Annotated in this window: 50 protein-coding genes, 3 tRNA genes and 1 pseudogene; 18 read left to right on the top strand and 36 right to left on the bottom strand. The window is 51.5% G+C overall.

From position 1 onward, the window contains the following. Positions 1–116: 116 nt before the first annotated feature. Positions 117–2,714: an adenosylcobalamin-dependent ribonucleoside-diphosphate reductase gene (locus KQX66_RS34105; protein WP_216798000.1), complete on the bottom strand. Its 2,598-nt coding sequence runs from the start codon at positions 2,712–2,714 to the stop codon at positions 117–119. Positions 2,715–3,112: 398 nt separating this feature from the next. Between KQX66_RS34105 and dat the strand changes: the two genes are divergently transcribed. Next, positions 3,113–3,964, top strand: a complete 852-nt coding sequence (dat, locus tag KQX66_RS34100; protein WP_216797999.1) for a D-amino-acid transaminase — start codon at positions 3,113–3,115, stop codon at positions 3,962–3,964. A 24-nt stretch (positions 3,965–3,988) separates the two neighbouring features. On the opposite strand, the gene KQX66_RS34095 is transcribed toward dat, so the two are convergent. Continuing rightward, positions 3,989–4,834, bottom strand: coding sequence for a lipoate--protein ligase family protein (locus tag KQX66_RS34095; RefSeq protein WP_216797998.1), 846 nt, complete (start codon positions 4,832–4,834; stop codon positions 3,989–3,991). A 214-nt stretch (positions 4,835–5,048) separates the two neighbouring features. Here KQX66_RS34095 and KQX66_RS34090 point away from each other — a divergent pair, with 214 nt between their 5' ends. The 3 genes from KQX66_RS34090 (at position 5,049) to KQX66_RS34080 (ending at position 9,027) form a co-directional block, all read left to right on the top strand. Continuing rightward, positions 5,049–6,857: a DEAD/DEAH box helicase gene (locus tag KQX66_RS34090; RefSeq protein ID WP_216797997.1), complete on the top strand. Its 1,809-nt coding sequence runs from the start codon at positions 5,049–5,051 to the stop codon at positions 6,855–6,857. Beyond that, on the top strand, positions 6,854–7,933 hold the full coding sequence (locus KQX66_RS34085; protein WP_253957621.1) for a YqhG family protein: 1,080 nt from the start codon (positions 6,854–6,856) through the stop codon (positions 7,931–7,933). Before KQX66_RS34090 ends, KQX66_RS34085 begins: the two co-directional genes overlap by 4 nt. Positions 7,934–8,100: 167 nt before the next feature. Then, on the top strand, positions 8,101–9,027 hold the full coding sequence (locus KQX66_RS34080; RefSeq protein ID WP_216797996.1) for a hypothetical protein: 927 nt from the start codon (positions 8,101–8,103) through the stop codon (positions 9,025–9,027). 67 nt (positions 9,028–9,094) lie between these two features. On the opposite strand, the gene KQX66_RS34075 is transcribed toward KQX66_RS34080, so the two are convergent. Continuing rightward, complete coding sequence (locus KQX66_RS34075) at positions 9,095–9,358, bottom strand: YqzE family protein (protein ID WP_308647312.1); 264 nt, start codon at positions 9,356–9,358, stop codon at positions 9,095–9,097. Between the two features lie 189 nt (positions 9,359–9,547). Between KQX66_RS34075 and KQX66_RS34070 the strand changes: the two genes are divergently transcribed. Further along, on the top strand, positions 9,548–9,961 hold the full coding sequence (locus KQX66_RS34070; protein ID WP_216797995.1) for a YjdF family protein: 414 nt from the start codon (positions 9,548–9,550) through the stop codon (positions 9,959–9,961). Positions 9,962–10,044: 83 nt separating this feature from the next. On the opposite strand, the gene argS is transcribed toward KQX66_RS34070, so the two are convergent. Further along, positions 10,045–11,754, bottom strand: coding sequence for an arginine--tRNA ligase (argS, locus tag KQX66_RS34065; protein WP_216797994.1), 1,710 nt, complete (start codon positions 11,752–11,754; stop codon positions 10,045–10,047). 306 nt (positions 11,755–12,060) lie between these two features. Between argS and KQX66_RS34060 the strand changes: the two genes are divergently transcribed. Beyond that, the gene (locus tag KQX66_RS34060; protein WP_216797993.1) at positions 12,061–12,501 is read left to right on the top strand and encodes an Hsp20/alpha crystallin family protein; all 441 of its coding nucleotides are present in this window, start codon (positions 12,061–12,063) and stop codon (positions 12,499–12,501) included. Positions 12,502–12,701: 200 nt separating this feature from the next. Here the strand turns inward: KQX66_RS34060 and KQX66_RS34055 are convergent, their stop codons facing one another. The 20 genes from KQX66_RS34055 to KQX66_RS33960 form a co-directional block, all read right to left on the bottom strand. Continuing rightward, positions 12,702–13,187, bottom strand: a complete 486-nt coding sequence (locus tag KQX66_RS34055) for a GNAT family N-acetyltransferase (protein WP_216797992.1) — start codon at positions 13,185–13,187, stop codon at positions 12,702–12,704. A gap of 97 nt (positions 13,188–13,284) precedes the next feature. Next, complete coding sequence (hutH, locus tag KQX66_RS34050; protein ID WP_216798003.1) at positions 13,285–14,817, bottom strand: histidine ammonia-lyase; 1,533 nt, start codon at positions 14,815–14,817, stop codon at positions 13,285–13,287. 123 nt (positions 14,818–14,940) lie between these two features. After that, positions 14,941–15,414 (bottom strand): histidine utilization transcription antiterminator HutP, encoded by a 474-nt coding sequence (gene hutP, locus KQX66_RS34045; RefSeq protein WP_054974032.1) that lies wholly within the window; start codon positions 15,412–15,414, stop codon positions 14,941–14,943. Positions 15,415–15,675: 261 nt separating this feature from the next. Continuing rightward, a complete protein-coding gene (locus KQX66_RS34040; RefSeq protein WP_054973979.1) occupies positions 15,676–16,659 on the bottom strand; it encodes an ABC transporter substrate-binding protein in 984 nt (327 codons plus the stop codon). Between the two features lie 304 nt (positions 16,660–16,963). Then, positions 16,964–17,047 (bottom strand) — tRNA-Leu (locus KQX66_RS34035). 116 nt (positions 17,048–17,163) lie between these two features. Then, complete coding sequence (gene blaI, locus KQX66_RS34030; RefSeq protein WP_063858081.1) at positions 17,164–17,547, bottom strand: penicillinase repressor BlaI; 384 nt, start codon at positions 17,545–17,547, stop codon at positions 17,164–17,166. Between the two features lie 2 nt (positions 17,548–17,549). Next, on the bottom strand, positions 17,550–19,331 hold the full coding sequence (locus tag KQX66_RS34025) for a BlaR1 family beta-lactam sensor/signal transducer (RefSeq protein WP_216798002.1): 1,782 nt from the start codon (positions 19,329–19,331) through the stop codon (positions 17,550–17,552). A 162-nt stretch (positions 19,332–19,493) separates the two neighbouring features. Further along, a complete protein-coding gene (gene bla / locus KQX66_RS34020; RefSeq protein ID WP_438804222.1) occupies positions 19,494–20,357 on the bottom strand; it encodes a class A beta-lactamase in 864 nt (287 codons plus the stop codon). A 323-nt stretch (positions 20,358–20,680) separates the two neighbouring features. Continuing rightward, positions 20,681–22,003: an ABC transporter substrate-binding protein gene (locus tag KQX66_RS34015; protein ID WP_216797990.1), complete on the bottom strand. Its 1,323-nt coding sequence runs from the start codon at positions 22,001–22,003 to the stop codon at positions 20,681–20,683. A gap of 18 nt (positions 22,004–22,021) precedes the next feature. Continuing rightward, on the bottom strand, positions 22,022–22,825 hold the full coding sequence (locus KQX66_RS34010) for a Nif3-like dinuclear metal center hexameric protein (protein WP_216797989.1): 804 nt from the start codon (positions 22,823–22,825) through the stop codon (positions 22,022–22,024). A 62-nt stretch (positions 22,826–22,887) separates the two neighbouring features. Further along, entirely contained in the window at positions 22,888–23,820 is a 933-nt protein-coding gene (locus KQX66_RS34005) for an alpha/beta hydrolase (RefSeq protein WP_216797988.1), read from the bottom strand. Between the two features lie 41 nt (positions 23,821–23,861). After that, positions 23,862–25,331, bottom strand: a complete 1,470-nt coding sequence (gene gtfA, locus KQX66_RS34000; RefSeq protein ID WP_216797987.1) for a sucrose phosphorylase — start codon at positions 25,329–25,331, stop codon at positions 23,862–23,864. A gap of 10 nt (positions 25,332–25,341) precedes the next feature. After that, entirely contained in the window at positions 25,342–26,298 is a 957-nt protein-coding gene (locus tag KQX66_RS33995; protein WP_216797986.1) for a carbohydrate kinase family protein, read from the bottom strand. A 71-nt stretch (positions 26,299–26,369) separates the two neighbouring features. Beyond that, positions 26,370–27,344, bottom strand: a complete 975-nt coding sequence (locus KQX66_RS33990) for a LacI family DNA-binding transcriptional regulator (protein ID WP_216797985.1) — start codon at positions 27,342–27,344, stop codon at positions 26,370–26,372. A 47-nt stretch (positions 27,345–27,391) separates the two neighbouring features. Next, positions 27,392–28,219 carry a ChbG/HpnK family deacetylase gene (locus KQX66_RS33985; protein WP_216797984.1) on the bottom strand — a complete coding sequence of 276 codons (828 nt, stop codon included), beginning with the start codon at positions 28,217–28,219 and terminating at the stop codon, positions 27,392–27,394. Between the two features lie 168 nt (positions 28,220–28,387). Continuing rightward, positions 28,388–29,377 carry a LacI family DNA-binding transcriptional regulator gene (locus KQX66_RS33980; protein WP_216797983.1) on the bottom strand — a complete coding sequence of 330 codons (990 nt, stop codon included), beginning with the start codon at positions 29,375–29,377 and terminating at the stop codon, positions 28,388–28,390. A gap of 78 nt (positions 29,378–29,455) precedes the next feature. After that, entirely contained in the window at positions 29,456–30,283 is an 828-nt protein-coding gene (locus KQX66_RS33975) for a carbohydrate ABC transporter permease (protein WP_216797982.1), read from the bottom strand. Next, entirely contained in the window at positions 30,280–31,161 is an 882-nt protein-coding gene (locus KQX66_RS33970) for a carbohydrate ABC transporter permease (RefSeq protein WP_216797981.1), read from the bottom strand. The genes KQX66_RS33975 and KQX66_RS33970 overlap by 4 nt, the downstream gene beginning before the upstream one ends. A gap of 106 nt (positions 31,162–31,267) precedes the next feature. Further along, positions 31,268–32,605: an ABC transporter substrate-binding protein gene (locus tag KQX66_RS33965; protein ID WP_216797980.1), complete on the bottom strand. Its 1,338-nt coding sequence runs from the start codon at positions 32,603–32,605 to the stop codon at positions 31,268–31,270. Between the two features lie 164 nt (positions 32,606–32,769). Beyond that, on the bottom strand, positions 32,770–33,330 hold the full coding sequence (locus KQX66_RS33960; protein ID WP_216797979.1) for a TetR/AcrR family transcriptional regulator: 561 nt from the start codon (positions 33,328–33,330) through the stop codon (positions 32,770–32,772). Positions 33,331–33,504: 174 nt separating this feature from the next. On the opposite strand from KQX66_RS33960, the gene KQX66_RS33955 reads away from it, so the two are divergent. From KQX66_RS33955 to KQX66_RS38055, 5 genes and pseudogenes are all read left to right on the top strand, one after another. After that, on the top strand, positions 33,505–34,446 hold the full coding sequence (locus KQX66_RS33955) for a ketopantoate reductase family protein (RefSeq protein ID WP_216797978.1): 942 nt from the start codon (positions 33,505–33,507) through the stop codon (positions 34,444–34,446). A gap of 166 nt (positions 34,447–34,612) precedes the next feature. Beyond that, positions 34,613–35,164 (top strand): pyridoxamine 5'-phosphate oxidase family protein, encoded by a 552-nt coding sequence (locus tag KQX66_RS33950; RefSeq protein WP_216797977.1) that lies wholly within the window; start codon positions 34,613–34,615, stop codon positions 35,162–35,164. Positions 35,165–35,313: 149 nt separating this feature from the next. Beyond that, positions 35,314–36,744, top strand: coding sequence for a MocR-like pyridoxine biosynthesis transcription factor PdxR (gene pdxR, locus KQX66_RS33945; RefSeq protein WP_216797976.1), 1,431 nt, complete (start codon positions 35,314–35,316; stop codon positions 36,742–36,744). Between the two features lie 211 nt (positions 36,745–36,955). Continuing rightward, positions 36,956–38,545 (top strand): phosphoglycerate dehydrogenase, encoded by a 1,590-nt coding sequence (gene serA / locus KQX66_RS33940; RefSeq protein WP_216797975.1) that lies wholly within the window; start codon positions 36,956–36,958, stop codon positions 38,543–38,545. A 105-nt stretch (positions 38,546–38,650) separates the two neighbouring features. Continuing rightward, positions 38,651–38,895 (top strand): annotated as a pseudogene (locus KQX66_RS38055) (benzoate/H(+) symporter BenE family transporter); the annotation flags it as partial. Positions 38,896–39,076: 181 nt separating this feature from the next. On the opposite strand, the gene KQX66_RS33930 reads toward KQX66_RS38055, so the two are convergent. The 3 genes from KQX66_RS33930 to KQX66_RS33920 all read right to left on the bottom strand — a co-directional run bounded on the left by KQX66_RS33930 (position 39,077) and on the right by KQX66_RS33920 (position 40,386). Then, positions 39,077–39,160, bottom strand: a tRNA-Leu gene (locus tag KQX66_RS33930). 67 nt (positions 39,161–39,227) lie between these two features. After that, complete coding sequence (locus tag KQX66_RS33925) at positions 39,228–40,121, bottom strand: DMT family transporter (protein WP_216797974.1); 894 nt, start codon at positions 40,119–40,121, stop codon at positions 39,228–39,230. A 181-nt stretch (positions 40,122–40,302) separates the two neighbouring features. Further along, positions 40,303–40,386, bottom strand: a tRNA-Leu gene (locus KQX66_RS33920). 199 nt (positions 40,387–40,585) lie between these two features. Between KQX66_RS33920 and KQX66_RS33915 the strand changes: the two genes are divergently transcribed. Both KQX66_RS33915 and KQX66_RS33910 read left to right on the top strand, forming a co-directional pair. Further along, positions 40,586–41,617, top strand: coding sequence for an LCP family protein (locus tag KQX66_RS33915; RefSeq protein ID WP_216797973.1), 1,032 nt, complete (start codon positions 40,586–40,588; stop codon positions 41,615–41,617). Positions 41,618–41,885: 268 nt separating this feature from the next. Next, on the top strand, positions 41,886–42,107 hold the full coding sequence (locus KQX66_RS33910) for a hypothetical protein (protein ID WP_054977628.1): 222 nt from the start codon (positions 41,886–41,888) through the stop codon (positions 42,105–42,107). A gap of 16 nt (positions 42,108–42,123) precedes the next feature. On the opposite strand, the gene KQX66_RS33905 is transcribed toward KQX66_RS33910, so the two are convergent. The 3 genes from KQX66_RS33905 to KQX66_RS33895 are packed head-to-tail and all read right to left on the bottom strand — an operon-like array spanning position 42,124 to position 43,371. Continuing rightward, positions 42,124–42,345 carry a DUF1387 domain-containing protein gene (locus KQX66_RS33905; RefSeq protein WP_216797972.1) on the bottom strand — a complete coding sequence of 74 codons (222 nt, stop codon included), beginning with the start codon at positions 42,343–42,345 and terminating at the stop codon, positions 42,124–42,126. Between the two features lie 55 nt (positions 42,346–42,400). After that, the gene (locus KQX66_RS33900; protein WP_216797971.1) at positions 42,401–43,147 is read right to left on the bottom strand and encodes an adenosylcobinamide amidohydrolase; all 747 of its coding nucleotides are present in this window, start codon (positions 43,145–43,147) and stop codon (positions 42,401–42,403) included. Continuing rightward, the gene (locus KQX66_RS33895; protein WP_216797970.1) at positions 43,144–43,371 is read right to left on the bottom strand and encodes a hypothetical protein; all 228 of its coding nucleotides are present in this window, start codon (positions 43,369–43,371) and stop codon (positions 43,144–43,146) included. Before KQX66_RS33895 ends, KQX66_RS33900 begins: the two co-directional genes overlap by 4 nt. A gap of 130 nt (positions 43,372–43,501) precedes the next feature. Here KQX66_RS33895 and KQX66_RS33890 point away from each other — a divergent pair, with 130 nt between their 5' ends. Further along, complete coding sequence (locus tag KQX66_RS33890) at positions 43,502–43,816, top strand: hypothetical protein (protein WP_216797969.1); 315 nt, start codon at positions 43,502–43,504, stop codon at positions 43,814–43,816. A gap of 96 nt (positions 43,817–43,912) precedes the next feature. Here KQX66_RS33890 and KQX66_RS33885 read toward each other — a convergent pair whose 3' ends face one another. Continuing rightward, the gene (locus tag KQX66_RS33885; protein ID WP_010499765.1) at positions 43,913–44,236 is read right to left on the bottom strand and encodes a hypothetical protein; all 324 of its coding nucleotides are present in this window, start codon (positions 44,234–44,236) and stop codon (positions 43,913–43,915) included. 138 nt (positions 44,237–44,374) lie between these two features. Beyond that, the gene (locus tag KQX66_RS33880) at positions 44,375–44,944 is read right to left on the bottom strand and encodes a xanthine phosphoribosyltransferase (protein WP_216797968.1); all 570 of its coding nucleotides are present in this window, start codon (positions 44,942–44,944) and stop codon (positions 44,375–44,377) included. 310 nt (positions 44,945–45,254) lie between these two features. Here KQX66_RS33880 and KQX66_RS33875 point away from each other — a divergent pair, with 310 nt between their 5' ends. After that, on the top strand, positions 45,255–45,980 hold the full coding sequence (locus KQX66_RS33875) for a DUF4309 domain-containing protein (RefSeq protein ID WP_216797967.1): 726 nt from the start codon (positions 45,255–45,257) through the stop codon (positions 45,978–45,980). A gap of 47 nt (positions 45,981–46,027) precedes the next feature. Here the strand turns inward: KQX66_RS33875 and KQX66_RS33870 are convergent, their stop codons facing one another. Beyond that, positions 46,028–46,639 (bottom strand): DedA family protein, encoded by a 612-nt coding sequence (locus tag KQX66_RS33870; RefSeq protein ID WP_216797966.1) that lies wholly within the window; start codon positions 46,637–46,639, stop codon positions 46,028–46,030. Between the two features lie 209 nt (positions 46,640–46,848). Here KQX66_RS33870 and KQX66_RS33865 point away from each other — a divergent pair, with 209 nt between their 5' ends. Beyond that, on the top strand, positions 46,849–47,895 hold the full coding sequence (locus tag KQX66_RS33865) for a YkvI family membrane protein (RefSeq protein ID WP_216797965.1): 1,047 nt from the start codon (positions 46,849–46,851) through the stop codon (positions 47,893–47,895). Here KQX66_RS33865 and KQX66_RS33860 read toward each other — a convergent pair. Together KQX66_RS33860 and KQX66_RS33855 are read right to left on the bottom strand one after the other, a co-directional pair. Continuing rightward, positions 47,821–48,306, bottom strand: coding sequence for a hypothetical protein (locus KQX66_RS33860; RefSeq protein WP_253957619.1), 486 nt, complete (start codon positions 48,304–48,306; stop codon positions 47,821–47,823). The genes KQX66_RS33865 and KQX66_RS33860 overlap by 75 nt on opposite strands. A 25-nt stretch (positions 48,307–48,331) precedes the next feature. Further along, entirely contained in the window at positions 48,332–48,619 is a 288-nt protein-coding gene (locus KQX66_RS33855) for a hypothetical protein (RefSeq protein WP_216797964.1), read from the bottom strand. A 204-nt stretch (positions 48,620–48,823) separates the two neighbouring features. Between KQX66_RS33855 and KQX66_RS33850 the strand changes: the two genes are divergently transcribed. Together KQX66_RS33850 and KQX66_RS33845 are read left to right on the top strand one after the other, a co-directional pair. Further along, entirely contained in the window at positions 48,824–49,585 is a 762-nt protein-coding gene (locus tag KQX66_RS33850) for a glucose 1-dehydrogenase (protein ID WP_216797963.1), read from the top strand. A 64-nt stretch (positions 49,586–49,649) separates the two neighbouring features. Next, on the top strand, positions 49,650–50,624 hold the full coding sequence (locus tag KQX66_RS33845) for an EamA family transporter (protein WP_216797962.1): 975 nt from the start codon (positions 49,650–49,652) through the stop codon (positions 50,622–50,624). Here the strand turns inward: KQX66_RS33845 and KQX66_RS33840 are convergent. Then, a partial coding sequence (locus tag KQX66_RS33840) for an ATP-binding protein (RefSeq protein WP_368858152.1) occupies positions 50,607–51,679 on the bottom strand: 1,073 nt, incomplete at its 5' end. The two genes, KQX66_RS33845 and KQX66_RS33840, sit on opposite strands and share 18 nt — an antisense overlap.

Genomic DNA, 51,679 nt, shown 5'->3' with positions numbered 1-51,679 from the left:
AGCATATCCACCAGCCATTCAAGAATTAATAATGGGGAAATCCCTACCAAAAGAAATCTTGATTAGACAGACTAAATGGGCACACACAACAAAAAAGAGGCCCGAAGGCCTCTTTCCTAGCTGCAGCGGCTGTAGCCGCAGTTGCTGCAATTTTTACAACCTTCGCTGTTAATCAGCGAAGCCGAGCCGCAGGACGGGCACAAGTCGAGGGACGTAGCCGCGCTGCGTGTTACCGCGTATTGAGCGGTCGTTTCCATCACGACCTCCTGTGTGGCGGTGATGTAGTCATCCGCGCTGTCGGAGAAATCGCCGTGCATTTCGAGCGCCTTGGCGACGGCGTCGGCAATCGATTCGACGCGGTTCGCGCCGAAGCCGATCGCGCCGGAGCCGCCGATACCCTTGAGGTGCTTGATTAGCAGCTGCACCTTGTTGCCATGATCGCCGTAGCGCAGGAACAGCGAGCAGACGCGTCCGAGCGCTTCGGACATCGCGAAGACATCGGAACCGGCTTTGCCGACGTTCAAGAATATTTCGCTCGGGCTGCCGTTCATATCGTTAATCGTAATGTAAGCCATCCCGAACGGAGTATTGAATTTATACGTCGCCCCGCGCAGAGCCTGCGGACGGCGCTTGTATTCCTTGTCGAACACCTGCTCCGTCTTGGTGTCAATGTTGACCGCCAGCGATTGAGACAGGTTGGTGAGTGACTTCTCCTCGCCTGCAACGGGTTGCTCGGCCGCCACCGGTTGTGCCGCCGGCTTCGCTTCCGCAGCCTTCTCTTCCTTCTTGTCCGTGCTCAGCACCTGCACGTCGCGGCTGCCGTCCCGATAGATCGTCACGCCTTTGCAGCCCAGATCGAAGGCAAGCTCGTACAACTGCTTCGTTTCTTCAACCGTAAAGTCGGACGGGCAGTTCGCCGTCTTGGAGATCGAGCTGTCCACCCATTTTTGAATGGCGGCCTGTGCGCGAATATGATCTTCCGCGGACAAATCCATAGCTGTGACGAAATAGTCCGGCAGCTCTTCGTTCGGATGCCGATCCTTCCATTCCTGAGCGATCGGCACGTACTGCTTGTCGAAGCCGAGACGGCTTTGACGGTAGTACTCGAACGCAAAGTACGGCTCGATCCCAGTCGAGGTGCCCACCATCGTTCCCGTGCTGCCCGTCGGCGCCTGGGTAATGACCGTTACGTTGCGCATGCCCTTTTTCTGGATGGCGGTGCCCACTTCCGGGAAGACGGACGTCATATGCTTCATGAAGCCGCTCTGCAGAAACGGTTCCGCTTGGAACTGCTTGAAGGAGCCCTTCTCTTCCGCGATATCGGCGGAAGCCAAGTAGGCTTCCTTCGCCATGAAGCCGTACAGCTTATCGAGGAACTCGAGCGATTCCGGACTGCCGTAGCGGATGCCCAGCTTAATCATCAGCTCGGCAAGACCCATCGAGCCGAGTCCGACACGGCGCTCGCCCTGCTGGTTCACCCGGTTTTGCTCAAAGTGATACGGCGTTTTGTCAATAACGTTATCCAGGAAACGCGTGGAATATTGGACGACCTTCGCCAGCTCGTCCCAAGCCACGTCGTGATTATGCTCGTCGTAAAACTTGGACAGATTGATCGCGGACAGATTGCATACGCCCCACGCCGGCAATCCCTGCTCGCCGCAAGGGTTCGTGCAGATGATCGGGTTGAAATACCAGCTGTTGGACATCTGGTTATAGTACTCCATGAACACGACGCCGGGCTCCGCCGATTTCCATGCGGATTCGATAATCGTATGCCACACGTCGCGCGCTTTGACCGTACGATAGTGATTTATTTTTTTGCCGGTCTTTCTCCACTTGTCCAAATCGCCGTCCCACAGCTCGTCATATTCGGGGTCGGTCGTATCCGGATAGACCAATTCCCAATCCAGATCCTCTTTGACCGCCTTCATAAAGCCATTGCTGACGCATACGGACAAGTTGGCGTTCGTGATCTGGCCCATCGTTTGCTTCACGGTAATAAAATCGACCACGTCCGGATGCCAGTCGTTGATCATCAGCATCAGCGCGCCGCGGCGGCTTCCGCCCTGTTCGATCAGGCCGGTCGTGTAGCTGAACAGTCCGCCCCATGAGACCGCGCCGCTCGAAGAACCGTTGACGCCTTTGACAACGGAACGCCGTGGACGAAGCGAGGACAAGTTAATCCCGACGCCGCCTCCGCGCGCCATAATTTCCGTCATTTCGGACAGCGTCGCCATAATGCCTCCGCGGCTGTCATGCGGGGACGGAATGACGTAGCAGTTGAACAGCGTCAATTCGTCGCTTGCGTCAGCACCTGCGGCGATCCGCCCGCCGGGCACAAGCTTCCAATCGTCGAGCACGTAACGGAACTTGTCCGTCCATTCCTTGCGTTTCTCCGGAGTTGCTTCCACGGAAGCCATGGCAGCGGCCAAGCGGTCCCACATTTGCTGCGGCGTTTTTTCCAGCGTCAGCGTCAGCTTCTCGACGGAGGAATCAACAACGTCTCCGCTCCGCAGCTTGACCTTGACCTGGTTTCCTTGACGTTCAATGACTTCCCCTACTTCCTTGGCCGGAAACTTCGGATCGTCCTTCGTCAGCACCAGTACCGTATCTCCCACTTTCGTGTTGCGGGTATCGGCATCCTTCATCGCATAACGGTCAAGAAATATTTTTTCGCTTAAGCCTTCCAATTTGGTCTGCTGCACGGTCTTCAAAACAACAACCTCCCGGAAATATTTTCAAAGATCAATCACAATATCTGGTATGCGAAATTCATTATACAATACAATATATTGTGTTACGAATAGGCAAAAAGCGGATTTAACGGCGTAGTATGGAATACAAGCCCGCTAGCTTCTTTTTTCGCGGTCAGGCTCTCTTTTTCGTTGACGAAATCTTCATCTTTTTCGACAAAGCCGATTTAAGCTGGCCGAAAATTAGACCTATGTACGCTCAAAAACATGTTGAACCCTGCCTTGAAAATCCGCCCTTTGCTTCGTTTTGACAATGATTCAGCCGATTGTTAGTCTAGTAATAGTATAACCGAATTCATCAGAGTTATCAAACGTATGTTCCTATTTTCCAAAACCTACATCATACGGGAGGTGTACCCATGACTCCGATTTACCTGATCCAAGACAGACTCGTTCCCAAAGAAGAAGTTCGCGTCTCGCCGGACGACCGCGGGTACTATTTCGGCGACGGCATCTATGAAGTATTCCGCGTCTACGGAGGCAAATTGTTCGAAGCCGAAGCGCATTTCAAGCGGCTGGAGCGAACGGCGGCCGCCGTCCGCATAGACCTGCCCGCTGCCTCAAGCGAATTGAAAAAGCTGCTGGAGCAATTAATCGCCGCCAACTCGCTGATAGAAGGTACCGTCTACCTTCAAATTACTCGCGGTACCACGCCGAGAGCCCATGCGTTTCCCGCTCAGGCCGAGCCTGTCCTGATGGCTTATACGACCGAGGTGAAGCGTCCCGTTCACATGATGCAGCAGGGCATCGCCGTCGTCACGATGGAGGATATTCGATGGCTGCGCTGTGATCTAAAGACGCTTAACCTGCTGCCCAACACGTTGGCGAAGCAGCACGCGCTCGATCGAGGCGCGGACGACGTCGTTTTGCACCGCAGCGGACTGGTCACGGAGTGCAGCGCCTCCAACGTGATGATCGTAAAACAAGGGGCGGTCATTACCCATCCCGCCGACAACCTGATCCTGCACGGGATCACGCGCGCCGTCGCGCTGCGTCTGGCCCGCGAGCTCGGCATCCCGGTTGCCGAAACACCGTTCACGCTGGACGATCTCCGGCAGGCGGACGAAGCGTTCGTCACCGGTACGACCATCGAAGTAACGCCCGTCATTTCCGTCGACGGCCTGCCCGTTGCCACAGGAAATCCGGGCCCTATCACGCGCGTCCTGCAGCAAGCCTTTGAGCAGGCCATCGCCTCCTGCATCCCTCAATAACCTATCAAAAAAACCTTCGGAGCGCTATCTCCGAAGGTTCCATTCTTCATTGCCATATTTTTCTTCAGCCAACTGTTCCGCCAGCTCCTGCTCGTATGTGGTCAGCTCTCCCGGCACCAGCTTTACGCCCAATCCCTCGGCCATGCCGGCCAGAAACGCCTCTTCCGTCTGTGCCAGCCCAGCCGGCGGTTGTCCGACGCTCCGAAGCAGGTCGTTGATCGCGACCGCCTTCCGTAAAAACTGCTGCTTCATTCGTTCCATGATCCGTTCGTTCTTGAATCTGAGCAGCCGGAACAACTGGTCCGCATCAAGATCGAGCAAAATCGACCCGTGCTGCAGCACGACGCCCTTCTGCCGGGTCTGCGCACTGCCGGCCACCTTGCGCCCCTCCACGACAAGCTCGTACCAGGAAGGCGAATCGAAACAGGCCGCCGAGCCCATCGACTCGTACTTGCTCTTGTCCTCCTCGCTTTCGAGCTGTACCATATCGGCTGCCAGTCCGAGCTTGCGGAACCCGAGCAGCAGCCCTTCGCTCAGCACCCGATACGCTTCCGTCACGCTTCGCGGAATGCCGGGGTAGTCCTCGGACACGATGATGCTGTACGTCAGCTCCTTGTCATGGAGCACCGCCCTTCCCCCGGTCGCCCGCCGGACGAAGCCGATGCCTTCGCGCTTCAGCGCATCAAAATCGATCTCTTCCCTTGCCTTCTGAAAATAACCGATCGACAGCGTCGGAGGATTCCAGCCGTAAAACCGCACGGTTGGCGGCGCCGCCCCTTCACCATGCGCGGTCAGTATCGCTTCGTCTACCGCCATATTGTAAGCCGGCGAACCATAGCCGGACCGAATCCATCGCCATTCCTGCGTCATCCGCGATCCCTCCCTTTTTTTCGCCACCGGCCGCCTCGGCCGGCTCTCCCCTATATAAACCGTCCTGGCACCGCAGAAATCGAGAGCCCGGCGTCCGTCCGCCAGGCCCCATCCCTTTCATCATATAGCATTGCCGGTTCGTTTGAAAGACTTTATTTTCGTGCATACTAAAAATTGACTCGATTCGTTACCCGATGGAAAAGGAGCGCGTCCGATGCAATCCACCGAGCAAAAAGAACACGTGCGTCAATTGAATGAGCATGTTCAGCTGTATTTTGAACGGGATTGGTTCGATGAACTGCACGACCGGGCGCAGCGTAACGGTCCGTGGGATGATTGGACGATGTTCCGGCTGGCCGAAGAAGCCGAGCAGTCGGGGCTGATCCGCAGCTTCGACGAGCTCCAATGCTTGTCGCATTTACCGAATCTGGTGCCGATGGACCATCAGATCGATACCGCCAAAAAAGTATTGACCGAGATGCGCGGACGGGCCATTCTCGCGGACGAGGTCGGGCTCGGCAAAACGATCGAGGCCGGCCTCATTCTCAAGGAGTATATGATCCGCGGACTCGTCCGCAAGGTGCTCATCCTCGTGCCCGCTTCGCTGGTGCTGCAGTGGGTACGCGAGCTGAACCAGAAATTCGGCATTTCCGCCGTTGCCCAGAAAAAAGAATACATGTGGGCCGCCAACGATGTCGTCGTCGCCTCGATGGATACGGCCAAGCGCGACCCGCACCGGGATATCGTGCTCGGGCTGGAGTATGACATGCTGATCGTGGACGAAGCCCACAAGCTGAAGAACAAAAAAACGACCAACTACCAGTTCATCAACGAGCTGCGCAAAAAGTACTGCCTGCTGCTGACGGCGACGCCGGTGCAGAACGACCTGAAAGAGCTGTATAACCTCATCACCCTGCTCAAGCCGGGGCAGCTTGGCGGTCAGGGCAGCTTTCAGGCGAATTTCGTCGTGGACAAGCGGATTCCGAAGAACGAAGAGCAGCTTCAGCACGAGCTGAGCAAGGTCATGATCCGCAACCGGCGCAGCGACGGCAATGTGAATTTCACCAAGCGGATCGTGCGCAATATTCCTTTGCGGCTCTCGCCCGAAGAGCAGGCGCTGTACGACGGTGTGACCAACTTCGTCCGCGGTCGTTACGAGGAGTCCGGCGGCGATATCGGAAGCATTTTGTCGCTTGTCACGCTGCAGCGCGAGGTGTGCTCCAGCCGGGATGCGGTATTCATCACGCTCGTCAACTTGTTCAAGAAAACCGAAGAGAACTCGCCGCTCCGCGCCAAAATCTGGGAGCTCGTCGAGCTGATTCGCAGCATCAAGGCGAATACGAAAGCCGAAAAAGTGATGGAGCTGATCGGCGACATCGGGGAAAAAGTGATTATTTTCACGGAGTATCGCGCGTCTCAGGAATATTTGCTGCAATATTTAAAAGATCGGAAAATTTCGGCCGTTCCTTACCGGGGCGGTATGAACCGGGGCAAAAAAGATTGGATGATGGACTTGTTCCGCAACCGGGCCCAAGTGCTGATCGCCACCGAAGCGGGGGGCGAAGGCATCAATCTGCAATTTTGCCACCATATGATCAACTTCGACCTTCCGTGGAACCCGATGCGGGTCGAGCAGCGGATCGGCCGCGTGCACCGGCTCGGCCAGCAGGAGGATGTCAAAATTTACAACCTGTCCACCCTCGGCACCATCGAGGAGCATATCTTATCGCTGCTGCACGAGAAAATCAACATGTTCGAGCTGGTCATCGGCGAGCTGGATACGATTCTGGAGCGATTCGAGAAAAAAACGTCGCTTGAATCGCATCTGGCCAAAATGATTTTGTCTTCTCGCAGCCAGGAGGACATCCGCCGGCAGCTTGACGAACTGGGGCGTTCCTTCACCGTCGCGCGCTCCGAGGTGGAGCAGGAGTCGCAGGAGAGCACGCGGCTGCAAAGCGTGTTGAATGCGGTAGGCAGCCCCATCCACGGGCAGGACCATGGCGGGGAGGAGGCCCGGCCATGACGATGACGGCGGACCAAATCCGCTCCTTCGTGCTGCGCTATCTGGAAGCGGAGCAGTGCGACATTATGGAGAAGCATCCGGCCTACGTGACCGTGAAGCTGTCGCCCTCCGCCGACAAGGATTTGAATCACCGCCCTTATTATTGGAGCTTCGTCGAACGGACCGGCGTTACCCCGGAGACGATGACGTGCACCTTCGTCTTCGACCCGGAGGCCTACCGCGAGCTGCAGCCGCACGGCCCTCCCGGCGGGCCTCAACCCGGCGTCAGCACAGCCGCTCCCGGGCTCGCTGGCACGGCCGGGACTTCGTCCGCCGTGGTTGCGGCCGGCCAGCCCCCTGCCGGAAGCCCCGCAGGAACTGCGGCGCAGCCGGGCACACCGCCCGGCGTACCGCAGCCCCCGCAGGGAGACAGCATCCTCGGCCGCTATTTCGGCTTCGTGCCGACGTCTTTTACCGCGCGCATTCCGCGTGACGAAGTCACCTATGGCAGCCGTCGGCTGGAGCAGCTTTTTGCCGCCGTCCGGGCCAAGGGCAAGTATGTCCGGCTGTTCGAGCAGCATGTGCCGGAGCAGCCCAGACGATCCTCGACCGTTCCATACGATACTTGGCTTGCCGTCAATTACAAGGTGGAGCTGGCCTGCGATATGAAGCGCAGCGAAATTCACTCTCTGGGCATCCAACTGCAGACGGGCGTGATCCGCGAGCGGTTTATGGATTGGATCGCTCCGGTCGCTTTTACGCCGCAATTGCCCGCTCACGTCTACATTACCCCGGACCGGATTGCGCTGCCCCGCGCGGTACTTTATCTGGAAGAGCATCTGGAAAGTAAGCTCGCGAGGTACGACCACCGCTGGGCGAAGGAAGCCCAGCTTCGGCTCGCGGATGAACAAGCCCGCATCCGCGATTATTACGAAGCGCTGATCAAGACCGCCGAGCCCGATCAACGGCCGGACATCGAGGCGCAGTACGCAGGCCGAGCCCGGGAAATCGAATGGCAGTACCGCCCGCGCATCCGAATATCCGCCATCAACTGCGGATTGTTCCATGTTTCCTCTGCGAAACCGCCCGCGTACTGACGAACGGCCGCGAAACGGTGCGTTTTTCAGGGGAAAGTATTTTTGGACAGACTACAGGTTCTAACAATCTTTTCGCCGCATACCTTGTACAATAAAGGCATATTCGCAGCGGAATGCGCATAATGCCGATCTCAGGCCAACGACTCCCAAGCGAAGCAGGTGAAACTATGAAAAAGCTTACGTTCGCGCTCGTCTCGCTGCTGCTCGGCACAAGCCTGCTTGCGGCCTGGCCGCTCGAATCGCCTCCCGCGCATGCGGTGGAGGAAACGAAACCTTCGGCTTCTCCTTCCGCGACGAAGCCCGAACCGGCAACCGACATTGCCGCTCCGACGCTGCAAGCGGCCGTGGAGCGGTTTATGAAGCAGCTCGCGCTCCAGCCCGGCTTCGAACCGTGGCAGCAGGCGTCCTGGACAAGCTATCCGCTCGGACCGGGCATGCACGGCTGGGTCATCATCGTAAGCGCCGAAGGCTCGGAAGCGGGCTATCTGGTTATCCACGCCGGAGAGCCGGACACATACAGGCTGACCGAGTACGGTAAAGGCTCCTACCCGTTATTCAGCTTGCAAACGCTGCATCGAAGCCTGGTGCAGCTTGAACTTATCGAATATCCGCATCAAACCGAGAGATTATACTTCGGTCCGCTGCAGGCTCTCTGGAAAATAACCGTGCAGAACGCGGACCGCATCTGGTATATCGACGCCAAAACCGGCGAGGAAATGCCTTTCACCGGCGACGCCAAGCTGCCCAAGAGCAAATCGGCGCCCGCGCCAAATGTCCAAGCATTCACCAATACCGATGCCAAGCATACAATAAAGGAAAGCGGGCAAGCGGAGCCCGCGGAGCCTTATGCCCGGCTGCCGTGGGTGCATAAATCGGGCAAGCCATTGCCCTTCGACGATCTGAAGCAGTTGATCGCTCAAGGCAGCAAGCCGGTGTACGCCGCCCAGCTTTACGAAGGCAGCGTAACCGTGCCGCTTCCCGTCGCAGGCTTTCAAGTGTGGTCCAGCGGGGATCGCTTCGTGCAATTCCGGCAGGACGACGACCGCTTTCTTCCCTACGAGGCGCTGCAGCGTCTCGGCAGCTTTTACCCATAACCAACGGTTTTCTCCTCTTCCCTATATAGAAAAGCTTCCCGCCTGACGGCAAGAAGCTTTTCCTTTTTTATTTTATCCGCTGTTGCCTCCACCGCTCCGTTCTCTTCCCCAAGCTTCTCCCGAGACGCCGGGCGCCCTCGCGCAAAGGCTTCGTCCACATGCCGATCGCCACCGGCAGCATGCCGAACCAGCGGTACTGCCACGGCTCCTTGCCTTCCCTCCGGTCCGCCCGCACCTGTCGGCGCACTTCCTTCGGCATCTCGATGTACCGGACGAACCGCTCTGTTACATATTTCACAAGCTCGTCGCTTTTCGCCACTTTGCCGCTCACCTCTATATCCCATTATGAACCGCACCCGGTTGCGGCAAACCTGTCTTCGTCCTATAATGAAGTCGAGCGTAAAATCGCGGTCCGGTTGGTAGCCCGGATGCACGGGCCGGCTTTTCGGAGATGCAAGCCCGTGTCATATCCTTCCCCCTCGGGATGTCCATCGCTCGCAAGACGTAAGGAGGGGAAAGCATGAAGCTTACCGTTTATTTTGAAGGTGAATTTTGGGTAGGTGTGACGGAACACGAAACGGACGGCAAGGTCAAAGCCACTCGTTACGTGTTCGGCTCGGAGCCATACGACGCCGAGGTGATGGAGTTCGTGCAGTTTCGGATGCTGCCGCTGCTCGCACAAACGTCGGTGGGCGTCAGCGTCGATGCCGTGGCCCGGCGGGGCCGCGTCAATCCGAAGCGGCTCGCCCGCGAAGCCGCCCGCGAGATGGATCGCAAAGGCATCCGCGGCGCAGCGCAGGAAGCGCTGAAGCTCGATCTGGAGCACCGCAAGAAGACGCGCAAGATCGTCACCCGGGAGCAGCGTGAAGCCGAGAAGGAACGCAAACGCGAAATCGCCATTCAAAAAGCGAAAGCAAAGCACCGCGGCCGGTAACGGTCGCGTGCAAAAAAACACCCGGATGCCGGGCTGTCTACAGGACAGTCCGGCAATCGGGTGTTTTTGCCATGGTACGAGTTTTAAATTTTCTCCGGCGCCTCGATACCGATCAGCGCCAGGCCGTTCTTCAGCGTAATCCTTACGGACTCCACGAGTGCAAGGCGCGCCTTGCGCACCCCGGCATCGTCCACCTTCAGAATCGGACATTCGTGATAAAACCGGTTGAAGCTTTGCGCCAGATCAACCAAATATCGGCTAATAATGGAAGGCTCCAGCTTATGCATCGCCTGCTCGACCCGTTCCTTGAACAGGTACAGCTGCCTCAGCACGCCTTGCGCCTCTTCGTTTTCCAAATGCTTCGGATCAAAGCCTTCGAACGACTGCGTCTCCGCCGGATCGGCTTTCGCCAGCACGCTGCACGTCCGCGCATGCGTATACTGCACGTAAGGTCCGGTTTCGCCTTCGAAATTCAGCGCCTCGTCCCAGGAGAAAACGATATCCTTAATCCGGTTATTGCTCAAATCGTTGAAAATAATCGCTCCGACGCCGACCTTGCGCGCGACTTCGTCTTTATTTTCGAGATTCGGATTTTTCTCTTCGATAATTTCGCGGGTCTTCTCGATCGCTTTGCCGAGCAGTTCCTCCAGGTTGATGACATTGCCCTTCCGGGTCGACAGCTTCGCGCCTTCCAGGCTGACTTTGCCGAACGGCACGTGCATCATTTGCTTCGACCAATCGTAGCCCATCAGCTCAATCACTTTGAACAGCTGGTTAAAATGCAAGCTTTGCCCCGCATCCGTCACATAAACGGCTTTGTCAAAATCATACGTCTTCTTGCGGTACTTGGCCGCCGCCACGTCGCGCGTATGGTACAGCGTTCCGCCGTCCTTCTTCACCATGAGCGCCGGAGGCATATTGAACTGGTCGAGCCGGACGAGAAGCGCTCCGCCGTCTTCTTCCAGCAGGTTTTTCGCCTTAAGCTCGTCCAATACTTCCGCCATTTTATCGTTATAGAAGCTTTCGCCGGCATACGAATCAAACTTGACGCCGAGCAGATCGTACATCTTGTGGAACTCCTTCAAGCTGATGTCCACAAACCAGCGCCACAGCTTGTGCGCCTCCTCGTCCCCCTGCTCCAGCTTTACGAACCAGGCGCGCGCCTCGTCCTCCAGCTCCGGCTTCACGTCGGCTTCGTCATGGAACTTGACGTAAATGCGCTGCAGCTCGTCGATGCCTTCCGCTTCGACGGCAGCCTGATCCCCCCACAGCTTGTAAGCGACGATCAGCTTGCCGAACTGCGTGCCCCAATCGCCGAGATGGTTGACGCCCACGCTGTTGTATCCCATAAAGTTGAAAATGTTATAAAGCGCATTCCCGATAACCGTCGAGCGGAGATGACCGATATGGAACGTCTTCGCAATATTCGGCGAAGAGAAATCGATGACGATGTTGCGTCCTTGACCGTATTCCTGCGAGCCGTAACGGTCTTGGCGCGCCAATACTTCACCCACGACTTCATTGGCGAACGCGGCCGGGTTCAAAAATACGTTAAAATAACCGGACACCGCATCGACCCGCTGAACCGACGCATTGTCGCTCCAACCCGCCTTCAGCTCTTCCGCAATCGCCTGCGGCGCCTTCCGGAGCTGCTTGCTCAGCTTGAAGCAGGGCAGCGACAAATCCCCCATCTGCGGATTCGGCGGATACTCGATCAGCTCCGCCAGCGCTTCCTGCGATATGCCTTCAAGCTTTGCCGCCAGCTGTCCGGCCAACCATTGTTTGTAATTCATACACGATGTGCCCCTTTCTTCGAACGAACGCCGCCATCCCGCAGTACGCTTTCATACAAGAAAGCACCCCGGTCGGGGTGCCGTTTTTCAACGTCGCACGTAGGTTTTGCCAGCCTTTGCATATGTTCCATTATATCGGGCGCGAAAAACCGAGTCAAGCCGGGTTTGCTGCGTCAGACCAAGGATTTTGGCGGTCTGGCGGCGCTTCGTTCCGGCATGCGCGCGATTTTTGCATGAATTTTGGAGACTGATGAAAAAATAAGGGAGGAAATTTAAAACAAACTTTCATTAAGGAGGCGTATGTTTATGCCGTTGGTTCCGTTTGAACCGTTCAGACGCGTGGATCATTGGAAAAAAGAAATGGACAAGTTTTTTAACGAGGGGCTGCCTTCCGCGTTCGGATTCCAGCAGGAATTCGGCGCGCCGCGCATGGACGTCTACGAAACCGAAAATGAGGTTATCGCCCACTGCGAGATTCCGGGCCTGGAGAAAAAAGAAGATGTAGACATCCAAGTGGAGCAGCAGACGCTCACGATCGTCGGCACCGTACACAAGGTACACGAAGCGAAGGAAGAGCAGTATCATCGTAAGGAGCGTTATAGCGGCCGCTTCCAGCGCACCGTTGCGCTGCCGGCGGAAGTGCAGGCCGAGGGCACGGTCGCTTCATATAGGAACGGCATTCTCGAAGTGAAAATGCCCAAAGTTCAAAATAACGCCAGAAAACGGATCGACGTGGAATTTCATTAATTGACGTCATCCAACTGTAATCCAATTGAAATATGCTTTTCATCTTCCCTTAATGTATAACCTCTATAATAAAGCTCGACCCCCTTTTTCATATAAATTCTCTCTTGGCCCGCGGCCCGTTGCTTGCGGGTCGCTTTTTTTCGCGACAAGCAAAAAACCGGAGCTTCCGGCTGCCGCCGGTTCCACTCCGGTTTACGAGTTTAAAGCATTTTTTGCAGCATGACGACGTCCAGCAGCTTGCCGAATTTGAAGCCGACCTCGCGCATCGTGCCTACGGTATCGAACCCGAGCCGCCGATGAATATGAATGCTGCTGTCGTTGCCCTCCACGATCCGCGACAGCACCGTATGCAGCCCGGCCTTTTTCCCTTCGTCCAGTACGGCTTCCAGCAGCTTTTTCCCGATTCCCCGACCGCGGTGCCCGTCCCGGATATATAAGGACAGCTCCGCCGTGCGCGCATAGGCCAGCCGGTCGGAATAGCGGTTCGCGGCGGCCCAGCCGAGAACCAAACCGGCGTCCTCGGCGACGACGACCGGGTAAGCTTCGCCGTGCTGCTCGAACCATTCCAGTTGCTGCTCCAGCGTGCGCGGAACCGTATCGAACGTCGCTACCGTCGTTAGGACAGCTTCGTTATAAATATCCAAAATGTGCGGTACATCCGCATGTCCGGCCCGTCTGATCTCCATTCAAAGCCCGCTCCCTCTCACGCCATCCTAGCGATTTTTTCGCCTACTATAGCAAGGTTTCGGGAGAAAGGCAAGACTCGAACCGGAAAGCCGTCTATTACAAACCAAGCGTCTCGGTCATATCCTTCAGCACCGCCGCATCCTTCATCATGTGCACGGCTTTACGGAAGTCCGTGTACATTACGCGGTCTTCGTCCAGAAAAGGCACCTGCTTGCGGCACTGCGCGTACACCCAAGCCGTTCCCTTGCCCAGCCCGTCGGCCCCGCGGTAATCGGCCGCTTGCGAGCCGCAAAGCAGCTCGATGGCAACTACGTTGTACGCATTTTCGACGATTTTAGCCGCTTTTCTCGCGCCGATCGTTCCCATGCTCACGTGATCCTCTTGATTCGCCGAGCTTGGAATCGAATCGACGCTGGCCGGATGCGCAAGCGACTTGTTTTCGGACACGAGTGAAGCCGCAGCATACTGCGCAATCATGAAGCCCGAGTTCGTGCCGCCGTACTTCGTCAGAAACGGAGGCAGTCCTCCGCTTAGCTGGGGATTGACCAGCCGTTCGATTCGCCGCTCCGATATATTCGCCAGCTCCGCCACCGCAATGGAGAGGAAATCCATCGCCAGCGCAATCGGTTGACCGTGAAAATTGCCGCCGGAGATCACTTTCTCCTGCTCGGTGAAAATGAGCGGGTTATCCGTTACCGAATTCATCTCGATCAGTAATTTATCGTGAATATACTGAAGCGCGTCGGCCGAAGCGCCGTGAACCTGCGGTACGCAGCGCAGCGAATAAGCGTCTTGGACGCGCAGCTCGCCTTGGTTCGTCATCAGGCGGCTGTCTTGGGTCAGCTTGCGGATATTCGAAGCGACCTGCTGCTGGCCGGCATGCGGGCGGATGTCGTGCGTTTCCGGATCGAACGCCTGCCTCACGCCCTGCAAGGTCTCGGTCGTCAAAGCGGCGGCGCAATCGGCCCATTTGGCCAGCTGCAGCGCGTCCCAGCAAGCCAAAGCGCCGACGGCGGTCATCACTTGTGTGCCATTGATCAGAGCCAGACCCTCTTTTGCTTCAAGCGACACCGGTACGATTCCGGCCTTATCCATCGCCGTTTTTCCATCCAGCTTCTCTCCCCGGAACAACGCCTCCCCTTCCCCCATCAGGACCAGCGCCAAATGGGACAGCGGGGCCAAGTCTCCGCTGGCGCCGAGCGAGCCTTTCTCCGGAATCAGCGGAACGACGCCTTTGTTCAGCATCTCGACCATCGTTTCCACAACGGAGTAGCGTATGCCGGAATAACCTTGAATCAAGGCATTGATGCGAAGCAGCACGATCGCTCTGGCCACTTCCGCCGGGAACGGATCGCCGATCCCGCAAGCGTGGCTGCGGATCAGATTCACTTGCAGCATCTTCGCGTCTTCGCTCGAAATGTACGTGTCGCTGAATTTGCCAAAGCCCGTGGTCAAGCCGTAGACGACCTTTTTCTCCGCCAGCAGCTTCTCGACGTACTCTCTGCTCTTCGTTACCTTCGCTTTGACCGAAGCGTCAAGCTCGACTTCGTAGCCGTGGCGCGCCACGAGCACAACCTCCTGCAAGGTCAGCTTGCCGCCGCCGATCGTAATATGTGCCGTTTTAATCATCACGAACCACTCTCCTTATGAATTGGACACAAAAAAAAGAGGCCACACCAAATCAATGGTCGTGACCTCTAAACGCAACTATAAGACTATGGTCTAAAGTTATTCAATTGAAACGTCCGGTCATCAAATGTGATTGATGCCGAAACCCAAAACTTCATGCTCGAAGCCTTTTTTCGGGGCGCCGATCGTGCCGTACATGCATACGCAGATCCACTCCCCTTCGTCTGGTTGACCTTGTTCGGTCGACAAAGGGCCGCGGACAATGGCGAAGGTCAGTCCTACCGTGCGCAATACGTCCCGAATCTGCGGAGTTCCCCGGCTTACCCCTTGCAAAGCCTCCAGGATCGCATGGTACAAGCCGTGCGTCTCCCGGTATCGCTTTTCGTCGATGACCCGATTGTTTTTGGCAGCGGTTTCGATGGCCGCAATGACTTTCGCGCTATCCATGGAGCCGACCTTCCCGACGGTATGCCGGTATCCGTCCGCTTCCAGCTTTCGTACGATGTCCGCCCCCATCGCATGATCGTGCATCATCGTCAATAAGGCGGTTAATTTGCCGATCGTAGAAGGAATCCCCTGCTGGCCCGTCACTTGCATGCCCCTTTCCTGCGGAAAAGCCACAATAAAAATAAAAAGACGCTACAACAGCAAATGGGAAAGCTTCTTCCCGCTCCCATAAGACTTGCCTTGTATCGACCCGACTATACGCTAAATTGTCTAAAAGGATTTGCTTATCGCTAAAGTATCTGATGAAATTGTATCATACATCACGCGGGTTGACAATAACGCCAAGGAAGGCAGCCGGCTCCATTGCATGGTAAAACGGAACCGGAAATCCGACCTTCGTGTTCGAATGAATCAGAGCTTTTGCATGATCGATTCCATCACTTCCAAGCCTTTCATCTGGCCCATAGCAAGCGGTCCGACAATCTCTGTATCGATGATAAAGAGTTTGCCTGTTTTCACGGCGGTAAGACTATTCCAGACTTTATTCGTTTCCAGTTCCTTCAAAGTCATTTCAGCCTTTCCAGTGAAATCCTTCCCGAGAAAAATATAATCCGGGTCGACAGCGGCTACCCCTTCAAGGCTAATCTCGCCCCAGTCCTTCATGCCGTCAAACTTCGCAAATCCAAGTCCTTTATAATAAGGTTCCATGCGAACCCCTCCGTAATAATTAAAACCTTTGCCCCACGTCATCATAAAGATGGCGGTCTTGCCTTTCACTCCTGACTGCTCAAATTTGCCTGCAAGTTTGAGCAGCCTGTCGTTATACTTTTCGACATATTGCTGCGCCTTGCCTTCTTCCCCGATCACCTCGGCGACTTTGCCGATCGTGTCCTGCCAGTTCTCCGATTCCGGGATAAGTATGGTAGGTGCGATCTTCGACAGCTCATCGTAGATTTTCGCGTCCTCTCCCCAACCGATGATCACATCGGGTTTCAAATCGAGTAATTTCTCAATATTCGCCTCGCTGCCGAGATCTTTTGCTCCGCCTTCTTTGGTGTAGGCATCATAAACGGGAAAGTTGCGAAGCGATTGCAGGCCGACAACGCCGCTTACGGCAGACGCCTCACCGATTGCGTACAAATGGTCCGCATACGGGAAATAGGTCACTACGATGTTCTGGGGTTTGGATTTGAGAAGAGTTTCTCCCTTGGCATGCTTAATTGTCCTTGGAAAACCAGCGGCCTCGCTCGTTTTGGCGGCTTCATTCACGGCTGCGTTCTGCACATCCGCCGCGTTTTTTTTCTCCGAATTGCCGCAAGCAGTAAGCAGCAAAATGAGCAGTATCGCTACGGTAACAAGGAAGCTTTTTTCTTTCGGGATCGATGCAACGTACATTCAAATTTCCTCCGTTCAATAGATTTGAAGCTTTCGAACTTGGCCCGGCAGACGGGTCTCCCGGCCCCTGATGACGATTTGCCGGAGCGGCCATTGGTTGGTTTCACAGCCTCCTAATTAATAATGATTTTCATTATCATTTTAACAGCCTTGTCTTCCTCAAAGCAATTCAATAAAAATCAGCTACATCTCGAAAATTTCTTCGTTCAAATGATAAGCAAATTCTCTGTACATACTGACGGCATAAAAATAAGCCCAAAAATTACTAAAAAGTAATTTATGAGCCTATTATTCTTTACTATGATGCGGTCGAGAGGACTCGAACCTCCACGGCTGTTACACCACTAGAACCTGAATCTAGCGCGTCTGCCAATTCCGCCACGACCGCATATTTCGCCGCGATTCGATTGATTTCGAACCGACAAATGGAATTATATAACGATCGCTTACCCTATGTCAAGCATAAAATCTTCTATAACATGATTAACCGGCGCATCCTCTCTCCTAATTTTTCTTCGGCTTATTATCCAAAATAAATCGTAGTTCCTTAATATCGTCATCGGACAAAGATTGCTCCTCGATGAAGTGAACCAGCATAGACTTCAGGGCTCCTCCATAAATTCGCTTAATAAAAGACTGTGTTTCGGCTTGCCGACATTCATCCTGCGAATAAAGCGGAAAGAATGTATAGAGTTTCTGATTTTGATTTACACCTGCTACCTTTTTTTGGACTAGACGATCTAACAGAGTGCGCACCGTCTTCGGCTTCCAATCCGTTTTCTCCTGTAGAGAAAGAATAATTTCGTTAGCCGTTTGCGGTGCCTTTTCCCATAGCACGTTCATGACTTCCCATTCTGCTTCTGAAATATTGGGGACTTTATTAGACACTCTTATCCTCCTTCATATATGCCTTTATCCTTCAAAATAGATAACGTTATTTCTGCTGCCTTACTTCCGTTGGCGTTCTCTTCATTTTGTATATTTGTTGCAAAGAAATAAACGTCGTCCTTTGTCTCTACATATCCAATGAACCAACCATTTATCATTTTTTTATTTACAGTACCTGTAGCTGTTTTTCCGGATAATAGCGCACCATCTTTTTCTTCCAATCTAATCGAATCTTTGACGGTCTGTACATTCTTCTCTTTAAATCCAAATTGGTTTGTATAAAAAGCTTTTAATAATTGTACCTGCTCCACGGGGGATATCTCTAATGAAGATTCTAACCAATATTGTCCGATTCCTCCAGAAAGATTACGATTACCATAGCCTATTTGGTTCAGATAAGCTTGTATTTTATCCTGTTGGATTATTTTATCCAAATCCTGAAAATACCAATTCACTGAATTTTGCATGGCTTTAAATAAGTTTTGATCCTTATTCCATGAATCAAATGGATAATGTGTGCCATTCCATGGCATGGAGGAATTTTCTCTCGTTATGACATTGGAATCCAATCCAAACAATGCAAGATAAATTTTGTAAGTTGAATCCGGAGAAACTCTTAATTTGCTTTGATTTTCGTTATAGATACGATATTGATCTGCTTTCAAATCATATAACACAAAGCTCCCTTTATATCCTGAAAAATAATCACTTAAATCCTCGTGCATAGTTCGATCACTGGTAAAATCGTATCGGTTATGATCATTCGCCATCACAGAAACGAGTGGAGCCTGACTTGCAACAAGTATTGCCACAAGCATAAAGATAGCGATACTCTTCAGCTTCAATAGCTTTGAATCAGCCGTAAACGAAGCAATCCTTTCTATACGTTTCCTTATTTGCTGTTTAGGACCATTGAACTGATTAGTCAAAGCAAAATTTTTGAAATGTGATGCTCTGTCCACAACTTTAATGACGGTATTCCCATATTCGGCATAGCAGCGTTCATCTAATGAATGTAAAACAGCCATGTCACAAGCTATTTCACGATCTGATCTCATTTCCCTAAAAGCAAGCCAAACAAGCGGATTGAACCAGTATACGACTTGATAAATAACGATTAGGTAATTCGTCACAATATCTTTATATTTAATGTGATTGAGTTCATGCAAAATAATATATCTGATATCCTTCAAAGACAACCATTCGTCAAAATGAGTCGGAAATACAACATAGGTTTTCAGAAGGCCAAACGTCATCGGTGAACTGACAAGCGGAGATTCCCCTACAATTAAATGTCTCGATATCTTTAAATCCTGCATGCACTGTTCAAATAACACGAGAACTTCTTTGTTTTTCAGGTTAGACGTAGTGCGTTTAATATTTTTTACCTTTAGCCAGGCATGCAGGGTCAAACCGGCCATTACGAGTATCCCTGCAATCCAGGTCAAAGCTAAAATGATATTCAGGTATGCTGGACTAGCACGGTTTATAGATATCGAAAAGTCCTGCAGCCAATTCACATTTCCAACTTCCTGATCTCCGGTGGTCATAGCAGAAGGACTTATTCCATCGCTTTGGTTAACACCGAATAAATAGAAATTGTTTCCAAAACTAAATAAATGACTTGATATAAAAGGAAGCAGCAATGCAATAAACAATAGAAACCATAGATTATAGTGCCATTTCGCTGAAAGTTGCTTTTGGAATAATTTTTTAATCAGCATAATAACGGCAATGGTGAAAGACGACACAATGAAGCTAATAACGAAATGAGTAAAGAACATGCTTTTCGTTTCCATCTCTCAACCTTTCTGTTGAAATCATTAAAGCAAAACTTGTAGCCTGAATTTTAGCAGTTGACTGTCATTTTATCAACTACCATCAAACTGATTTGGAATAGGCTGGCTCGTAAATAAGCCAACTTATTCCATGTTGATCATTGCAGTTTACTTGAAGGCGTCCATTGCTATTTTCGCAGCCTGCGCGATAAGGTCGTCATTATAAGCGGAATCCTGCTTATCGCGGCTGGACAGAATTGCGATAATGATGGGGTCTCTGTTCGGTGGCCAAACAATAGCAATGTCGTTTCGCGTTCCATAACTGGCGGCACCGGTTTTATCTCCAACCTGCCAGCCTTCGGGTGCGCCCGCACGGATCAGTTTAGCCCCAGTCGTGTTCCCCCGCAGCCAATCGGTAAGGAGCTTACGTTTGTCAGTAGGAAGCACGTCGCCGACCGTGAAAGCCTGAAGGGTTGTGGCAAGTGCTTTAGGTGTACTTGTATCACGTGTGTCTCCCGGGACGGCTTGGTTCAAGTCTGTTTCAAAACGTGCAGACGTAGTAACGTTATCGCCGATCTTTTTCAGTACGGTTTCAAAACCCTTAGGGCCACCCAATTCTTTTAGTAAGAGATTCCCCGCGGTGTTGTCGCTATAACGGATAGCAGCGTCGCAGATATCCCTAAGGGTCATCCCTGTTTCCACGTGTTTTTCTGTTATGGGTGAATAAGTGACCAAGTCTTCCTTGGTGTAGGTGATTACTTTATCGAGATTAGAGCTTTGCTGAAGCACTGCGCCTGCCGCCAAAGCCTTATAGGTGGATGCAAAAGCGAACCGTTCCTCAGGTCTGTAAGCAATCGTCCGACTCGTACCGGTATCAATTGCATACACACCAAGTCTAGCGCCAAATTTGTTCTCGAGTTGAATAAACTCGTCAGACTCGGATGTAACTACTGTCTGGGTCTTCTCTGTCGACTGGGTAACAGGGGGATTGACAGCCTTCGCACAACCAATGAGCAAGATGGGTACAAACAATAGAGGTAAAGCAATTTTATTGCAAATTTTTACTATAGAATGTTTAGATTTACTCAAGATATTTAACCTCTTTTCAAAAAATATTATGTAAGCTGAAAACGAAAAAACTGTTTTTTCTATTCTATACTCTGTTACTCCTCTCTAATTTTGATTACATTCGTAATATTATACTACACTTGTAGTCTATCAATGTCAAATTAAGCACCAGCTTAAAATAAAAAGGTTCCCACTCTGCCAGAGAAAGCAGATCAGAAACCTGTCGTTTGTTTTAATGGGCAAAGGTAAGCACCTTCGCCCATGATTTTATTTTTCAGCCCGCAACTTTAATTAACAGCCTGCGACTTCCAATAGCTCTCCATCTCTTTAATGAACCCTTTACGATCAATCTTGTTAATTAAATATTTCTGCATGGAGGCGCCCAGCTTAGCGTAATGATCCCCGGGAAGGAATTTGAACATTCCGAGATTAATAACCTTGCCTTCTTTAACATAATTACTTATTGAAGGAGAAATGGCATTCGTCCCCTTTACCTTTAAATCTTTATAAGGCATGATTAATCCCATTTTGGAAATAATGGAATTTTGTCCCTGTTCACTTGTGACCATCCACTCAAAAAATTGTTTGGCTGCTTCCTGCTGCTCCGGTGTTGCTCTTGTTTTATCGATGGTGTACAGAAACGGTTCCAAAACCGGAATCTCCTGGTTCCCGTAGTCATCCGGGTTGTTGCTGATCGGAACAGGCATGACTCCGAATTGTTTGTCCCGGCCTTCGACAGGATCCATGACGGACCAAGCCCAATCTCCCATAAAGTAGAATGCCGCGTTACCTTTGGCAAAATCTATCGTATCTTTATTGAAGTCGGCGACAATCGGATCGTTCTTGCGAAGATTATACTTTTTAAGCAAGTCGAAGGTATCCAGCAAACCATTGAATTGGGGATTGCCGGATAAATCCACGCTTCCCTTTTTCAAGCCCTCCAAAAAATTACGATTGTCTTCAACCTTTTTGGATTGCAGGCCGTAGGCTAACGATAAATAATGGGAGCCCAAAGACCAGTCCGATCCATGAATCAATACCGGCGCCTTGCCGGCGGCTTCCACTTTTTTGAACAAAGCTTCCAAATCATTGCGGGTTTTCACCGATGCGGGATCAAAAGTTCCTCCGATCGCTTCCTCAACTACCCGTTTGTTGTATAATAAGCCGTAACCCTGCGTAGTCCATGGTACGCCCACAAATTTGCCGTCAAATAAATTTCTTTCAATCGTGCCCGGCAGCGTCAACTTTTCGTATTTTGCTTTTTCCGACTCCAAATCCAGCAAGGTGTCTTTGAACTTTAATACCGTTTGCTGTTCCAGCATGGCGGCCGTAGGCGGATTGCTGGAAGCCTGAAGCGCTTCGTATTTTTGTATATAATCGGTTCCTGCTTGCGCATTCAATAATTCAATTTTTACTTCAGGACGCTCTTGCTGATACGCCTTCACCAAATCGGTAAAAGCGTTGTTCTGATCCACCGTATAAAAAGTAATCTTGACGCCCTTCTCCGATTGAGCCGCTCCCGGCGATGCATCCTTATTGGAACAAGCGGCCACCGTAGATAACAGCACAGCCGTACAAACTCCGAGCTTGATACCCGCTTTGATTTTCAATATCTTTTCCCCCTTATCTTATAAATAAGTAAACGGCTCTCTTGCATCAATAAAGACAACCGGAATCCCATGGACCAAAGGCTGCAGCCATTCCGCCATAAATTTCATGCCCCATTCTTCGCTGCGTTCATGCCCTACAACGATCATGGCTTTGTTAAGTCCAAGCATTTGGGCGTCGTTGATATAGGCGCAGAGCGTCCATTCCATAATTTCGCCGCAAACCATGACATCCAAATTCATATTTCGCATCAATTCCATCGGCATTTGCTCTCTTCCCAGGCCCAGACTGCCCCCGCCCACTAAAATGCCGACTCTCGAACATTTCATTTCGGGTTTGCCGATGATTTGAATCACATCCATGGATAGCTTCTGTTTAAAAAAGCTCGCCAGCTCCGCCAAACTGACCTCCTCAATTTGGTAGGTGTGAGGATTTCCGTCAAGCATATTGTTTTCCCAGCCAATTTCTTTTAGGAGGCCGTCATAGATTCTGTCTGTTTTCCCCATGTGCATGTAATCATGAAACCGCCAGATCACGATCTGATTCTCATCTATCAATTTTTTCTTAGCCGCATATACAGGGTCTTCCTGAAGCCAGTCCGTTTCATCCTTTCCCGTATAGTAGGTAGGCTCATGGGTAATAATCATATTGGCCCCGCAAGCGATTGCCTGCTTGATAACGTCAACCGTTGCCATAAATGTCGTTACAATTCCGGTGACCTCCGTGTCGGGACTGCCGCTCATGATCCTGTCTCCGGTTTCGGACAATCTAAAATCGCCGCACGAATCTTTCAAAATGGCATCGATCACTTGTTGAACCTTCATTTCCAATCCCTTCTTTCGTTAAGATTACGCCCCAAAATAGCGCTGTCGCTCTCCCTATGGAATCAACGATTAAAAGCTCTCGCCAAAGCATCCAAATATCCGTTTCTGGCGCGTTGACTAATCTCCGCATCTGGAACAACGTGTTCGAAGCCGTGATAGCATCCGGGATAAAGCTGAAATTCGACATCAACTCCCGCCTGCGCAAGACGCGCAACATAGTCGATCGTCTCGTCGCGGAACGGATCAAGCTGCCCTACACAAGTATAGACCGGAGGCAGACCGGCCAAGCTCTTCGCGCGGCTTGGCGCCGCATAAGGGGAAATGTCTCCATGGGCATGCTCGCCAAGATACATCTTCCAGGCCGCCAGATTATTGGCCTTGTTCCACACCGCTGGATGCGTAATTTCGTGGCTTGAGGGCGTAACGTTACGCTCGTCGATCATCGGGTATAGCGGCATTTGAAAACAAATGGCCGGTCCGCCTTTATCCCGAGCCATCAGCGCCAATGCCGCCGTCAATCCCCCTCCCGCACTTGCCCCGCCAATCGCAATCCGCGACAAATCGATATTCATTTCCTCCGCGCGGTTGGTTATCCATTCCAATGCGGCGTAGCAGTCTTCAATGGCCGCCGGAAACGGATGTTCGGGGGCAAGGCGATATTCGGGCGAAATAACGATGCAATTGGCCGCTTTTACAAAGCATTCGCAGAGAACGTCATCGGAACTCGGGTGACCCAACACATATCCCCCGCCATGGATCCAAAGAAAAGCAGGCAGCTTTTGATCCTCTCTCCGGACCGGTTCATAAATCTTGACCAGCATTTCCTTTGCATCTCCGCCGGATATATAACGTTCCGTAATTTGAACGGATTTCGAGCTTTTCGTGAGAGACAAAGGGCGCTGCCTCTCCCTTGCCAGATCATCGGGCAAATGAAGAGGCGTTAAAAGCTCTACCCCTTGCTTTAATTCCGGAGCCACTCTGCTTATGAAGTCCAATATCCATACCTCCAATTATGATGAAATTTCCCCAAGCTTAATCAGACTGCAAAATGATCGGCAAATCCTTCTTCATCGACATAGGAAATCTCGGCAAGGCTTGCTCTCAAGTCGACTAGCAACATACAACTCTTATCGTCCTTTGTCCACTTGAGACGAAGCTCATCCGACGGCGAATCAAGAACCTCAAATTCTCCTTGGAAAGCTTCATATTCGTTCCTGAAACGGATCAGCCTCAAAAGCCGCTGCACCGCTTCCTTCTCCAGAGACCGCTCGATCTCTTCCAGAGAGAAGTTGTGGCGGTTGATTTCCCGGCCTTCTCCGGTATTCTTTACACGTTCATAATCGTTCTCGCCGGCCAACAGCCCCACATAGTACACCTGCGGAATGCCGGGCGTAAAGAACTGAATGGCGCGTGCCGTCAAATAGGCGTCGTCATCGCTATTTAATGCGGAATAATAGGTACACCGGATTTGATGGACATCAAATCCATCCGCCGCTTTATGTTCATCCGACAAGATCAGACTGAGATTGGCTCCCCGAGCCACGCATACATCCACAATTTTTCTCGCTTCTCTCGTATCGATCAAATCATCCAAATCCGGCTTTACCGGAATACCGTCATGGCAATCCAGCATCGTAAACTGCTTCTTCGGCCGGGTCTTTAAATAATGAACTAAATCCCCGCTGTTTTGGTTGATCAAAGCTTCAAAAATCCGGTACGGCAGGATAAAATCGTAAATCCAGCAGCCATGCTCGGCGAGCTTGTATTGCGTAGTATAGTGCGCATGAACCTCCGGCAGCAGCTCAATTTCAAGCGATGCGGCAAGCTTCATCACCCAGTCCAGAAACTTATATATTTCCGGCTCTACGAAAAAGCAGCTGGTGCCGAGCTTTTTGATCACGTAACCGACAGCATCGAGCCTGACAATTTTTACATTGTTCTTCTTAAAGTTTAGAAAGAAGTCCGTCAAAAGCTGCTTAACCTTTTCCGATTTTATATCGAGATCAATCTGCTCGGATGGGTCCGTTTTGCCAAATGTGGTCCATACCTTCTCCTCTTCACCGGTCTCCGCAATAGTGAAGGTCGAATAAGGCAGCGGCCGGCGCAGGAACATTTTATCGATGTCTTGCTGCACTGGTTGACCATCCGGCCAAATTTTATCTAATGTGATAAATAAGTCCGCGTACTCGGACTCCCTTCCCTTTTCAAGGAAGTCTTGAAAGTATGACGATTGCCGGGAAATATGGTTGACCATCAAATCAACCAAGACATCGAACTCTTCGCCGATGGCCTTCATATCTTCCCACGTGCCAAAGCTCGGCTCAATTTCCAGATAAGTTTGCGGCGCGAATCCCCTGTCTCCGGTCGAGGGGAAAGGCGGCAAAATATGGACTCCACCTTTGAAGACGTCCGAAAAATACGTATTCAGCACGCGATGGAGCGTTTTTAAATCTCCGCCAAGGGAGTCGGGATACGTAATCAGCTGCACTTGATTTTTGACGGACATATGGAACCTCCTACAGTTCGTATAAGTTTTTTATCGCTTCGAGTTCAGGCAAATCCACCACCGCGCCGATATATTTCAGCTTATAAGCGCTAACGGCGAATCCGAGAGAAATGGCTTCGTGAATGGAATATCCTTTCACCAGCGCCGTATAAAATCCGGACCAGAACGCATCTCCCGCTCCGGTCGTATCCGCTACCTCCGTAGCCAGAGTCTTGAAAGTAACGGTCTCGCTTCCGTTGGATACCATAGCGCCGTACTTTCCCAAGGTCAGGATCACCAGCTTGGCGCCGAGACTCAAAAACTTCTTAATGTGGTTATAGGGCGTATCTTTGCCGAATAATCTTTCCGCATCGTCGCCCGACGGCTTAATGATATCGACCTTACCGATGATGGATTTTACATAGGCTGCGCCATCTTCGCCCTTTTGCCATAATACCGGATGATAGTTAGGGTCAAAACCGATCAGCACGTTTTGCTTTGCGGCAAGGTCCAGCATTTTTTCGATCGTATCGCGGGCCGGGAGCATGGAAATGGGCCAGCAAGAGAAATGCAAGATCTTTGACCGGAGCAGGGCTTCTTCAAGCTTTGAAGTATAGGAAATTTGATAGTCCGCACTTCGATAAAAGACGGGAGCCGGAGTCGACTTGCTCTTTGTAAGAAGGACCAAACTGGTTGAATTTTCCACAGTTTCAACGTATTCCGGCTCAATCCCCGCTATGCGCAATTGGTTGATCAGAAACGTGCCTAATCTGTCTTCTCCTACGGCTGCTGCAATCTGTGAATGGCCCCCTAATTTTTTGACGTTCATCGCGATATTCGCAGGCGATCCGCCAAAAAACTTATGGTATGCAGCTCCTTCAAAAGCATCTTCGTAATCCGCGGAAATCAGATCGATCAGAAGCTCTCCGACCATCAATACATCATTCTGTCTATCCTCAAAATCCAAGACCTGCTTAAATTCAAACACATTAACTTCCTCCTGCGGCTACGTTAATTTAATTGCGGGAAACACCGAGTCCACTTCTTTCAGAAAAGAACCTATGTCGTTCCCTTTTCCAACAATTTAACCGGAAGAATCGTTTCCAGAGGTATATCTTCGCCCGCAATTTGCCGAAGCAGGTATTTGACCGCCAATTCCCCCATCTTCTTGACCGGCTGCTCTACCGTCGACAAATCGTCCGTACCGCCAATTTGAATTCCGTCATAGCCTACGACTTTCACATGCTCGGGTACGGCCTTGCCGCGTCTCCGGCATTCCTTGATGACCTGCAGCGCCAGAATATCGCTGCTTGCAAATACGCCGTCAATATCGGGATGTTCTTCAAATAATGCACGAACCAAATTTTCGTATTCCTTATATTTAAAACCGTTCAAATCCGTTTGTTTAACCACAAAACCGACATCTTTGCCGCTCACTTGTTCAATGAATGCGTCATGCCGCTGTTTGGCCAATAGATTCAGCCGCAAGTTTCCGCTTAAATAAGCGATTTTTCTGCACTTTTTGCGAAGAAGCAGTTTGGTGGCCAGCACTCCTCCGCTATAATTGTCTGATGAAATACATGGAATGGACTTGGAAATTTGACGATCCAGGGTCACCAGCGGAAGCTTGATCGACGTATATTCTTTCACACTCATCGTGTGACTGCCCATAATAATTCCATCCACTTGGCTGGCTCTCAGCAAATCGATATACTCCTTCTCCTTTTTTTTATTTAGCAAAGAGTTGCAGAGCATCAGCTTATAGCCGTGCTTGTAGGCGTAATATTCGATATGCTTTGTGATTTGCCCAAAAAACGGATGGGAGATGTCCGGAATAATGAGACCAATAACATTCGATTTTTTACGTGATAATGAACGCGCCAGCTCGTTAGGCTGGTAGTTCATCTCTTCCATGGCTTCGTGCACTTTTTTCTTCAGGTCGTCGCTTAAATATCCCCGGTTGTTTAACACCCGGGAAATTGTCGTAACCGAAACCCCTACTTTTTCTGCGATATCTTTTATCGTAACGGCCATCAAAGCTCCTCCTTGTATCAGACAGCCGCCGTTTTGGATTTGAGCTGTCACAAGAAAAACCATTCATCAAGCGGGGGCAGCCTCTCCGTGATCACGGACGCTTCGTCGTATCGAATGGGAACGATTCCTTTCTCCTTGCATAGCTGCAGGATTCGCGGATCGGTGAAAAGCCTCGCCTCCAACACTCTGCCGGCGGCAAGCTCATCCCCGGAAATGTGTTTATTCCCCAGCATTCTCATTTCGCAGGTATCGATCGCCGGATGACCGACATATAAATATTGTCCCTTATCAGCGGCTTTAAGGCGCGAAACGATATCATCAATAAGATGATCCGTTTCTTCTACCCGTCGTAAAGATGAGCAGAAACGGTTCCAGTATAACAATCCTTCTTTATCCGCCCATTCCGTCATTCGCTCTTCCATACCGGGCACATGGTATTCCGGAAACATGTGTGTATCGACGTAGGAGATTCGGAACCCCAGCCGTCTAAGCTTGTCCAGCTGCGCCTGAATTTCCAGCATGACTTCGTCCAAATCAGGCTTTTGCGTCTCAAATACTTGCGGAGAAGGCGTAAACATTCCGTTCTCGTCGACTAAGGTAGAGACTTGTGAAATCGGCAGAACGGGCCCCCACTTTACTTGATCCCATTCCGCGTTCAAAGTCGCATGCAAACCAAAACAAACATCTTCATGTCCGATCAGCATTTCTGCGGCTTCTTCTATAAAGCGGCAAGGAGCCATAAAAGAGACATTTTTTATAAATCCGGCTTTTAAAGACTCTGCGATGCCTACATTGGCCGAATGAGAGCTGCCGCAATCGTCCGCCCTGGTTATGAGCCGGATTGCGGGCTCCCTTTCATTCGATTCCCGAAGCACGGTTCACTCCCCATTTCGATCCTCGATTTTAAGATTGATTTTGGGACAGTAATGACGCAATGATGTGTCAACCGGTTGACACCAAGGGCGCAACCGGATGCCGGCTTCTGTCCCGAAGCCACGCGTCCGCTATTTTGTTCATCCCTCGTCAAATTCCCATGCGAGTATTCATGTCGTATCCCGCTGTATAAGCGTGACCGGAAACGAATTTATCATAGAGACCTCTTCCCCTTGGAGCAGCTTTACAATCAATTCAACGGCGCATTCGCTCATTTCCCGAATAGGCTGCCTTATGGATGTCAGGCGGGGCCATACCAAGGATGCGATTCCCACGTCGTCATACCCGATAATTTTCATTTCTTGCGGGATTGTTTTCTTTAATTGATGACAAGCTTGAATGACCAAGGCAGCCAGGACGTCGCTGGTGGCAAATACTCCGTCCGCATCCGGATGCTCTTGAAAAAATCGCACAAGCTCATCCACGTTTCGTTTATCGCCTAAACCGGCAATCTCCAGCTCCAAGCTAACATGTTCGATTCCGGTATCCGGAAGCTCGTCCCTAAATCCTTGAAATCTCTTGCTCGCCAGCAATGCGGCGTGATTCGGCCCGCCTACTCCGCCAGAAATATGCGCCAGCTTGCGGCAGCCCTTGTCGACCAATAATCGGGATGCGAGTCTGCCTCCCGTATAATTATCGGAAGTAACGATGGGAATATTATTGGCAACCGTACGATCAAATGAGATGATCGGCAAATTTAAATTGAGATAATGCTTGACGTCCTGCACATTGCTTCCCATAACGATTGCGTCCACTTGATTCTTTTTCAACATGTCGATATACTTGCGTTCTTTCGAAATATCGCGATTGGAATTGCATAGCAGCACTTTATACCCTTTTTGATCGGCATAATACTCAAGATGATAAACCAGCTCGCTAAAAAAAGGATGAGATACTGTAGGAATAATCAGACCGATCATATTCGATTTTTTTCTAAACAGGGAACGAGCCATTTCATTCGGCTGATAATTTAGCTCCTTCATTGCCTGAGCTACCTTATCCCGTGTTGCTTGACTGATATATCCCCGGTTATTGAGCACGCGGGAGACCGTCGTTACCGAAACCCCTGCTTTCGCAGCTACATCTTCGATTTTAGGCATAGATGCACACCTTAACTTTTTTAAGGCAATTATACACTTTTTTCATCGCATTTTCAGCCTCGAAAGCGAACGGGGATTTTATTTCAGGGCCCCTTCCGTAATTCCTTTGACAATCTGTTTTTGAAGAAAAAGATATAGAATCAGCACCGGTATAATCGTCATAACCAATCCTGCCATCAAGGGACCGTAATCAACGGAGTAAGACGAGAAAAAAGAAAACGTAGAGAGAGGCAGCGTTCTCTGTTCCGGCGACAGCAAAACCAGGCTGGGCAACAAATAATCGTTCCAAATCCAGAGCACATCCAATACGATTAGCGTTACGAAAACCGGTCTCAGCAGCGGCAAAATAATCTGGAAAAACGTTCGCAGCCTTGAGCTCCCATCAATAAAAGCCGATTCTTCCAATTCATAAGGAATCCCTTTGATGAACCCGTGGAACGTAAATACGCCAAACGGCACCCCAAACCCGAGATACATAAACAGCAAAGTTGCTTTCATATTCAACAGGTCCAGCTTTCCGTACAACATGACCAGCGGGATCATGATGACCTGGAACGGAAGCGCCATGGATGCCAGCATGATAAAGAATAGTATGGCGTTTAGCTTCCATTTGAAGCGAACGAACAAATAACCTGTCATCGACGAGAAAATAAGAATGATGAAAACGGCAACCGCCGTAATAACGAAAGAATTCAGAAATCCTTGCATAAAGTCCATACTTTTATACGCGCTGATATAGTTTCCGAAAAGCAGGGCTTTAGGGGGAGACAAAGGATTTTCCACAAACTGCTGCGTTTTTTTGAAAGAATTCATGACGACCAATAAGAAGGGAGTTAAAAATACGAATAAAAGAATATACAGCAATGCTGATTTGATTTGTGAGGTTGATTGCCGAGCTCGCATCATGATTCGACCTCCAGTTTCTTCAGCAGGTAGGATTGAGTAAGCGCAAGCAAGGCTATCACGGCAAACAAGACAACCGCTTCGGCCTGACCCGTTCCGAATTGATTAGACAGAAACGCTTTTTGAACGATATGGTACGAGGCCATCTCGGTCGAATGGAACGGTCCGCCTTTGGTTAAAGCCAGATTTATATCATAAGCTAAAAATGACCGCGAAATGGAAATGAATATGCTTATGACGATTGCGGGAATCGAAAGCGGCAAAATGATTCTGCGAAGTATCGTAGCGTTGTTCGCTCCATCCATACTGGCGGCTTCCAATACGTCATTAGGAACGCCCGAGAAGCCGGCTATATAAATGAGCATAAGATAACCGACCAATTGCCAAGCCGTTGCAATGACAAGCGCCCAAAAGGCGGTATCCGTATCGGTTAACCAAGACGATTGAAACAAGGCCCATCCATATTTATTGCCCAGATACGGCAATACTTGCGAGAATAGAGTCTGCCATAAATACCCCAGTACGATTCCACCGATCAAATTCGGTGTAAAAAATCCCGTTCGAAGCCATTTCTCCCCTTTCACTCCTCTAGTTAACGCCAGCGCAATGAAGAAAGCCACGATGTTGGAGATCAAGACGGTACATAAAGCATATTTGACGGTAAACCACAATTGGGTGAGAAATACGCTGTCATGAAACACCTTGGAGTAATTGGCCAAACCAATGAATGAACTGCTGGTCATTCGCACATCCCAATTCGTAAACGTCAAATATAATCCAACCAGAAACGGGATCAAGACAACAGCAGCAAACGCAAAAATGGAAGGAGCCCCGAAAAGTAAAAAGATTCCTGCATTCCTTATAAATATGTTTTTCTTCATGATGCCGCACCCTTTACAACCAGGATTTTAAATGCCTTTAAGTAAAAGATGGGGAGCAAAGGCGGAGCCTAGTCACCCATCTTCTACCTCTCAGCGAGTCAAGTCCTTATTTCCCGGAATATGATTTCCAATACATTTGAACTTCATCCGCGAGTCCCTTGCGATCGATCTTTCCTACCAAATATTTTTGCATAGACGCTCCCGTCTTCGACCACCAGTCTGTCGGAAGATAGTTGATCACTCCGATATTAATAACTTGTCCTTGATCTACATATTTGGTTACGGCATCGGATATCACGTTCGTACCCTTTACCTTTACCTCCTTGTAAGGCATGGAGAGACCCATTTTGTTAACGATCGCCGATTGCCCCTGCTCGCTTGTCACCATCCATTCGATGAACGCTTTGGCGGCATTTTGCTGCTCGGGAGTGGACCCCGATTTATCAACAGCCAACAATTTCGGTGCGCTGTAAGCTACTTGCGTATTGCCGTAGTCCGTCGGATTATTGCTAATCGGCACCGGAATCATGCCAAACTCTTTGTCCCGTCCTTCTAACGTTCCGATGACCGCCCAAGTCCAATCTCCCATAAAGTAAAAGGCCGTGTTGCCTTTTGCGAAATCCCCGCTATCTTTCATGTAGTCTGCAACAAGCGGGTCATTTTTTCTCGCATTGTATGTCTTCAACAAGTCGAAAGTATCCATCAATCCGCTAAATTGAGGATTGTTCGCCAATTGGACATCGCCCTTTTTCAGGCTCTCTACGAATTTGCGGTTCTCATCCACGTTTTTCGATTGCAATGAATAGGCCAATCCCAGATAGTGAGCGCCCAAGGACCAATCCGCTCCGTGAATCATCACCGGAACCTTGCCGGAGGCTTCAATTTTCTTAAACAACGCTTCCAAGTCATTGCGGGTTTTCACAGAGGCCGGATCAAAGGTCCCTCCGATCGCCTCCTCTACAACTCTTTTGTTATATAGCAAGCCGTATCCCTGGGCAGTCCATGGAACGCCAAGGAATTTTCCGTCCAGCAGAGCTCCGTCAACCGCCCCTTGCTTCGTTAGCTTTTCGTATTTCGCTTTCTCCGACTCCAGGTCCGCAAACTTGTCTTTAAATTGTAAAATGGTTGCCGGGTCAAGATTGGCGATCGTGGCCGGGTTGCCGGAAGCTAATAACGATTGAAATTTTTCCAGCTGTCCTCCGCCAATTGGCGTCGGAATCAATTCTATGCTCACATTGGGATTCAGCTCATGATACGTTTTAAACAGGTCCTCAAATACATTGTTTACTTCGGCTGACGTATTGAAGAAAGTAATCTTATCGTCTTTGGTCTGTTTGGTCGCTTCCGCCGAAGGGCTTGAAGTATCGTTTTTGGAGCAAGCCGCCAATGAAGAAAGCAGTAAAGCAGAACAAATTCCCAATGTGATGCTCTTTGTAATTTTCAAAATCTTTCCCCCCTGACTATCATTTTTGAATGCGCATTCATCCTTGTTTCACATTTATGATAACCGGTTGTCATATCGTATGTCAACCGGTTATCATATTTTTTCTGCGATGCAAAAAAAAGATTGGGTTTCAATTCAAATTAAATTCAATAAAATGATCCCCATCAAGGCTGCTTCGGCAGGATCAAATTCCGCTCCAGGATCAGCATCAATTGTTCCACCATTTCCTTTGGAGTGTAAGGCATCGATTGAACAATCCACCATTCCACCAGACCGGAGACCGCGGCGGCCAGAAATTGGACGACGATTTCCCGGTTTATGCCCGGGCTGATGCCGCAGCTTTTGATATGCTCCTCGATGCCCCGTTCCATCATCGCGATCATCCGCTTGCGGAAGGCGGGTATCCCCTTGCTCGTCATGAGCGTGGAGTAGATGGAGGCGTGGCGCTCCAAAAATTCGAACGTGCGAAGCAGTAAAGCTTTTGCAGCCACCTTGCTTGGATCCCCGTCAGGCATGCAGCTTTCATACAATAACTGCAAGTACGTCTCGATGCACTGGTCCAGCAGATCGTACTTATCCGTAAAGTGCAAATAGACGGTCCCCCGGTTTACATTCGCCCGGTCCGCGATTGCATGAATCGTGATCTTCTCAAAGCTTTTCTCCTCCATCAGCCCGACAAAAGCTTCCATGATCGCCTGCCTCGTTTTTAGAATTCGTCTGTCCATAACTCTTTCTCTCTGCTCCTTTTTTAGACAATCCGAGCGCATTTGTTGAATACTCAACAAAATCAAAAATATTACCGATTGATCCGGTGTTTCACCGGATGCTATCGTAATTGTAATCAACAAACGTCAATTATACAACAAATGTTCATTAAATATGAAAGCGAGGATAACAGCATGAGAGTATTGGTTTATGGAGCAGGAGTTATAGGAAGTTATTTGGCCCATGTTCTTGTGCGCGGGGGCAATGATGTGACCGTATTGGCCAGAGGAAAACGGGCGGAGGAGCTGGAGAAGGATGGGCTTGTCATCCGCCATTATTTTCAGCGAAAAACGACGGTGGATCCGGTTCACGTCATCCGGACGCTGGAAGCGGGCGATATCTACGATCTCATCTTTGTCGTCATGAAATATACGGATTTCCCGGCGGTACTGCCTATCCTGGCCAACAATCGGAGCAGCAATATCGTTCTGGTGGGTAATAATACGGATGCCCATGATATGCAAAATTACCTGGAGGAGCATAGCGATACGCACAAAAATATCGCCTTCGGGTTCCAAATTAGCGCCGGAAGCAGAGAAAACGGGCGGACCGTCTGTATCCGCGGAGGCGTGCAGATGGTGCTCGGCGGTTTGGATGGTCCGATTCCCTTTCAGGCCGCGATTGATCAAGCGTTTGCGAAAACCAAATACAAACTTGTCTATCACGAAAATATAGACGCTTGGCTGAAGAACCATATTGTGCCCATTGTAGCGCTGGGCTTTGCAACGATTATTCATGAGCGCCAAATGACAAAAATCGCCAGGGACGATAAGCTGCTGCGGCAAATGATTGCGGCCATGGACGAAGGCTTCCGCGTGCTGGAAGCCCAGGGTTATCCCTTAACACCGGCCGTTCAAGCTTCATTGATTCGTAAACACCCAACGCTACTGCGGCTGCTTCTAAAAATATATCATATGCTGCCGGCCAGCCGGCTGGTCGATGGTTCCCCCTACGAAATCGCCGCTTTAAACCGCGTGTTTCGCGATTGGAAAGAACGGTCCAACGTCCCCACTCCCCATTGGGATGTGCTGGAAGAGCGGTTTAATGCCAGCTCTCCGTTTATTTCCGGAGCGTGACGGGATTATCATTAGCAAAATCGCCCTATTAACGAACAAAGGTTCCAATATGGACTGCTCAAATCGCCTTGTTTTGGATATAGTAAACCATCAAAAATAAGATAGTATAAAATCATGGCAGCAAAATTCGCGTATTCATTTGGAAACAGAAAGGAAGCGGCTCAATATGAGACCTATGATTCATGCACAAAGAAACTGCGAGGATCAGGAAAAGATAGACCTTTTCTTGACAAAAACCCGATCTGGCTTATTGGGTCTGGCAGATGGAGTTCAGCCATACGTCGTGCCATTGAATTACGTTTGGTGGAATAAATGCATTTACTTTCACGGACTAAGTAGTGGCAGAAAGATTTCCGTCATACAACAAAATAATCTTGCTTGCTTTACGGTATTCGAAGAGTATGGCACCGTGACCGCTCCCGTCCCGGCTAAAACGGATACTGCCTACATGAGCGTAATGCTGTTTGGAAACGTGGAAAAAGTGGACCAACCGGACGATTCGACAGAGGTTCTTCAACAATTTCTGAACAAATATGTACCGGGCTTTTACGACCGGCCGTTATCGAAAGTGCATGTCGAGAAATACCGTTCCTCCCTTGACCATCAGGCCGTATCTGTATATCGCTTGCGGCCGCAGACGATAACGGCGAAAGAGAATCCTATAGACAACCAAAACATGTTTTACCCGGGGCGGTCGGTTTCCGATGCCAACAACTGACGCGGTTTCGTTCCAAAGCCTCACAAAGTAATTTAGGCAAGAAGGAAATTCTTCCACCTTGCAAACACAGCTGCCTTCATGATAGTATTTCATAATTCATTAGTTTGAACAATCCATAATTGAAATGCAGCACATTGGAGGTTTGCCAAATGTTAAAAATAAACCGAGACGACAACCGTCCCATTTGGCAGCAACTGCTGGATCAAGCGATCCATAACATTACCACGGGAAAATGGCCACCAGGCGAACTGCTGCTCCCCTCTCGTGAACTTGCCCAATTAGTGGGGGTTTCGCGTTCGACCATCCAGATTGTTTATGAGGAATTATATAGCCGCGGATACACCGTCACCTCTCGTCGTGGCGGGACAAGAGTTAGTGATTGGACGTACCGTCCCCTTTCCTCCGAGGCCGCTTCACCCCAAGGGCCTCTTCAACCTGAATTGCCTATGTTGAACACTACTGTCGGTCATTTGCAAACTTGGCTCAGGGGCAAAGAAAATACCCATGCACTCATCGATTTCAGCCCACACGAACCTTATTTGGATGACCATTTTCATAAGCTCTGGAGGCAATCGTTTGTACAAGCCACGGCAGAACCAGACCTGGCTCACTGGGCTTATGGCAATGCCTACGGCTTCGTGCCGTTGCGCGAACAAATTCAACGCTACTTGTCGCTTACGCGTGGCGTCCACGTGCATATCGACCAAATTGTATTAACCTCGGGCGCTCAGCATAGCATCGATTTAATCGCCCAAGCTCTCTTGCATGAAGGAGAGACGGTTTCAGTGGAAGATCCCGGCTTCCCTGCGGCCTGGATGGCGATGAAGTATCGGCGCATGCAGGTTGCTCCCGTTCCTATCGATGAGCACGGTCTGCAAGTAGACCGCATTCATCCGCAATCCAAGCTTGTCTATGTTACTCCCTCTCACCAGTGCGCGACCGGAGTCATTATGTCGGAACCGCGCAGGCAGCAATTGCTGCATCTGGCCGCCCAGCGCCCATTTTGGATTATTGAGGACGATTACGACAGTGAATTCCGCTACCGAGGCGAGCCACTTCCCACATTATTCAGCCAATTACCCAAGAACACGTTGTATATGATGAGTTTTTCCAAGCTGGTTGCTCCCGGCATCCGAATATCGGCGATTGTCGGTCCCAAAGCGGCCATTCGCCAAATTGCCAGGGTACAGGAATTGTTGTACCGGCATCTTCCGATTATGGAGCAAGTAACGCTTGCCCACTTTATTGAGCACGGCCACTTTATACGTCATATGCGCAGAGTCAGAAATGTTTATCGCCGCAGGCACGAAGCCATGACGAAAATGATCAGCGCAACCGGCCTGGGCCAACGTTTCACGCTTAGCGGTGTCGAAACGGGGTTGCATATGCTGCTAGAAGCTGAAGCGTCCTTTGACGAAGAAGCCGTGGCGAATCAAGCACTCAAACACGGGGTCCGGGTTTATCCGCTTAGCACGTATTGCTTGGAAAGCAAACGAAAGGGATGGGTGCTGGGCTTTGCCAAAGTAGATGAGGCCGCCATTGAAGAAGGCATTTATCGCCTCTCGGAGATGCTCTTGTAAAAATATCCCTTTAAATCAACTTCTTAAAAAGTTGACTTGAGGGGATATTTTTATTTCAGCACCTATGGGCAATCCTAGGGGGCAAGTTGTTTTTGGATTGCTCAAAAATAATATTTTTGGATATATATAACCAATCCAACTATTGCTATACTAGCATGGTATTCCGATAAGGCTAGACAGACAGAGTTGACTTTTGACTGGAGGAAAAGCAATGTTTAAAGTTTTGGTATCAGACCCAATTAGTGATTTTGGCTTGCAGCAGTTGACGAGTGCGGTGGATGTGGAGGTCACAAAAAAGACGGGATTGAGCGAGGAAGAGCTTATTTCCTTCATCGGTTCGTATGATGCGTTGCTCGTCCGTTCCCAAACAAAAGTCACTCGACGCATCATGGAAGCCGGTGTCCAGCTGAAAGTCATTGGCCGGGCGGGGGTCGGCATTGATAATATTGATTTGGACGCCGCGACAAGCCGAGGGATTGTGGTGGTCAATGCACCAGACGGCAATACCGTCACGACATGTGAGCATACCTTTGCGATGATGATGGCGTTAGCCCGGCATATTCCGCAAGCTTATACGAAAACCGTTTCGGGGCTGTGGGACCGCAAATCCTTTCTTGGCGTTGAATTGCGAAGCAAGATCCTTGGTGTGATGGGGCTCGGCCGTATAGGAATCGAAGTGTCCAAACGCGCGGCGGCGTTCGGTATGACCGTCATTGGCTACGATCCCTTCCTGGCGGAAGAGAGGGCGAATGAATTAGGGATCAGGCTTACAACAGTAGACGAGATGTTGCGAACAGCGGATTTTATCACGGTTCATACGCCGCTGACCAGCCAAACGCATCATATGATAGCAAAGCCGCAATTTGGCATCATGAAACGGGGCATGCGTATCATCAACTGCGCCCGCGGGGGAATTATTGACGAGGCTGCCCTTCTCGAAGCGCTCGATGAAGGGATTGTGGCCGGCGCTGCTTTTGATGTATTTGAAAAGGAGCCTCCGGAGCCGGATCATCCTTTTTTTAATCATCCTCATATGATTGTTACCCCACACTTGGGCGCGTCTACTTTTGAAGCCCAGGAAAATGTAGCCATCGCTGTTTCGAAGCAAGTGATCCATATTTTACGCAACGAGCCATTTAAACATGCCGTCAATATGCCTGCGATTCCGTCAGGACTCCTTAACAGGCTGCAGCCCTACTTTACCTTGTGCGACCAACTGGGCAAATCGCTGGCCCAAATGACGGATGGCGCCGTGCGTGAAGTGTCTGTGGAATGTGCGGGAGCGCTTGCCGATGTGGACATCTCCCCCCTTGTACCTTATGCGCTTAAAGGGATACTTTCTCATCATCTCGGCGCGGAACAAGTCAATATTGTCAATGCCCTCTATTTGGCGAAGGATCGGGACGTTCATATTGGGACACGCAAATCCCTTATTGACCAAGGCGCGGCCGATGGGATTACGATTCGATTAAAGACTACGATGGAAGAAAGATGGGTGACGGGGGTGGCCGTGGCTGGCGTTGGAGAACGACTCATTCGAATCGGGCCTTACCCGGTAGAACTTCCAACGGAAGGCTATGTTCTGTTGATCTCACAGATAGACATGCCAGGGATCATAGGCCGTGTCGGAACGTTGCTCGGAGATAACGGCATTAATATTGCCACGATGCAGGTGGGCCGAACCGAGATTGGCGGTTCAGCGGTCATGATACTAAAAGTGGATAAGAAAGTGCCCAAACAAGTGACGGAAGCCTTATGTGGGATACCGGAAATCAAACGTGTACGGGAGATCAATTTTTAAGGAGGGATATGGAACATCTCATTGAAAAAATCTCGAAACGGTCAGACGGCAGATGGAACTGGCTTGCCAAGCATCGGGGTGCAAAGCAGATGAAGTCAAATTGTTATGCCTGGAATGCTGGTGCTGCGCAATGATGGATTTAAGACAAGCGCCAATCCCATTTTGACCATAACGGGTTTGGGGTCGTTCCTTGCTGCGCCATTCGGTTCGCATGAGCATTGATTACTTTTTTGGCAACAGCAGCCAATGTCACCTTGTTTGGAGTCGGCGGCGTATTTGGGGGATTGGTCGCAGGTCTGGCAGCTCATGCATTGATACATGGACAATTTCGGATAAAGCCATCCGCATAAGCCGTCTCTGAACAGGTATATACCCGCGAGGCAACACTATAGGAAAAAAAGTGTATACGGATCGCTCTATACCGTTTGCGAATATGTGGTGATGAGCAATACATCACACATCCCGACTATAAAAAAAGCTCCAGAATCGACAAAAGGTCAGATTCAAGAGCTCGTTCATGGTTAAGGTTGATGCGGTCGAGAGGACTCGAACCTCCACGGCTGTTACACCACTAGAACCTGAATCTAGCGCGTCTGCCAATTCCGCCACGACCGCATATTTCGCTGCGATTCGACCAATTTCGAACCGACAAATGGAATTATATAACGGGTATTGGGCCATGTCAAGCGTTAGATCTGCTATTCTTCGTTGTCGCGGATCTTGGTTTAAAGTCCACGTTGACAAGAAAGATGCCTGATCCGATGCACAGACCGCCTGCTATGATGGAAGGATGCAGCGGTTCCCCCAATACGCTCCAGCCCGTTAACACTCCGAAAAACGGAGCCAAAAATAAAAACGCGCTCGTTTTTCCCGGATCGCTTCTTTGCAGCACGTAATACCAGATAGCAAATTGTACAATGGAAGACAGTACGCTTAACCACAGCAAAATCGCCAAGGAATGGCCGTTGACAATAAAGAACGGCCGTTCAAGAACCATGCTGGCCAAGAAGAGCAGCAAACCTCCGAAGAGCATTTGATAAGCGGATAACACCCACGAGTCGATCCTCCCTCCCCACCGTTTGACCAGTAACGTCGACACCGCCCAGCATACCGAGGAGAGCAAGCCGAAGAGCAGGCCGATTTTGACTTCCAGCTGCGCTCCCAAGGTTATAGCTACACCCGTTAGCCCCAGCAGAACACCTATCCATTGATAAGGCCTATACCGTATCTTAAGAAAAATCGTCCCCAGGATGACCACAAGCAGCGGATTCGTAAACGTCAGGATGGACGACTGGCTGGCCGTAATGGTCCGGAGACTCAAAAAAATGCATCCCATGACCCCTGCCGTTTGAAAAGCACCGATAACCAGCATTCTGATCCAGACGCGCTTGGAATCGGGATGCGGCCTGCGGAGCCCGATAACAAAGACCACCATGAGGATTCCAGCCAGAATGAAGCGATATCCGGCCAATAACAACGGGGACGAGTAAGCCAGTCCAAGTTTCCCCACAGTGAAAGAAGAGCCCATTAAAAAGGTGGTTAAAACGATTAACGGCACAAATTTGATTGCATTCATGCAGCGATATCTCCCTTCGTTTACTTTGATTCGCGGATACGTATCCTTTGTCATTGTAAACGAAGAATATTTCGTTCTTCATCGAAGTATGGAATGCAGGCCCGCAAGATGAGGAATATACGATATAAAAAAAGGCCCTTAAATTACTTATTTAGTAATTTAAGGGCCTTTTTTGCGTTGATGCGGTCGAGAGGACTCGAACCTCCACGGCTGTTACACCACTAGAACCTGAATCTAGCGCGTCTGCCAATTCCGCCACGACCGCATATTTTCTTTCCTTGAATGGATCGCTCGGAAGTTTCTCCTTCAAGGGGACAAGGAGTATCTTATCATCGTTCAAGTCCGAAGTCAAACATTTTATGCATCATATTTTATTACAAATCATATTATGATACAATTTGTATTAATATTTCATAAATGGTTACATTTTGTATCTCATTCCATAGGAAACCAGGTGATTTCCCTTGAAACGATGGAAGCTCTGCGCGCTTACCGTTGTCGTATTCGCAGGGGCTGGTCTAGGGCTACTGTATCGTTATTTGGAACCCGCCCGCCATTTTGAAATGAAAACGCATCCGGTTATCGCCGCACCCTCTGCCTCCACCTCCACAGATCCTCCGGGCTATTCCCAGTCTTTACCGAACGATCCGACAGCTGTCGAGGCTTCAACCGCTCCATTGGCTCTCCCCGCCGACAAGCCCGTACAATCCGCAAACCTGAACGAATCGACCGCCTTTAACGCACTAATACTCGGATTGGACACGACCAGCGGCCAAGCCGCACGTACGGACGTCATTCTGCTCGCTCATGTCGTTCCTGCGGAGAAAAAGGTCCATCTCATTTCCGTTCCACGGGACACCCGGGTCCCGCTGCCCGGGATCGGCTTAACGAAAATAAACCACGCGCATTTCATGGCTGAAATGGATGGCGGCAAGAAATCGGGAACCGATGCGGCGATTCAAGCCGTCAGCGACCTGCTGCAGATTCCGGTTCATTATTACGTGAAGACGAATTTTTCCGGATTCGTTACCTTTATCGATACGATCGGAGGCATTGACGTAGACATTCCCAAAGACATGTGGCTGTCCATGACCCGCAAGCCGCTGGAAGCGGGAAGCCGGCATTTGGACGGTTTAACCGCGCTGGCTTTCGTCCGGGAACGGTATTCGCTGGAGGATGGCGATTTCGGAAGACAGACGGACCACATGAAGGTGATGCGGGCCGTCGTGCAGAAGCTGCTGGCGCCGGAGAAAATAACCGAGCTGCCCGGGCTCCTGAAACTGGCGAAAAAAGAGCTGGTCGACACGAACTTGACCGACAGCGATCTTATCAGCTTCGCCTGGTTGTTCAAGGGTATGAACGGCCAGGACATCAAGTATAGGCAAATTCCCGGCAAATCCGTCAAAGCAGCCGATCCGCTTGTTCGTTCCCCTCTCTGGTACTGGGAGCCCGATAAGGAACACCTGAAGGAGCTGATCCGTGAAAATCTGCACTAACGCAGCGGAACTGCGAAGCGGGCAAGCGCTTCCTTAGTCGGCTAGCCATTTGCGCACAAGCCATATGATCACCGCCCATATCGGCAGCGTCAGGATGATACCGATTACGGTTCCTTTCAATGCCGAGCCCTGCTTCAAACGGCACCGCCTCCCAGGGGTTATGGTAAAACCCATTGTATGCCGCACAGCGGCAGATCATGACTTGTCCGGCTGCATGACATGTTTTTTCCGTAACGCCATATACTTTCCTACAGGAGGGATTGATATTATGGTGCTGCTGCAGATCTTGGGAGGCATTCTGCTTGCTTTGGCGCTGTGGGGCTTGCTGAAGCTAACGCTTAAGGCGCTGCTGTGGGTTCTTGGCGGCGCTTTTCTTCTGGGAATCGTATTCCCCGGCCTGCTGCTTTTGTTGGGCAGCCTTGTTTTCGTCACGATCAGTCTCCTGGCGACGCTTGGCCTGCTGCTGCTGTTGTCCGCCTTCCGGTCTTGATGCGGCGGCCGGATCATCAGCCTTCCTCATAGGCCCGGACCGCCCGCTCGGCCCAGCGTTTAAGCTCCTCCGCACTTCTCTGCCTCGGAACATTGAACAAATGCGTATCTGCACCATGTCCTTCGTTATTCCGCAGCCATACCTCGCCTGACGCCCCGCCGCTTACCGAGCGTATCCGAAGCAAGTAATACGGCCGCAAAAATAGCTCGGCTTCTTCAAACGGCCGATCTTGATCCATCTTCTCCCCCCTTTCATTTTTATGATGTTGTTACTTTAACCCAATCCGGGTGTGCTCATACCAGGCCTCCCATCCGCTTCAGGCACTGCGCTGCGGACCGCTTCGTTGCCTCGTAGACCGTTCGCCCGACCGCATAGCCTAACCTGGTGGCCGTTCCCGCATACCGGTACGCTTCGCCTTGCTGCGTCGCTGCAATAAGGATCGCGTCGGTCGTCGTACCGGTAGCGGTCTGCCCCCCTTCTTCCAGAACGATATTCAAATCCTGCAGAGCAGCCGTTTTCGCTTCCGTCGCGGTAATGACGGCATTGACGAACGCGGCGTCCGTCAAGCGGCCGTCGATCACCAGCACTGTATTGATCGTCCCCGGAAACAAAGACGAAACGTCACAAGCCTTGCCCGCTCGCGCCTTGTTGCTCAGCCCTGCAGTCACCCATGCGCATACGTCCGTTCCCCCGGGAAGACGAAGATGCTCGTATCCGAAGTCCGCCAAGCTTGCCGCCGTCAACAGCGCTGCCGTATTTTGGGCATCCAGCCCCTTTTCCTTCATAAAAACATTCATCTCGGCCAACGGATCGTCCGAAGCATACTGCTTGGGCACCTGCCGGTTCATTAAGCGGCGGAACTCCCCGAACCCTTCTCCCCACATGGAGGAATTCAGCGTCCGCAGCGGCCGCTCGCTCTCGATCAGGAAGTAGCTCTCATAGCCGCGGTTTGCCAATCCGAACCGAAAACCGGCCAACGGAACGCCTGAATAGAGCAGCTCTTCCGCGTAACGGAGGGAAGCAGGCCGTTCCGGAGTCATGACAGCTCCCCCTCAAACAGCTCGATGCGCGGCTCCTGGAAAGGCTGAAAATGGTAGCTGCGATCCAGCTTGACGATACGGCGGTTTTGCTTGCGGATCATGACCGTATCATCGTCCCAAGCGACTACGATGCCTTTCACATCGTTCGTCTTGTCCGCATCGCGCACAATGCGCAGCAGCGTCCCCTCGACCCGGTATTTGTCCAATTGTTCGTCCGAAATCACGGTATTCCCCCCAATTCTCCTTTGAAAATCAAGCTTGCCTTTTCAGTCGGTTATGTAATAAGAATACATCATTTGGGGGATACAATAAACAGCGTCAGCGAGGTGTACGGATAAGAGGAGCGGATACGTCATGGAAAAGAAAACGTACTATATTGCCGTCGGAAGCGGCGAAATTCTGGAGCCGGAAGATGTGACCGGCAACTTCGAGTTTGAAATACAAGCAACGGAAGAGGAAGTCGACAAGCTACAGGAAATATTCGAGGAGCTTGCCATGAACGAAGAGGACACGGCGGTGCGGGCGATGATTCCTTACCGGGAATACCACGCGGATAAAGAAAACGACGCGTACGACTGGAATTTGACGGAGATCTACCGGATGCTGCACGAGCTCGGCACACCAGATACGAGAAAGCATATTGAAGCGATGAATGTGCTGCCCCAATAATAACGGGCACCCAGCAGGCAATCCGATTCACAAACAAAAGAACCTGTACTGCGGACGCAAGCCCGGTACAGGTTCGATTTATAATTAGGGACAACGTTATCCTACATGCTCTCTGGTATCGTTAGTTTCGAACCAATAATCGAGCACTTTGCTGGACATGACGCGTTTGTTGATGTAGTCCACTTGCTGCTGCGAGAATTGCTGTTCCCACTCGACGTCGAGCTCTTTGCAAAGCTTCACGACGGTCAGCAGCTCGGACCAAGCCACATAGCGTTTGTACCAAAAAAATTGAGGATGCTCAATCATATAGGGATACAGATCATCAAAATCCGTATGTTTACAATCTAGGGCACGTTCGAAGTGTACTTTCGCCTCATTCAATTTGGTCACGAAAAAATCTGCCGGAATTTCTTTCCCCATGCAAGTAGCACCTCCCCATCTTTGTCATTCGCCAACTGGCCGAAGAGCAAACTTCATACTTTTCAGCCTACGATCCATTATAAAGGAAAAAGCGGACAGATGGAAGGCTTAGTGTTCAGAAAGCCGAGACAAATGTTGCTATTCGAACCGGATTTCCCCGCCGGCAAGCGAAGCGATCTTCACAAGCGACTCCACCCGTATTCCCGACTCGCGGATCGTGCGTCCGCCAGCTTGAAACGATTTTTCCACGGCGATTCCAAGACCGAGCAGCGTCGCTCCCGAACGGCGAATGATCCGGATCAGCCCCCGTGCCGCATCGCCGTTGGCGATAAAATCGTCGATCAGCACGACGCGGTCTTTTTCGTCCAGAAATTCCTTCGATACCATAATGTCGGTGACAATGCCTTTCGTAAACGAAGGCACGCGCTCGCAATACGTTTCCGTTTCCGTGTTGAGCGACTTTTTGCGCCGGGCGAATACAAGCGGAACGTTCAATTCCTGTGCGGCTGCGAATGCGATCGGTATGCCAGACGATTCGATCGTTAAAATTTTCGTAACTTTCTCGTCGCGGTATAAACGCGCGAACTCCCGTCCCATGGCCGTCGTCAATACCGGATCGATCGCATGGTTCAGAATCGCATCCAGCTTGATCACCTCATCCGACAGGATTACGCCCACTTCCCTGATCTTTTGTTTCAATAATTCCATTCTCCACGCCTCCGCTCTTTCATTTGCCTGTTCCCGTAAAACTTAACATAACGGCAAACTAGGTTTCAAGTACCATCTTTTACGGAATTGGAAACAAAGATGCAACTTTTTGCTTCGAAACATCGTCTAATGGGTATAACAAAAGAAAGAATGTCTGCCCGGACGGAAATGAAGCTTTGAAAATGAAATTCCCGCATTTTCATAGCAATCGGCGGGGATTTGGGCATTTTTGCTCTTTGTGAAGAGGCCGGGTACACGGTATGATTTAAAGAGGTTACAGCCAAATTGTAACACGGAAAGGAAGCTCATGATGAACAGAAAGAAAGCCTTCATCGGAATCTTGTCCGTTATAATGATCATGATGATGGTAACGACGGGGTGCAAACCGAAAAATGCGGCGGCTCCGACGCCTGCGCAGCCAAAGGAAGCGGAATCGACGGTCGTTACGCCGACGGAGACGTCCTTGCCTCAGAACGAGACGATCACGAATCCGTCTGTCCCTACTCCTGCTACGCCGGCGGGAAACCAGGCTGATAAAGTATCGCTCGCAAGCGCCGACAAGGGCGACAAGGACAAAGGGGAAGGCGAGCAGACTCCTCCGGCAACGAAGCCGAATGCGCAAACGAAGCCGAAGATCGAAATCAAGTCGCCGTATACGCAGGCCAAGCCGACCTTGCTGGGCTTGACGCTCAAAACGAGCGCCGCGGAAATTACAGAGAAATTCGGCAAGCCGAAAGAGCAATTCGTCATGGAGGATGACACCGATCCGATTACGGTGTACGATTACACCGATTTCCTCGTCGGCTTCGACAAGCAGAATCAACTGCATTTTGTCGATGTCCGAAGCGCCGACGTCAATCCGGGCCTGAACGGCCTCAAGCTCGGCGATCCGGTTGAAGAAGTTACCAAATCGCTCGGCAAGCCGGATTCGAACACCAGCTTCGTTCTCACGTATAAAGCAACCGGAGCGGTGCTGAAGCTGGATATCGATCCGAAATCGCAAAAGGTCAACTCCATCAAATTGTTCGCGGAGTAGCATCGTATGCCAAAAAACCTTGACAGGAGCTTCCTGTCAAGGTTTTTTCATGTCCGGGTTACGGCCCGCTTGCGGTGCCGCCAATAAAAATAACCGATGATAACGATAAGAACGACAAGGATCGCGATCGTGATTCCCATGTATCGGTGAGCCACCGCAATGATATGCGGAGCATTAATCCCGATGACGTGCCCCAAGGTAAGAAACGACAAGCACCAGACCAGGCCCCCCGCTCCCGCGTAAAAGAGATACCGCCAAAATCCGACATTGCTGACGCCGGCCAAGTAGCACGTAAAGTGCCGGACCCCCGGCACGTAGTACCCGAATGAGACCGCCCACATGCCATACTTGTGAAACCAGCCCTCGGCCACGCCAAGCCTTTCGGGCGTTAGCTTGACCCATTTTCCGTACTTGTAAAGAAACGGCTTGCCTACGGTCCGGCCTAAAAAATAACTGATCAGCATGCCTGTCATGGACCCGCTAAAGCAGACGGCAAGCGAAGTGCCGTAATCAAGCAGCGGATCTTGTCCTACCGTAAGCGAGCCTACGGTCGTCATCAATATTTCATCCGGCACGGGAATGCCAACAATGCCGAGCGCAAGCAATCCATAAAGAGCTATATACCCGTATTGATCAATCATCTGCAAAAGATGCTCCACCTTCACACGCTCCAGCCAAATAATTTCAGATCATGTCGAATATCGGTCAAATCCTTTATCATTGTATCAGAATTCGTCCGTTAACCCAAGAACAAGCTTTCCTCCTGACAGCTTGGCATGTCCGGCACAAAACAAAAGTCATGAGGCTTGGCCCCTTCTCATACGTTGTATCATAAAGGAAGCGGTCAGGAAGGGGGACTTGCGAGCGAATGAGAAAATGGGGGAACATTCTGCAGGTCAGCTTCACCTATGTAGGCACCGTTGTAGGCGCCGGGTTCGCGACCGGGCAGGAAATTATCCAGTTCTTCACCCGCTACGGCTGGATGGCGACCTTCACCATCGGTGTCGCCAGCGCCTTGTTTATATGGCTGGGCATCAAGCTGATGCAGCTGGCCCACGATACCCGCGCCAAGTCTTATGAAGATCTCAACAGGCTGTTATTCGGAAAAACCGTCGGAAACGGCGTCAGCTTGTTCACTTTGGTGGCTCTGTTCGGCGTATCGACGGTCATGTTGGCCGGCGCGGGATCGGTTTTTGCCGAGCATTTGAATCTGCCTCTTCAGTCGGGGCTGCTTTTTACCCTGCTGCTGGCGTATGTCCTTCTTGTCCGGGGGATGAAGGCGATCATGGCCGTAAACTCCGTTATCGTCCCGCTTATGATCGGCTTTAGCTGCGTTGCCGTTTGGATTACCTGGGACACGCCCGGGGCTGGCAATTGGCTTCACATGGAATCGGATTATTCCGCCCAGCGCATTTGGTTCGCCCCGCTCCTCTATGCGGCGTTCAACCTGACGATGGCTCAAGCGGTGCTCGTGCCGCTTGGGGCTCAGATCGAAGACCGGTCGGTGCTGTATTGGGGGGGCGTCTGGGGCGGGATCGGCATCGGGGCCATGCTGCTGGCCGGTCATTATGCCCTGTCCGCCCAAATGCCGGGGATCGCGCAGTTTGACATCCCGATGGGGCACTTAATTCACGGACTCGGTCCGCTGCTGCAGCTTCCGTTCATTCTGGTGATCTACGGGGAAATTTTCACCACCCTGCTGGCTGACGTTTACGGTTTGGCGCTGCAGATCGAGCAGCGGAGCTCCTTGTCTTATCAGATCATCGTGCCGCTCCTTCTTGTGCTCTGCTATGTGGTGAGTCACATCGGCTTCAAAACGCTGCTCTCGTCGCTCTATCCGTTACTGGGCCTGCTCAGCATGGCCTGGATGATCCTGATGATCTGGCGCAGGCAGCGGCCGTTCGGAACGAATTGACGCAATCGTCAGCGCGAGCCGGACGAGCATCATAAGCATGCCGGCCAGCGTAAAGACAAAACCGCACAGCAAATATGCGAAATGATAAGGCGGGTATTGCTCCGCATCCCGCAGGACGGCAAGCAGATCCGTGAACAAAAACAAGCTGCCGACCGCAAACAATACAAGCAGCGCATAATCGAAAAACGTCCAACGCGCTAAATGCGGGCCGGCCTGCCGGACCAAAGCAGCGGATAAAGATGGCCGGTCTTCCGGGCGTTCTTCCGTCTGGGCAGCGGCTCCCTCCGGGGCGGCTGAAGGCAGGGCTTCGGCTTGGGCCCGCGAATAGACGGTCCAGGCCAGCAAAACGGCCGATCCCGTCACGACAAGCCCAATAGCCCCGCCGAGCCAGGCAAGCATCGTCATCATCATGTGTCAACACCTCGTGTATTTCTTCTTATCGGGCATGCTGTGCAAGCTCGTATGCCATCCATAGAAACAACGCAAACAGCAGAACCGGCATCGCAAATACGGCGACTTGCAGCGTCCGAAGGCCCGGCGAAGGCGCCTTGCGCCACAGATAGCTGCGATTCCACCTCTGCATGCGGGATTCCCCTATAATGGACATGTCTGTTGGATGTCCGGATGCCGCTGCCGGAGAGCGTTGCCCGTTCGGAACGATGGTGCCTCGCTTCCAGCCGATCCGGTATGTCATTTCGCGCGGTTCGCGCTCTTCAGGCTTCACCCGCGTACCTCCGTTTCCAATGGCTTTACTTTATCTTTGCTTATTATATAGCTTCCTGAGAATACAGGCTATGCCATTTTGTACTCCCGTGTAAAATGATGAGCATTCGCGATATGTACGCATTTTTTTAATAGATGTACTTTTGACCAGGATCATGGCAAATTATATGGTATAAGAAAAGCTTCTTCTTACGGAGGTGAACATATGCGGAAGGTAGCTGCCGTTACGGGCGGCGCGCAAGGAATCGGCAAAGCGGTCGCACTGGAATTCGTGAAGGCCGGTTATGAGGTGTCCGTTGCCGATACGGATAAGGAAGCGCGCATGGAGCTGATGGAGCAGGTCCGCAGTCTCGGTGGCAAAGGGATGTTTCTGCCCGTGGACGTGGCGGAGGAAACCGAAGTGCAGCGATGGTTCAAGCTGATGCTGGACGATTTCGGGCGGATCGACGTGCTCGTGAACAACGCCGGGATCGGGATGAACGGCCCGATGCTGGAGCTGCCGCTGGAGTCGTTCGACCGGGTGATCAACGTAAACCTGCGCGGTACGTTCGTCTGCTCTCAGCAGGCGGCCCGCGCGATGAAGCGGCAGGGCGGCGGCGTCATTCTGAATATCGCCTCCACACGCGCACTGATGTCGGAAGCGGGCACCGAGGCGTATTCCGCTTCCAAAGGCGGTCTGTTGGCGCTCACGCATGCGATGGCCGTCAGCCTCGGTCCGTACGGTATCCGCGTGAATGCCGTAAGCCCCGGCTGGATTGAGACCGCCGACTGGCAAAAAGCTTCCAATCGTCGCCACCCCGTACACAGCGAACGTGACCGCCTGCAGCATCCGGCCGGACGTGTCGGAACCCCGGCGGATATCGCGGCGGCATGCCTTTATTTGGCCGGGAACGGGGCCGGGTTCGTAACGGGACAAAATCTTGTGGTCGACGGCGGCATGACCGTAAAAATGATTTACGAAGAGTAGATTGCATCCAGGGTTAGAGAAAAAAGTGGAAGAAACTGTACTTACGACGGGAGAATCAGACATCATGTGGTTTTTGTTTGCGGCCGCCTCGGCGCTTTGCTTCGGGCTGAGGGGTATCTTATATCAATGGACGTCGCAGCGTCCGATCAACCGGAACCTGCTGCTGCTGGGCGTCTATGCGTCCGGCACGCTGATTGCGCTTGTTGCGGCGGCGTTCACCGGACAAGCCTGGACGAAGCCCGTGTGGATCGGTACGCTGCTCGGGCTGTTTTCGTTTGTTTCCAATGCTGCGATGTATAAAGGGTATTCCGTCGGCAAAGCGTCGCTGGTTGCCATGTTCACCGGGCTTCCACCGGTCGTGGTCGTGCTGTTCGCGTACGTGCTGTGGGGCGAGAAGCTCAATTCGTCGCAGCTCGCCGCCTTTGTCGTGATCGTGGCCGGGATTTTGATGATCCGCTACTCCAACGACATTTCGCTCAAAAATTTGCAGGGCGCGCACTGGGGCGTGATAACGATGCTGTTCTTCGGCTTGACCGACCTCTCGTCCAAGCAGGCGACGCTCATCGGCGCCGCCACCTTGCCGACGTTGGCTTTGATGTACGGCACCGGTTCACTGCTGTTTGCCGCCGCTTGGCTGCTTGGCCGGAAGCAAGAGGCCTTCGCCCGGGCGGCGCTCCGGGCCGGGCGCGAAGAAGCGGCCGCAGGAATGGAGGAGGCGCCCGACAGCCCGGTCCCCGCGGCTGCTTCTGCGGTTGCAGTTGGAAGCGGACCTGCTCCAGCGATAGCCCGCGGGTGGTCCTCCGGCCGGACCTTAATCTGGGGCATGTTCGTCGGCATTACCAACGTCTGCGGCATGATCCTTGCCATGCCGGCGTTCGCCGCCGGCGTCACCGGACTTGTCTCCGTCGTCATCGCGATGAACGTCGTACTCGTGCTCTTCTATGCCCGCTTCGGCCTGAAAGAAAAATTCAGCCGCCTCGAATCGGGCGGCCTTTTGCTTGCCTTGATCGGCATTATTGTATTACGTCTTGCGGCTTAAATGCCGGACGGATGCCGCGGAAAAACGCGAAACATACGCATCCAGCACGTGCTTGTGGCACGTAAACAGCAGCAGCTGTCGGCCCTCGGCCACCGTTTGCAGCAGCTCCATGCCGTATCCGAGCCGCTCGTCGTCGAAATTCACGAACAAATCGTCAATCACGAGCGGCAACCGGACTCCGGACGCCGCGTATTCGTCCGCAAGCGCGAAGCGGATGCACAAGTACATCTGCTCGGCCGTCCCCCGGCTGAGCGCGGACGCATCCAGCAGCTCGCCGTTCGCCCTCTCCGCCAGTACGCGCTGCTCGCCGAGCGGCGCAATCATCCGCGTGAATCGGCCGGATGTCATCTTTTCGAAGTACCGGGAAGCCCTCTGCATGACGGAGGGCTGTTTTTCGTGTTCGTACAATCGTTTCGTCTGGGCGAACAGCGTTCCGCACATGGAAACTACCGCCCAGCGCTTCATCAAACGCCTCAGCTCGGTGCGGCGCTCCTCCGCCTGCTGCAGCTTGTCCGCATGATCTCCGCCTTCGGTCAGCCGTTCGATTTCGAACCGTTTGCGGCTTTTCGCCTCCCGGCACGCTTCCAGCCGCTCCCGGAGTTCATCCCGCTGTTCCGACAGACGCCTCCGTTCTTCGTCCAGCTCTCCTCCGGTGACGCCCGCAAGCTTCTCGTCGAGCGACTTCATCCCCGCTTCCCCTACCAGCGTCCGGATGGCAAGCTCATCCTGTCTCAGCTCCCCCAGCAGCTCCTGACGGCGAAGGTATTGGCGATGGAGATGCCGCAGCCTCTCTTCCCCGTCCGCCCGTGCGGCGTCGAGCAGTTCCTGCCGCTTCGCGGCCGTGCGCTCGAACTGCTGCAACAGCAGCGCAGACTGGCGGCTCAGCTCGGCATGCTGCCGGCCATCCCGCGCAAGCTGCTCCAGCCGCGCGAGCTGCCGGTCGCGGGCGGCCTGCCATGCTTTCAGTGCCGGGCCGGGCTCCCGGCCGGCCGCTTCGCCGAGCAGCGCGGCCGCCTCCGCGGCAAAGCCCGCGGCGGTGCCCCGCAGCGCCTCGC

This window comes from Paenibacillus oleatilyticus, assembly GCF_018998565.1.
Lineage (GTDB): Bacteria > Bacillota > Bacilli > Paenibacillales > NBRC-103111 > Paenibacillus_G > Paenibacillus_G oleatilyticus.
This window is presented reverse-complemented; position numbering and strand designations above follow the sequence as displayed.

Excerpts from the sequence above, each read along its gene's own strand:
- dat (WP_216797999.1), top strand. The coding sequence starts at position 3,113 with ATGACTCCGATTTACCTGATCCAAGACAGACTCGTTCCCAAAGAAGAA.
- KQX66_RS34095 (WP_216797998.1), bottom strand. The coding sequence starts at position 4,834 with ATGACGCAGGAATGGCGATGGATTCGGTCCGGCTATGGTTCGCCGGCT.
- KQX66_RS34090 (WP_216797997.1), top strand. The coding sequence starts at position 5,049 with ATGCAATCCACCGAGCAAAAAGAACACGTGCGTCAATTGAATGAGCAT.
- KQX66_RS34085 (WP_253957621.1), top strand. The coding sequence starts at position 6,854 with ATGACGATGACGGCGGACCAAATCCGCTCCTTCGTGCTGCGCTATCTG.
- KQX66_RS34080 (WP_216797996.1), top strand. The coding sequence starts at position 8,101 with ATGAAAAAGCTTACGTTCGCGCTCGTCTCGCTGCTGCTCGGCACAAGC.
- KQX66_RS34070 (WP_216797995.1), top strand. The coding sequence starts at position 9,548 with ATGAAGCTTACCGTTTATTTTGAAGGTGAATTTTGGGTAGGTGTGACG.
- argS (WP_216797994.1), bottom strand. The coding sequence starts at position 11,754 with ATGAATTACAAACAATGGTTGGCCGGACAGCTGGCGGCAAAGCTTGAA.
- KQX66_RS34060 (WP_216797993.1), top strand. The coding sequence starts at position 12,061 with ATGCCGTTGGTTCCGTTTGAACCGTTCAGACGCGTGGATCATTGGAAA.
- KQX66_RS34055 (WP_216797992.1), bottom strand. The coding sequence starts at position 13,187 with ATGGAGATCAGACGGGCCGGACATGCGGATGTACCGCACATTTTGGAT.
- hutH (WP_216798003.1), bottom strand. The coding sequence starts at position 14,817 with ATGATTAAAACGGCACATATTACGATCGGCGGCGGCAAGCTGACCTTG.
- hutP (WP_054974032.1), bottom strand. The coding sequence starts at position 15,414 with ATGCAAGTGACGGGCCAGCAGGGGATTCCTTCTACGATCGGCAAATTA.
- KQX66_RS34040 (WP_054973979.1), bottom strand. The coding sequence starts at position 16,659 with ATGTACGTTGCATCGATCCCGAAAGAAAAAAGCTTCCTTGTTACCGTA.
- KQX66_RS34025 (WP_216798002.1), bottom strand. The coding sequence starts at position 19,331 with ATGTTCTTTACTCATTTCGTTATTAGCTTCATTGTGTCGTCTTTCACC.
- KQX66_RS34010 (WP_216797989.1), bottom strand. The coding sequence starts at position 22,825 with ATGAAGGTTCAACAAGTGATCGATGCCATTTTGAAAGATTCGTGCGGC.
- gtfA (WP_216797987.1), bottom strand. The coding sequence starts at position 25,331 with ATGTCCGTCAAAAATCAAGTGCAGCTGATTACGTATCCCGACTCCCTT.
- KQX66_RS33990 (WP_216797985.1), bottom strand. The coding sequence starts at position 27,344 with ATGGCCGTTACGATAAAAGATATCGCAGAAAAAGTAGGGGTTTCGGTT.
- KQX66_RS33980 (WP_216797983.1), bottom strand. The coding sequence starts at position 29,377 with ATGCCTAAAATCGAAGATGTAGCTGCGAAAGCAGGGGTTTCGGTAACG.
- KQX66_RS33975 (WP_216797982.1), bottom strand. The coding sequence starts at position 30,283 with ATGATGCGAGCTCGGCAATCAACCTCACAAATCAAATCAGCATTGCTG.
- KQX66_RS33970 (WP_216797981.1), bottom strand. The coding sequence starts at position 31,161 with ATGAAGAAAAACATATTTATAAGGAATGCAGGAATCTTTTTACTTTTC.
- KQX66_RS33960 (WP_216797979.1), bottom strand. The coding sequence starts at position 33,330 with ATGGACAGACGAATTCTAAAAACGAGGCAGGCGATCATGGAAGCTTTT.
- KQX66_RS33955 (WP_216797978.1), top strand. The coding sequence starts at position 33,505 with ATGAGAGTATTGGTTTATGGAGCAGGAGTTATAGGAAGTTATTTGGCC.
- KQX66_RS33950 (WP_216797977.1), top strand. The coding sequence starts at position 34,613 with ATGAGACCTATGATTCATGCACAAAGAAACTGCGAGGATCAGGAAAAG.
- pdxR (WP_216797976.1), top strand. The coding sequence starts at position 35,314 with ATGTTAAAAATAAACCGAGACGACAACCGTCCCATTTGGCAGCAACTG.
- serA (WP_216797975.1), top strand. The coding sequence starts at position 36,956 with ATGTTTAAAGTTTTGGTATCAGACCCAATTAGTGATTTTGGCTTGCAG.
- KQX66_RS33925 (WP_216797974.1), bottom strand. The coding sequence starts at position 40,121 with ATGAATGCAATCAAATTTGTGCCGTTAATCGTTTTAACCACCTTTTTA.
- KQX66_RS33910 (WP_054977628.1), top strand. The coding sequence starts at position 41,886 with ATGGTGCTGCTGCAGATCTTGGGAGGCATTCTGCTTGCTTTGGCGCTG.
- KQX66_RS33905 (WP_216797972.1), bottom strand. The coding sequence starts at position 42,345 with ATGGATCAAGATCGGCCGTTTGAAGAAGCCGAGCTATTTTTGCGGCCG.
- KQX66_RS33900 (WP_216797971.1), bottom strand. The coding sequence starts at position 43,147 with ATGACTCCGGAACGGCCTGCTTCCCTCCGTTACGCGGAAGAGCTGCTC.
- KQX66_RS33890 (WP_216797969.1), top strand. The coding sequence starts at position 43,502 with ATGGAAAAGAAAACGTACTATATTGCCGTCGGAAGCGGCGAAATTCTG.
- KQX66_RS33885 (WP_010499765.1), bottom strand. The coding sequence starts at position 44,236 with ATGGGGAAAGAAATTCCGGCAGATTTTTTCGTGACCAAATTGAATGAG.
- KQX66_RS33880 (WP_216797968.1), bottom strand. The coding sequence starts at position 44,944 with ATGGAATTATTGAAACAAAAGATCAGGGAAGTGGGCGTAATCCTGTCG.
- KQX66_RS33875 (WP_216797967.1), top strand. The coding sequence starts at position 45,255 with ATGAACAGAAAGAAAGCCTTCATCGGAATCTTGTCCGTTATAATGATC.
- KQX66_RS33865 (WP_216797965.1), top strand. The coding sequence starts at position 46,849 with ATGAGAAAATGGGGGAACATTCTGCAGGTCAGCTTCACCTATGTAGGC.
- KQX66_RS33860 (WP_253957619.1), bottom strand. The coding sequence starts at position 48,306 with ATGATGATGACGATGCTTGCCTGGCTCGGCGGGGCTATTGGGCTTGTC.
- KQX66_RS33850 (WP_216797963.1), top strand. The coding sequence starts at position 48,824 with ATGCGGAAGGTAGCTGCCGTTACGGGCGGCGCGCAAGGAATCGGCAAA.
- KQX66_RS33845 (WP_216797962.1), top strand. The coding sequence starts at position 49,650 with ATGTGGTTTTTGTTTGCGGCCGCCTCGGCGCTTTGCTTCGGGCTGAGG.